General features: G+C 71.2%; 61 protein-coding genes and 1 pseudogene (1 of these 62 cut by a window edge). 39 read left to right on the forward strand and 23 right to left on the reverse strand.

All coding sequences use genetic code 11. From position 1 onward, the window contains the following. Nucleotides 1–97 precede the first annotated feature (97 nt). Complete coding sequence (locus tag ACIBVP_RS41870; RefSeq protein WP_396112168.1) at nt 98–982, reverse strand: LysR family transcriptional regulator; 885 nt, start codon at nt 980–982, stop codon at nt 98–100. A gap of 66 nt (nt 983–1,048) precedes the next feature. Here ACIBVP_RS41870 and fxlM point away from each other — a divergent pair, with 66 nt between their 5' ends. From fxlM to ACIBVP_RS41885, 3 genes are read left to right on the forward strand one after another with little or no spacing between them, the layout of a single operon-like run. After that, on the forward strand, nt 1,049–2,269 hold the full coding sequence (gene fxlM / locus ACIBVP_RS41875) for a methyltransferase, FxLD system (RefSeq protein WP_396112169.1): 1,221 nt from the start codon (nt 1,049–1,051) through the stop codon (nt 2,267–2,269). Nucleotides 2,270–2,281: 12 nt separating this feature from the next. After that, complete coding sequence (locus ACIBVP_RS41880) at nt 2,282–3,601, forward strand: MFS transporter (RefSeq protein WP_396112171.1); 1,320 nt, start codon at nt 2,282–2,284, stop codon at nt 3,599–3,601. Nucleotides 3,602–3,618: 17 nt separating this feature from the next. Next, a complete protein-coding gene (locus tag ACIBVP_RS41885; RefSeq protein WP_396112289.1) occupies nt 3,619–5,067 on the forward strand; it encodes a pyridoxal phosphate-dependent decarboxylase family protein in 1,449 nt (482 codons plus the stop codon). On the opposite strand, the gene ACIBVP_RS41890 is transcribed toward ACIBVP_RS41885, so the two are convergent. Then, nucleotides 5,027–5,848: a hypothetical protein gene (locus ACIBVP_RS41890; RefSeq protein WP_396112172.1), complete on the reverse strand. Its 822-nt coding sequence runs from the start codon at nt 5,846–5,848 to the stop codon at nt 5,027–5,029. The genes ACIBVP_RS41885 and ACIBVP_RS41890 overlap by 41 nt on opposite strands. Nucleotides 5,849–5,928: 80 nt before the next feature. Further along, the gene (locus tag ACIBVP_RS41895; RefSeq protein WP_396112174.1) at nt 5,929–6,438 is read right to left on the reverse strand and encodes an Lrp/AsnC family transcriptional regulator; all 510 of its coding nucleotides are present in this window, start codon (nt 6,436–6,438) and stop codon (nt 5,929–5,931) included. Nucleotides 6,439–6,533: 95 nt separating this feature from the next. Between ACIBVP_RS41895 and ACIBVP_RS41900 the strand changes: the two genes are divergently transcribed. After that, nucleotides 6,534–7,700: an MFS transporter gene (locus ACIBVP_RS41900; protein WP_396112176.1), complete on the forward strand. Its 1,167-nt coding sequence runs from the start codon at nt 6,534–6,536 to the stop codon at nt 7,698–7,700. Here the strand turns inward: ACIBVP_RS41900 and ACIBVP_RS41905 are convergent. Beyond that, the gene (locus ACIBVP_RS41905; RefSeq protein ID WP_396112177.1) at nt 7,612–8,598 is read right to left on the reverse strand and encodes a hypothetical protein; all 987 of its coding nucleotides are present in this window, start codon (nt 8,596–8,598) and stop codon (nt 7,612–7,614) included. The two genes, ACIBVP_RS41900 and ACIBVP_RS41905, sit on opposite strands and share 89 nt — an antisense overlap. Nucleotides 8,599–8,813: 215 nt before the next feature. Here ACIBVP_RS41905 and ACIBVP_RS41910 point away from each other — a divergent pair, with 215 nt between their 5' ends. From ACIBVP_RS41910 to ACIBVP_RS41935, 6 genes are all read left to right on the forward strand, one after another. After that, nucleotides 8,814–9,848 (forward strand): NAD(P)-dependent alcohol dehydrogenase, encoded by a 1,035-nt coding sequence (locus tag ACIBVP_RS41910; protein WP_396112178.1) that lies wholly within the window; start codon nt 8,814–8,816, stop codon nt 9,846–9,848. 1 nt (nt 9,849) lies between these two features. After that, entirely contained in the window at nt 9,850–10,890 is a 1,041-nt protein-coding gene (locus ACIBVP_RS41915) for an amidohydrolase family protein (protein WP_396112179.1), read from the forward strand. Further along, complete coding sequence (locus ACIBVP_RS41920) at nt 10,887–11,540, forward strand: iron-sulfur cluster assembly protein (protein WP_396112180.1); 654 nt, start codon at nt 10,887–10,889, stop codon at nt 11,538–11,540. The genes ACIBVP_RS41915 and ACIBVP_RS41920 overlap by 4 nt, the downstream gene beginning before the upstream one ends. A 130-nt stretch (nt 11,541–11,670) precedes the next feature. Then, the gene (locus ACIBVP_RS41925) at nt 11,671–12,468 is read left to right on the forward strand and encodes an IclR family transcriptional regulator (RefSeq protein WP_396112181.1); all 798 of its coding nucleotides are present in this window, start codon (nt 11,671–11,673) and stop codon (nt 12,466–12,468) included. 420 nt (nt 12,469–12,888) lie between these two features. Then, complete coding sequence (locus tag ACIBVP_RS41930; protein WP_396112182.1) at nt 12,889–13,203, forward strand: hypothetical protein; 315 nt, start codon at nt 12,889–12,891, stop codon at nt 13,201–13,203. A 101-nt stretch (nt 13,204–13,304) separates the two neighbouring features. Next, nucleotides 13,305–13,805, forward strand: coding sequence for a hypothetical protein (locus ACIBVP_RS41935; RefSeq protein WP_396112183.1), 501 nt, complete (start codon nt 13,305–13,307; stop codon nt 13,803–13,805). A gap of 100 nt (nt 13,806–13,905) precedes the next feature. On the opposite strand, the gene ACIBVP_RS41940 is transcribed toward ACIBVP_RS41935, so the two are convergent. Next, nucleotides 13,906–14,418, reverse strand: a complete 513-nt coding sequence (locus tag ACIBVP_RS41940) for an RNA 2'-phosphotransferase (RefSeq protein WP_396112184.1) — start codon at nt 14,416–14,418, stop codon at nt 13,906–13,908. 33 nt (nt 14,419–14,451) lie between these two features. Between ACIBVP_RS41940 and ACIBVP_RS41945 the strand changes: the two genes are divergently transcribed. Continuing rightward, nucleotides 14,452–15,309, forward strand: coding sequence for a class I SAM-dependent methyltransferase (locus tag ACIBVP_RS41945; RefSeq protein WP_396112185.1), 858 nt, complete (start codon nt 14,452–14,454; stop codon nt 15,307–15,309). On the opposite strand, the gene ACIBVP_RS41950 is transcribed toward ACIBVP_RS41945, so the two are convergent. Both ACIBVP_RS41950 and ACIBVP_RS41955 read right to left on the reverse strand, forming a co-directional pair. Next, nucleotides 15,287–16,072, reverse strand: a complete 786-nt coding sequence (locus tag ACIBVP_RS41950) for an alpha/beta fold hydrolase (protein ID WP_396112186.1) — start codon at nt 16,070–16,072, stop codon at nt 15,287–15,289. The two genes, ACIBVP_RS41945 and ACIBVP_RS41950, sit on opposite strands and share 23 nt — an antisense overlap. 549 nt (nt 16,073–16,621) lie before the next feature. Then, nucleotides 16,622–17,023 carry an Lsr2 family protein gene (locus ACIBVP_RS41955; RefSeq protein WP_396112187.1) on the reverse strand — a complete coding sequence of 134 codons (402 nt, stop codon included), beginning with the start codon at nt 17,021–17,023 and terminating at the stop codon, nt 16,622–16,624. Between the two features lie 307 nt (nt 17,024–17,330). Between ACIBVP_RS41955 and ACIBVP_RS41960 the strand changes: the two genes are divergently transcribed. Beyond that, nucleotides 17,331–18,269: an acyl-CoA desaturase gene (locus tag ACIBVP_RS41960; protein ID WP_396112188.1), complete on the forward strand. Its 939-nt coding sequence runs from the start codon at nt 17,331–17,333 to the stop codon at nt 18,267–18,269. Then, complete coding sequence (locus tag ACIBVP_RS41965; RefSeq protein ID WP_396112190.1) at nt 18,266–19,375, forward strand: glycosyltransferase; 1,110 nt, start codon at nt 18,266–18,268, stop codon at nt 19,373–19,375. The genes ACIBVP_RS41960 and ACIBVP_RS41965 overlap by 4 nt, the downstream gene beginning before the upstream one ends. Here ACIBVP_RS41965 and ACIBVP_RS41970 read toward each other — a convergent pair. Together ACIBVP_RS41970 and ACIBVP_RS41975 are read right to left on the reverse strand one after the other, a co-directional pair. Next, nucleotides 19,362–20,126, reverse strand: a complete 765-nt coding sequence (locus ACIBVP_RS41970) for an SGNH/GDSL hydrolase family protein (protein ID WP_396112192.1) — start codon at nt 20,124–20,126, stop codon at nt 19,362–19,364. The two genes, ACIBVP_RS41965 and ACIBVP_RS41970, sit on opposite strands and share 14 nt — an antisense overlap. A 301-nt stretch (nt 20,127–20,427) precedes the next feature. Further along, nucleotides 20,428–21,207, reverse strand: a complete 780-nt coding sequence (locus ACIBVP_RS41975; protein ID WP_396112193.1) for a pentapeptide repeat-containing protein — start codon at nt 21,205–21,207, stop codon at nt 20,428–20,430. A 22-nt stretch (nt 21,208–21,229) separates the two neighbouring features. On the opposite strand from ACIBVP_RS41975, the gene ACIBVP_RS41980 reads away from it, so the two are divergent. After that, nucleotides 21,230–22,219 carry a serine hydrolase gene (locus ACIBVP_RS41980; protein WP_396112194.1) on the forward strand — a complete coding sequence of 330 codons (990 nt, stop codon included), beginning with the start codon at nt 21,230–21,232 and terminating at the stop codon, nt 22,217–22,219. A gap of 49 nt (nt 22,220–22,268) precedes the next feature. Here the strand turns inward: ACIBVP_RS41980 and ACIBVP_RS41985 are convergent, their stop codons facing one another. After that, nucleotides 22,269–23,045, reverse strand: a complete 777-nt coding sequence (locus ACIBVP_RS41985) for an SGNH/GDSL hydrolase family protein (protein WP_396112195.1) — start codon at nt 23,043–23,045, stop codon at nt 22,269–22,271. Between the two features lie 95 nt (nt 23,046–23,140). Between ACIBVP_RS41985 and ACIBVP_RS41990 the strand changes: the two are divergent. Together ACIBVP_RS41990 and ACIBVP_RS41995 are read left to right on the forward strand one after the other, a co-directional pair. Beyond that, a pseudogene (locus ACIBVP_RS41990) lies at nt 23,141–24,169 on the forward strand (glycerophosphodiester phosphodiesterase family protein); the annotation flags it as partial. A 15-nt stretch (nt 24,170–24,184) separates the two neighbouring features. Beyond that, nucleotides 24,185–25,156, forward strand: a complete 972-nt coding sequence (locus tag ACIBVP_RS41995; protein WP_396112290.1) for a glycerophosphodiester phosphodiesterase family protein — start codon at nt 24,185–24,187, stop codon at nt 25,154–25,156. Here ACIBVP_RS41995 and ACIBVP_RS42000 read toward each other — a convergent pair. The 4 genes from ACIBVP_RS42000 to ACIBVP_RS42015 all read right to left on the reverse strand — a co-directional run bounded on the left by ACIBVP_RS42000 (nt 25,134) and on the right by ACIBVP_RS42015 (nt 28,302). After that, nucleotides 25,134–25,676 (reverse strand): HdeD family acid-resistance protein, encoded by a 543-nt coding sequence (locus ACIBVP_RS42000; protein ID WP_396112196.1) that lies wholly within the window; start codon nt 25,674–25,676, stop codon nt 25,134–25,136. The two genes, ACIBVP_RS41995 and ACIBVP_RS42000, sit on opposite strands and share 23 nt — an antisense overlap. A gap of 83 nt (nt 25,677–25,759) precedes the next feature. After that, complete coding sequence (locus tag ACIBVP_RS42005) at nt 25,760–26,479, reverse strand: DinB family protein (RefSeq protein ID WP_396112197.1); 720 nt, start codon at nt 26,477–26,479, stop codon at nt 25,760–25,762. A 63-nt stretch (nt 26,480–26,542) separates the two neighbouring features. Next, nucleotides 26,543–27,187, reverse strand: coding sequence for a response regulator (locus tag ACIBVP_RS42010; protein ID WP_396112199.1), 645 nt, complete (start codon nt 27,185–27,187; stop codon nt 26,543–26,545). After that, nucleotides 27,184–28,302, reverse strand: coding sequence for a sensor histidine kinase (locus ACIBVP_RS42015; protein WP_396112201.1), 1,119 nt, complete (start codon nt 28,300–28,302; stop codon nt 27,184–27,186). The genes ACIBVP_RS42010 and ACIBVP_RS42015 overlap by 4 nt, the downstream gene beginning before the upstream one ends. A gap of 107 nt (nt 28,303–28,409) precedes the next feature. Here ACIBVP_RS42015 and ACIBVP_RS42020 point away from each other — a divergent pair, with 107 nt between their 5' ends. Next, a complete protein-coding gene (locus tag ACIBVP_RS42020) occupies nt 28,410–29,006 on the forward strand; it encodes a class I SAM-dependent methyltransferase (RefSeq protein WP_396112202.1) in 597 nt (198 codons plus the stop codon). Next, complete coding sequence (locus ACIBVP_RS42025; RefSeq protein ID WP_396112203.1) at nt 29,003–29,530, forward strand: YceI family protein; 528 nt, start codon at nt 29,003–29,005, stop codon at nt 29,528–29,530. The genes ACIBVP_RS42020 and ACIBVP_RS42025 overlap by 4 nt, the downstream gene beginning before the upstream one ends. Here ACIBVP_RS42025 and ACIBVP_RS42030 read toward each other — a convergent pair. Beyond that, complete coding sequence (locus ACIBVP_RS42030; RefSeq protein ID WP_396112204.1) at nt 29,512–29,880, reverse strand: RidA family protein; 369 nt, start codon at nt 29,878–29,880, stop codon at nt 29,512–29,514. The genes ACIBVP_RS42025 and ACIBVP_RS42030 overlap by 19 nt on opposite strands. A gap of 111 nt (nt 29,881–29,991) precedes the next feature. Between ACIBVP_RS42030 and ACIBVP_RS42035 the strand changes: the two genes are divergently transcribed. From ACIBVP_RS42035 to ACIBVP_RS42055, 5 genes are all read left to right on the forward strand, one after another. Continuing rightward, nucleotides 29,992–31,041 (forward strand): aldo/keto reductase, encoded by a 1,050-nt coding sequence (locus ACIBVP_RS42035; RefSeq protein WP_396112205.1) that lies wholly within the window; start codon nt 29,992–29,994, stop codon nt 31,039–31,041. Nucleotides 31,042–31,218: 177 nt separating this feature from the next. Beyond that, complete coding sequence (locus ACIBVP_RS42040) at nt 31,219–31,626, forward strand: YciI family protein (protein ID WP_396112291.1); 408 nt, start codon at nt 31,219–31,221, stop codon at nt 31,624–31,626. Then, nucleotides 31,623–32,855, forward strand: a complete 1,233-nt coding sequence (locus tag ACIBVP_RS42045; protein WP_396112206.1) for an RNA polymerase sigma factor — start codon at nt 31,623–31,625, stop codon at nt 32,853–32,855. The genes ACIBVP_RS42040 and ACIBVP_RS42045 overlap by 4 nt, the downstream gene beginning before the upstream one ends. Before the next feature lie 118 nt (nt 32,856–32,973). Beyond that, a complete protein-coding gene (locus ACIBVP_RS42050) occupies nt 32,974–33,360 on the forward strand; it encodes a VOC family protein (RefSeq protein ID WP_396112207.1) in 387 nt (128 codons plus the stop codon). Next, nucleotides 33,357–33,971 (forward strand): TetR/AcrR family transcriptional regulator, encoded by a 615-nt coding sequence (locus tag ACIBVP_RS42055; RefSeq protein WP_396112208.1) that lies wholly within the window; start codon nt 33,357–33,359, stop codon nt 33,969–33,971. The genes ACIBVP_RS42050 and ACIBVP_RS42055 overlap by 4 nt, the downstream gene beginning before the upstream one ends. Here the strand turns inward: ACIBVP_RS42055 and ACIBVP_RS42060 are convergent. Continuing rightward, complete coding sequence (locus ACIBVP_RS42060; RefSeq protein ID WP_396112209.1) at nt 33,934–34,500, reverse strand: TIGR03086 family metal-binding protein; 567 nt, start codon at nt 34,498–34,500, stop codon at nt 33,934–33,936. The genes ACIBVP_RS42055 and ACIBVP_RS42060 overlap by 38 nt on opposite strands. A gap of 65 nt (nt 34,501–34,565) precedes the next feature. On the opposite strand from ACIBVP_RS42060, the gene ACIBVP_RS42065 reads away from it, so the two are divergent. After that, entirely contained in the window at nt 34,566–35,309 is a 744-nt protein-coding gene (locus ACIBVP_RS42065; protein ID WP_396112210.1) for a DUF6597 domain-containing transcriptional factor, read from the forward strand. A 55-nt stretch (nt 35,310–35,364) separates the two neighbouring features. Next, complete coding sequence (locus ACIBVP_RS42070; protein WP_396112211.1) at nt 35,365–36,084, forward strand: copper homeostasis protein CutC; 720 nt, start codon at nt 35,365–35,367, stop codon at nt 36,082–36,084. A gap of 189 nt (nt 36,085–36,273) precedes the next feature. Here ACIBVP_RS42070 and surE read toward each other — a convergent pair whose 3' ends face one another. Next, complete coding sequence (gene surE, locus ACIBVP_RS42075) at nt 36,274–37,026, reverse strand: 5'/3'-nucleotidase SurE (RefSeq protein WP_396112212.1); 753 nt, start codon at nt 37,024–37,026, stop codon at nt 36,274–36,276. A 9-nt stretch (nt 37,027–37,035) separates the two neighbouring features. Continuing rightward, complete coding sequence (locus tag ACIBVP_RS42080; protein ID WP_396112213.1) at nt 37,036–37,965, reverse strand: PfkB family carbohydrate kinase; 930 nt, start codon at nt 37,963–37,965, stop codon at nt 37,036–37,038. A 76-nt stretch (nt 37,966–38,041) separates the two neighbouring features. Between ACIBVP_RS42080 and ACIBVP_RS42085 the strand changes: the two genes are divergently transcribed. Then, nucleotides 38,042–38,689 carry an enoyl-CoA hydratase-related protein gene (locus ACIBVP_RS42085; protein WP_396112214.1) on the forward strand — a complete coding sequence of 216 codons (648 nt, stop codon included), beginning with the start codon at nt 38,042–38,044 and terminating at the stop codon, nt 38,687–38,689. Between the two features lie 2 nt (nt 38,690–38,691). On the opposite strand, the gene ACIBVP_RS42090 is transcribed toward ACIBVP_RS42085, so the two are convergent. Further along, nucleotides 38,692–40,305 (reverse strand): ABC-F family ATP-binding cassette domain-containing protein, encoded by a 1,614-nt coding sequence (locus ACIBVP_RS42090; protein WP_396112215.1) that lies wholly within the window; start codon nt 40,303–40,305, stop codon nt 38,692–38,694. A gap of 391 nt (nt 40,306–40,696) precedes the next feature. Between ACIBVP_RS42090 and ACIBVP_RS42095 the strand changes: the two genes are divergently transcribed. Continuing rightward, nucleotides 40,697–41,914 carry a Fic family protein gene (locus tag ACIBVP_RS42095; RefSeq protein ID WP_396112216.1) on the forward strand — a complete coding sequence of 406 codons (1,218 nt, stop codon included), beginning with the start codon at nt 40,697–40,699 and terminating at the stop codon, nt 41,912–41,914. Here ACIBVP_RS42095 and ACIBVP_RS42100 read toward each other — a convergent pair. Both ACIBVP_RS42100 and ACIBVP_RS42105 read right to left on the reverse strand, forming a co-directional pair. Next, nucleotides 41,869–42,729 (reverse strand): hypothetical protein, encoded by an 861-nt coding sequence (locus ACIBVP_RS42100; protein ID WP_396112217.1) that lies wholly within the window; start codon nt 42,727–42,729, stop codon nt 41,869–41,871. The two genes, ACIBVP_RS42095 and ACIBVP_RS42100, sit on opposite strands and share 46 nt — an antisense overlap. A 27-nt stretch (nt 42,730–42,756) precedes the next feature. Further along, nucleotides 42,757–43,248, reverse strand: coding sequence for a MarR family winged helix-turn-helix transcriptional regulator (locus tag ACIBVP_RS42105; RefSeq protein ID WP_396112218.1), 492 nt, complete (start codon nt 43,246–43,248; stop codon nt 42,757–42,759). A gap of 43 nt (nt 43,249–43,291) precedes the next feature. Here ACIBVP_RS42105 and ACIBVP_RS42110 point away from each other — a divergent pair, with 43 nt between their 5' ends. From ACIBVP_RS42110 to ACIBVP_RS42150, 9 genes are all read left to right on the forward strand, one after another. Next, nucleotides 43,292–43,828 carry a hypothetical protein gene (locus ACIBVP_RS42110; protein ID WP_396112219.1) on the forward strand — a complete coding sequence of 179 codons (537 nt, stop codon included), beginning with the start codon at nt 43,292–43,294 and terminating at the stop codon, nt 43,826–43,828. Between the two features lie 63 nt (nt 43,829–43,891). Beyond that, a complete protein-coding gene (locus ACIBVP_RS42115; RefSeq protein ID WP_396112220.1) occupies nt 43,892–44,974 on the forward strand; it encodes a hypothetical protein in 1,083 nt (360 codons plus the stop codon). Beyond that, nucleotides 44,975–46,402 carry an ABC transporter substrate-binding protein gene (locus ACIBVP_RS42120; protein ID WP_396112221.1) on the forward strand — a complete coding sequence of 476 codons (1,428 nt, stop codon included), beginning with the start codon at nt 44,975–44,977 and terminating at the stop codon, nt 46,400–46,402. It abuts the gene before it with no gap. Next, nucleotides 46,399–47,292: a branched-chain amino acid ABC transporter permease gene (locus ACIBVP_RS42125; protein ID WP_396112222.1), complete on the forward strand. Its 894-nt coding sequence runs from the start codon at nt 46,399–46,401 to the stop codon at nt 47,290–47,292. Before ACIBVP_RS42120 ends, ACIBVP_RS42125 begins: the two co-directional genes overlap by 4 nt. Continuing rightward, the gene (locus ACIBVP_RS42130; protein WP_396112223.1) at nt 47,289–48,443 is read left to right on the forward strand and encodes a branched-chain amino acid ABC transporter permease; all 1,155 of its coding nucleotides are present in this window, start codon (nt 47,289–47,291) and stop codon (nt 48,441–48,443) included. The genes ACIBVP_RS42125 and ACIBVP_RS42130 overlap by 4 nt, the downstream gene beginning before the upstream one ends. Then, complete coding sequence (locus ACIBVP_RS42135; protein WP_396112224.1) at nt 48,430–49,215, forward strand: ABC transporter ATP-binding protein; 786 nt, start codon at nt 48,430–48,432, stop codon at nt 49,213–49,215. Before ACIBVP_RS42130 ends, ACIBVP_RS42135 begins: the two co-directional genes overlap by 14 nt. Next, on the forward strand, nt 49,212–49,925 hold the full coding sequence (locus ACIBVP_RS42140; RefSeq protein WP_396112292.1) for an ABC transporter ATP-binding protein: 714 nt from the start codon (nt 49,212–49,214) through the stop codon (nt 49,923–49,925). The genes ACIBVP_RS42135 and ACIBVP_RS42140 overlap by 4 nt, the downstream gene beginning before the upstream one ends. Nucleotides 49,926–49,935: 10 nt before the next feature. Beyond that, the gene (locus ACIBVP_RS42145) at nt 49,936–50,406 is read left to right on the forward strand and encodes a hypothetical protein (RefSeq protein ID WP_396112225.1); all 471 of its coding nucleotides are present in this window, start codon (nt 49,936–49,938) and stop codon (nt 50,404–50,406) included. After that, entirely contained in the window at nt 50,403–51,584 is a 1,182-nt protein-coding gene (locus tag ACIBVP_RS42150) for a M15 family metallopeptidase (protein WP_396112226.1), read from the forward strand. The genes ACIBVP_RS42145 and ACIBVP_RS42150 overlap by 4 nt, the downstream gene beginning before the upstream one ends. Nucleotides 51,585–51,592: 8 nt before the next feature. Here the strand turns inward: ACIBVP_RS42150 and ACIBVP_RS42155 are convergent, their stop codons facing one another. Further along, entirely contained in the window at nt 51,593–51,934 is a 342-nt protein-coding gene (locus tag ACIBVP_RS42155; protein ID WP_396112227.1) for a hypothetical protein, read from the reverse strand. 161 nt (nt 51,935–52,095) lie between these two features. Here ACIBVP_RS42155 and ACIBVP_RS42160 point away from each other — a divergent pair, with 161 nt between their 5' ends. Further along, nucleotides 52,096–52,512, forward strand: coding sequence for a winged helix-turn-helix transcriptional regulator (locus ACIBVP_RS42160; RefSeq protein ID WP_396112228.1), 417 nt, complete (start codon nt 52,096–52,098; stop codon nt 52,510–52,512). Nucleotides 52,513–53,015: 503 nt separating this feature from the next. Next, nucleotides 53,016–53,678: a GPP34 family phosphoprotein gene (locus tag ACIBVP_RS42165; RefSeq protein WP_396112229.1), complete on the forward strand. Its 663-nt coding sequence runs from the start codon at nt 53,016–53,018 to the stop codon at nt 53,676–53,678. A 522-nt stretch (nt 53,679–54,200) separates the two neighbouring features. On the opposite strand, the gene ACIBVP_RS42170 is transcribed toward ACIBVP_RS42165, so the two are convergent. Continuing rightward, the gene (locus ACIBVP_RS42170; RefSeq protein ID WP_396112230.1) at nt 54,201–54,575 is read right to left on the reverse strand and encodes a hypothetical protein; all 375 of its coding nucleotides are present in this window, start codon (nt 54,573–54,575) and stop codon (nt 54,201–54,203) included. Nucleotides 54,576–55,014: 439 nt separating this feature from the next. Between ACIBVP_RS42170 and ACIBVP_RS42175 the strand changes: the two genes are divergently transcribed. Continuing rightward, nucleotides 55,015–55,045, forward strand: partial view of a GPP34 family phosphoprotein gene (locus ACIBVP_RS42175; protein WP_396112231.1) — the beginning only. 599 nt of this gene lie beyond the right edge of the window; only the first 31 of its 630 coding nucleotides appear in the window; it begins with the start codon at nt 55,015–55,017; the stop codon falls past the right edge of the window.

The raw sequence follows: 55,045 nt of genomic DNA on the forward strand, positions 1-55,045 counted from the left end.
ACATCGATCTTGGTCGACGCTGTTCTAGCAGGAACCCCGTTGCCTATCTCAGCCGCCTTGACAACCCACCCACCGCCCTAACTGAACGGCATTGGGTCTAGATCACCTGCAGCAACGTCGCCGCCGGACCGGTCAACCGCCTGCCCTTCGGCCACACCGCGCGCAGGCGTCGCACCAGCTTCAGGTCCGCCACGCCGACCGCCACCAGCGTGCCCGCCGTCAGCTCGGACTCGACCGCGTGCCTGCTCAGCACGGCCGGTGCGATGCCCGCGACCGCCGCTCCCTTCACCGCGGCGTTCGACCCGAGCGCGAGCTGCGGGGTCACCGGGTCGTGCCGGGCCAGCACGCGGTCGAGTGTCTCCCGGGTGCCCGATCCCGCCTCCCGCACCACCAGTGGGGTCGCCGCCAGCTCGGCCGCCGTCAGCGGGCGGCGGCGCCTCGCCCACGGGTGCGCCGAGGTGACCACCACGATCAGCTCGTCCGTGCCCACGACCCGGCTCGCCAGGCCTTCCAGCACACCGGGGCCCTCCACGAAGCCCAGGTCCACGTTCGCGGCTTTCAGCACCAGCCGGGCAACCTCGGCGGAGTTCGTCACCGTCAGTCCGACATGGACCGATGGTTCCTGGCCGCGCAGGTGGGACAGCCACCTGGGGAGCAGCGCCTCCGCGATCGTCATGCTCGCGGCGATCCGCAGCGTCGCCGCGCGGTCGGCACGCAGCGCGGACAGGCTCGTCCGGAACTCGTCGGCCGCGGCCAGGAGCTTCGCCGCCCACGCCACCACGAGCTTGCCGTCGTCGGTCAGTGCCGAGCCCTGCGGGGTGCGCACCAGAAGTGGCAGGCGGGCGCGGCGTTCGAGCGCGGCCAGCCGTTTGGTGGCCGACGGCTGGGCGATGCCGACGGCCCGCGCCGCCTTCCCGACACTGCCCAGCTCCGCCACCTGCACCAACAGGCGCAGCGACTCGAGATCAGGTTCATCGCTCATCGAAACGAGTATGGGGGCTTGTGCGTAGTGGCAGCATTTCCTCGACAGCTACAGGAGGTCCCCGAGTTGCCCGGTGAGCTGAACACCCTGCGGCAGGAACTGCTCGACTACATCCGCGAGCACGGCGCCGCCACCGACCCGTTGGTCGCGGAGGCGCTGCGGACCGTGCCGCGGCACCTCTTCCTGCCCGACCTGCCGCCGGGCGCGGCCTACCGGGACGAGCCGATCGTCACCAAGAGAGACGCCGACGGCCGTCCGATCAGCTCGTCGTCCCAGCCGATGATCATGGCGCTCATGCTCGACCAGCTCGGGGTGCGGCGTGGCCAGCGGGTACTGGAGATCGGGGCGGGCACGGGGTTCAACGCCGCCCTCCTCGCCACGATCGTCGGGGAGCGGGGCAAGGTCACGAGCGTCGACCTCGACGCGGACACCGTCGAGCGGGCGAAGGACAACCTGGACGCCGCCGGTCTCCCGGACGTCGTCGTGGTGACCGGTGACGGCGCGTCGGGGTATCCCGGCCGCGCGCCCTACCACCGGATCATCGCGACGGTCGGCGTGTGGGACCTCGCCCCCGCGTGGCTGGAGCAGCTGACCCCGGACGGCCGCCTCGTCGTGCCGCTCGACCTGAACGGCGTGCAGCGGTCGGTCGCGTTCGAGCGCGAGGAGGACCACTGGACCAGCAGGTCGGCCGTGCTGTGCGGGTTCATGCGGATGCGCGGCAAGTTCGCGGGCCCGGAGAAGACCTACGTCCTCGACCCCGCCACCGACCTCACGCTCAACCTGCCCATGGCCCGCGAGGTCGACGGCGACGCGCTGACGGAGGTGCTCGCCGAGAAACCCGACGTCGAGAAGATCGGCGCCGCGCCCGCCGCCATGCAGTTGTTCGACGGCTTCACCCTGTGGCTCGCCGTCCACGAAACCCGCTGGTGTGCGCTGTCCGAGAAGGCCGACGCGGATCCCGCCCGGCTCGCGGCCGCGCCCATGCGGGCCCAGGACGCCGCCGCCACCGCCGGGATACTCGCCGACGACGGGCTCGCGTTGATCGGTGTCGACGACGACGCCCTCACCGTGCGCGCGTACGGCAACAGCCAGGTCGCCGACGACCTCGTCGCGCACGTCCGGGCGTGGGAGGGGGCGGGCAGGCCGGGCACGGAGGGCCTGCGGATCGACGCCTACCCGGGCGGCACGACCGGCGCCCGGGGTGACGTCGTGCTGGAGAAGGGCGAGTGTGTGCTCGCGCTCTCCTGGCCGCGGTCCGGGGTGGACGCGGCCGGGTCGCGTCCGTAGGCTGCCGCCGCAATGACGAAAACCTCTCACGTTCCGGAGCGGCTGGCCGTGCGCACGCGGTTCGGCTACGCGCTCGGGTCGCTCGCGACCGGCGCGTTCGGCACCGTGCCGGGGCTGCTGCTGCTCCCGTACCTGACCGACACGCTCGGTGTCGGTGCCTCGGTGGCCGGGCTGCTCGTGCTGCTGCCCAAGGCGTGGGACGTCGTCTTCAACCCGATCGCGGGCCGGATCAGCGACCGGACCACGGGCGGACTTGGCGCGCGGCGGCCGTACCTGCTGTGGGGCGGCGTCGCGCTCGCGATCACGTTCGCCGCGTTGTTCGCCGGGCCCGACACCGGCTCGCCCACGGTCGACGCGCTGTACGTCGCGTTCGTGTTCCTGGTGTGCGCCACCGCGTTCGCGTTCTTCCAGGTGCCGTACAACGCGCTGCCCGCCGAGCTGACCACCAGCCCACGGGAGCGGACGAGCATCACCGCGTGGCGGATCGCCGTGCTCGCCGTCGCGATCCTCGTCAGCGGCGCCGGTGCGCCCGCGGTCCGCGACGCGGTCGGCGGGCTCGCCGGATACCGGATCATGGGCATCGCGGTCGGCGTGCTGATCCTCGTCGGCGCGATCGGGGTGTTCCTCGGCACCGCCCGCACGCGGGTCGCGCCGCCGCTGCCGTCGGTGGCCGGATGGCGGGAGACCGTGGCGGCCGTGCGGGACTGCCCGCCGTTCCGCGTGCTGCTGACCGCGTTCGTGATCCAGGCGGTCGGCATCGGCACGCTGCTCGCGGGCGTCGACTACCTCGCCCGCGTCGGGCTGGGCGACAAGTCGTGGCAGCCGCTGCTGTTCGCCGCGTTCGTCGGGCCCGCACTGCTCGTGATGCCGCTGTGGCAACGGGTCGCGGGCAGGCGCGGCAAGCGCGCGGGGTACGTCGTCGCGACGTTCGTGTTCGCCGTCGGGCTGCTCGGCGTGCTCGGTGCCCGGGTGTTCCCGCCGGTGCTGGTCGTGCTGTTCGTCGCAGTGGCGGGCGTCGGGTACGCGGGGCTGCAGGTGTTCCCGCTGTCGCTGCTCGCGGACGTGATCGGGCGCGAGGAGGACCGCACGGGCCAGGTCCGCGCGGGTGTCTTCGCGGGCGTGTGGACCGCGGGGGAGACGCTCGGCCTCGCGCTCGGACCCGCGCTGTACGGGGGGATCCTCGCCATCGGCGGGTACGTGTCCTCGACCGGTGAGACGGTGACGCAGCCGTCGAGCGCGGTCGTCGCGGTGATCACCGGCGTCGCGCTGGTGCCCGCGTTGTTCACCCTGGCCGCGCTGCCTCTGTTGCGGCGCAAGGAGTTGCTTTCGTGAGTCTCCCCACCACGGGCCTGTCCGCTGAACAGGTCCTCGACGAGGTGCGCGCCATGCGGGCGGGTGACCTGCCCACCCACGGCGGCCGCACGCTCGCGTACGTGTACGACAGCGGACTGTCCGGTGTGGACGACCTGGCGGCGGCGGCGTACGCGCTCGCCGGCTCCGCCAACGGTCTCGACCCGACCGCGTTCCCCAGCCTGCTGCGCATGGAGAACGACGTCGTCGCCGCGGCCACCGCGTTGCTCGGCGGCGACGCCGCGACGGTCGGCAGCGTGACGTCCGGTGGCACCGAGAGCTGCATGCTGGCCGTGCACGCCGCCCGCGCCGCACGGCCCGAGGTGGACCGGCCCAGGATCGTGCTCGCGTCGACCGCGCACGCCGCGTTCCACAAGGCGGCCCACTACTTCGGCGTCGAGGCGGTGACGGTCCCGGTCGACCCCACGACCTTCCGGGCCGACCCCGCCGCGATGGTCGACGCCATCGACGAGCGCACGGTCCTGGTCGTGATGAGCGCGCCGTCGTACGCACACGGCGTGATCGACCCGGTGCCGCCGATCGCCGCCGCGGCGGCGGACCGTGGCGTCCGGTGCCATGTGGACGCCTGCATCGGCGGCTGGGTGCTGCCGTACTTCCGCGCGCTCGGCGAGCCGGTGCCGGACTTCGACCTGTCCGTGCCGGGCGTGACGAGCCTGTCGGTCGACCTGCACAAGTACGCCTACTGTCCGAAGGGGACGTCCGTGCTGCTGCACGCGTCCGCGGACCTGCGGCGCACGCAGTTCTTCGCGAGCGCGGCCTGGCCGGGCTACACGATGCTGAACTCGACCATGCAGTCGACGCGGTCCGGCGGCCCACTGGCCGCGGCGTGGGCGGTGCTGAACCACGTCGGCGACGACGGGTACCGGTCGCTCGCGGCGAAGGTGCTGTCCGCGGTGCGCACGCTGCGGTCGGGCATCGGGAAGATCGAGGGCCTGCGGGTCCAGGGGTCGCCGGAGTCGACGCTGTTGTCGGTCGTCGCCGCCGATGACGGTTTCGACGTGTTCACCGTGGCCGACGAGATGACCGAACGCGGCTGGTACCTGCAGCCGCAGTTCGGGTTCGAGTCCTCGCCGCCGAACCTGCACCTGACCGTGACGGCCGCCAACCACGGCAGCGAGGCGGGTCTGCTGGCGGACCTGGCGGACGCGGTGACGGCGGCGCGCGCGGGCGGCCCGGTGTCGCTGCCCGCCGAACTGACGGCCGCGATCGCCGCGCTCGACCCGTCGGGCCTGACGTCGGAGCAGTTCGCCGGGCTGCTCGCGATGGCGGGCCTGGAGGGCGCGGGCACCCCGAAACGCATGGCGGAGATCAACACCATGCTCAGTGCCGCGCCCCCCGGCCTGCGGGAACGGTTGCTGGTGGAGTTCCTCGGCGTGCTCTACACACCTACGCCGCGGCCGCGTTCCGGGGAAAGTCCTTCCGCTTGATCTTCGCGCGCCGCCCGTCCGGGTGGTGGAACACGATGCCCTCGGCGAGGTGCCCCGGCGCGTAGCGGCTTTCCAGCTGTGCCAGGAAGTCCCACAGCCGGTCGTAGTCGCGCGGCACCTCGTCGAGCGTCGGTGCGGCCGTGTTGAACGGCACGCACACGTGGTCGTCGAGGCCGAGCGGGTTGCCCTGGATGCGCGGGCCGAGCGCCTCACACGGGTGCTCGCCGTCCGGCCAGCCGGTGACGTCGGTGTTCCCGGCGGCGGTCAGGATCCACTTGTCCTCGCCCGCGCCCTCGGCGGTGTCCACGTACCAGCCGTCGACGATGCCCAGCGCCTTCTGCGCCTTGCTGGGGTTGCGCCGCTTCTCGACGCGCACCAGCCGCCCCGACCGGACGGTCAGGCGCACGTTCGTGCCGTCGAGCTTCTCGGTGCCGACGCCCGCCCCCTCGAACACCCACGCGCACTCGGCGCGCGGGCGGTTCACCACGTGGAAGTCATCGTCCCGCTCGAAGAGCGTGGGGATCTTCTCCATGACCGACCTTCCCTTCGTTACAGGGCCCACCAGTTCGTCGTGTGTGATCGCCCCGCTCGCGAGCCCGCTCGCCAGGGCCCGCACCAGGTCGGCGACGGACACCTCCGCCTCGACCGCGACGTGCTTGAGCGCCTTCTTCTCCTCCGGGGAGAGCCAGGCGACGAGCCGCGACCAGCCTTCCGGCGGAGTCCACCTGGCGAGCGTCGAGGGGTCCTTCCTCGGCCGGCCACGCTTCCTCGGTTCGTCCACGACGCAAAGCTAGCACGCTTGTGCCTGTTGGCATAACAGAAATTCGGCAGGCGTCCCCCGGTCGACGTGGTCGTGGTCTTCTAGCGGTCGGCCTGCCAGCCCTCAGCCCGAGTGGCGTGCAGGAAGTCGTCGACCGGGGGTTCGACCGCGCGGCCCTCGTACTGCGTGGACAGCACCACCGAGGTCCGCATCTCCCCGTGCGTGCCCAGCCGCTCGAACAACCCCTCCAGATGCGCCAGCGACGCCGCCCGCACCTTGATCATCGTGCAGTGGTCGCCGCTCAGCTTGTGGACCTCGACGATCTCCGGGTAGTCACCGGCCGTGCTGGTCTTCAGCAGGCACGCACCCAGGCTGCACTGGAGCTGCACGAACGCGACGATCGGGTACCCGGCCCGCCGCGCGTCGACGACCGCGCGGTACCCGGTCAGCACCCCGGACTCCTCCAGCCGCCGCACCCGTTCCGCCACCGCGGGCGCCGACAGGTTGATCCGCCGCCCCAGCTCCTTGTACGACAGCCGCCCGTCGGCCTGCAGCTCGGCGACCAGCCGCCAGTCGACGGCGTCCAGCGGTTTTTCCGATCGAAAGGTCATCGCCCTCGCATTCCTTTCGGATGGACGGTGAAGACCCCAGTATGCCTGCGAAATCCCCTTCGATCCGCCGGAAGTCGTGCCTACGCTGAGTCATCGTGAAAGCTCTCTTCGTCGGCGTCGCCGCCATGAACACGGCCATGGCCGGTGCCAGCACAGCCGCCACCCTCATCGCCTCCCACACCGCCGGTGACGGCTGGAGCGGGCTCCCCGGCGCCGCCGGCGTCCTCGGCACGGCCGCGGGCACGCTCGGTGCGGGGCACCTGATCTCCCGGCACGGGAGCAAGACCGCGCTGCTCCTCCTGTACGGCGCCGCCATGACCGGTGCCGCCCTCGCTGCGGGCACCGCGATGGCGCTGCTGCTCGCCGGGATGTTCCTGCTCGGGCTCGGCAACGGCGCGGCACAGCTGTCCCGCTACCTCGCCGCCGAGGCGTTCCCGCCGCACCGCAAGGGGTTCGCGCTCTCGGTGATCGTCTGGGCCGGAACGGTCGGCGCGATCGCCGGGCCGAACCTGATCGCGCCCGGCGCCACGCTCGCGGGCACCGTCGGGATGCCCGCGCTCGCCGGGCCGATGCTGGTGGCGTTCGTGATGACGGGCGCCGCGCTGCTCGTCACCACGGCACTGCGCCGCACCCCGGCGCCACCCGCGCGCCGCACGTCGTTCGCGGCGCTGCGCGCGCCCGCGGTGGTCACGCCGCTCGTCTCGATGGTGTGCGCGCAGCTGACCATGGTCGCCGTCATGACCATGACCCCGCTCGAACTCGAGGCCCACCACCACGGGCTCGAGGTGCTGGGGGTCGTGCTCTCCGTCCACATGATCGGGATGTTCGCGCTGGCGCCGCTGTCCGGCCGTCTCGCCGACCGGTTCGGCGGTCGTGCCGTCATCGTCGGCGGCGTCGCGCTGCTCCTGCTGGCCGCGGTCACCGCGTTCGGCGTCGGGCACGTGACCGGGCTGTCGGTCGCGATGTTCCTGCTCGGGTACGGGTGGAACCTCGTGTTCGTCGGCGGGTCCGCCATGCTGTCCCGCGCGACCGCCGACCAGCGGGTCCAGGGCGCGGTCGACGCCGTCGTGTGGAGCACGTCCGCCCTCGCGAGCCTCGGCTCCGGTGTCCTCTTCGGACTCGGCGGCTACTCGCTGGTCACGGTCGTCGGCGCGGTGCTGGCCCTGCTGCCGCTCATCGTCCTGTACCGGCGGCCAGCGCCAGCCGCACCAGAGCCGCACCCGCTGCCTGCATCGGCAGGTCCGCGATCGCCTCGGCGGTGAACGGGCGCGCGGTCACGGAGCCCTCGTCGTTGACCGCGACCCGCGCGCCGAAGACCTCGTCGAACACCGGCGCGTCGACGACCACCCGCACGAGCAGGTCGGTCGCGAACGTCAGCGGGTCGACGCCGAGGCCGAGGACGTGCGCGGCGATCCCGGGGTTGCCGGTCATCGCGACCGCGAACGGCCAGGTCGCGTAGTCCGGCGCCGCGACCTCCGGTTCGCCGAGCACCTCCTCCGCGTACTCACGCAGCAGGAACCGCCACAGGTCGAAGTCGTCCGGGCCCGACGACTGGAAGACCCCCACCGGCACCACCTGGTACAGCCCGCCGGCGTGCCCGACCTTGGCCGGGTCGCGCCAGTGCAGCAGGAAGGTGTCGCCGCCGGTGTCGTGCGCGGCGTCCCGGCGGATCGTGAGCGCGCTGATCGCCATGTTCGCCGGGCGTCTCGCCAGGTCGGTGGGGTCGCCGACGGCATCGCGCAACGGGGTGGGCCCGCCCGCCGCGTACTCGTGCGCGGCGGCCTCACCGGTGTCGATGCTGTCGAAGTACGTCCCGTCGCCGAACACCAGCCTCGGCCCTCGCCCGGCGAGGGACGCGTCGAGCAGCCGCCACGTGGGCCGGTTCTCGAACACGGTCGGCGCGTCGAGCGCGGCCATCGCGGCCGAGTAGCTCGGGAAGCCGGGGTGCCCGGAGGCGGGCGGCAGATCCACCGGCGGCGCGTCGGCCATCACGATCGTCAAGGCGGACAACGGGATCGGTGCGGGCGGCACCCACGCGGGCGCGGTGAGCAGGGGAGTGCCCGCGACCTTGGGCACGTCCGGGAACTCCCCGGCCGCCCGCACCGCCAGGTCGTAGCGGTGGGCGCGCAGGTGCGCGCGTACCCGCGCCCAGTCGTTCACTCAGCCGGCCGCCAGTTCTGCTCGCGCTTCTCGTCGCGCACGATCACACCCAGCCGCGCCATATCGTCCAGCAGCTTGAGCCCCACGGCGGCCATTGTGCCGTTTTGTCGCTCCGTGAAATCGGCGGCCCTATTCCACGCCGGTGAAATCTGGCGCGTTGACCCTGGTGGGTGCCGGTTCCACGCTGGGAGAAACGCGCCAGAGAGGGAGCGGTGATGAAAGCCGTACGGTTGCACGAGTACGACAAGCGTCCGGTGGTCGAGGAGGTCCCGGAGCCGGAGGTGTCCGGTCCGCTGGACGTGCTGGTCGAGATCGGCGGGGCCGGGCTGTGCCGCACGGACCTGCACATCGTCGAGGGGCAGTGGGCGGAGAAGTCCGGGGTGACCCTGCCGTACACGATCGGGCACGAGAACGCGGGGTGGGTGCGTGCCGTCGGGTCCGCGGTGTCCACAGTGGCCCCGGGGGACACAGTGATCCTGCATCCGCTCGCGACCTGCGGGCTGTGCCGTGCGTGTCGTGCAGGGGACGACGTGCACTGCGCGAACTCGCGGTTCCCGGGCATCGACTCCGACGGCGGCATGGCGGAGTTGCTGCTCACCAACGCACGTTCGGTCGTCAGGCTCGACCCGTCGCTGCGACCGGCGGACGTGGCGGCGCTCGCGGACGCCGGGCTGACCGCGTACCACGCCGTGCGCAAGTCGGTGCCGATGCTGTACCCGGGCACGCAGGTCGTCGTGATCGGTGCCGGCGGGCTGGGACACATCGGCATCCAGTGCCTCGCCGCGATGGTGCCGTCGGAGGTGATCGTGGTCGACCGGTCCCAGGCCGCGCTCGACCTGGCGAAGGGCTACGGCGCCGCGCACACCGTGGTCGCGGACGGCACACACGTCGACGCGGTCATGGACCTGACCGGCGGCGATGGCGCGCACATCGTGTTCGACTTCGTCGGTGAGAAGGGCACCGAGGCCGAGGGCGTGGCGATGCTGCGGCGGGCGGGGTCGTACTTCGTGATCGGCTACGGCGGGCACGTCGACATCCCGACCATCGACATCATCTCCGCCGAGATCAACGTGATCGGCAACCTCGTCGGCTCGTACAACGACCTCGCGGAGCTGATGACCCTTGCCGCGCAGGGGAAAGTGTCGCTGCACACGAGGACCTACCCGCTCGACGCGGTGAACGAGGCCATGGACGACCTCGACAACGGACGGCTGCGGGGCCGCGGAATCCTCGTGCCGGAACGGAGCTGACATGTACGAGAAGGACGGACAGAAGTACTTCGTCGTCGACGGGCACATCCACTTCTGGGACGGCCGCCCGTCCAACCAGGCCAACCGCTACGGCGAGGGCTTCATCAACTGCTTCTACGACTACCACCGGAACCTGTCGCCGGAGTCCGAGGTCTGGACGCTGGAGGAGTTCTGGCAGCAGTCGGAGGAGCGGATCCTGCACGACTTGTTCGAGGTCGGCTACGTCGACCGGGCGATCTTCCAGCCCACGTACCTGACCGACTTCTACGTCAACGGTTTCAACACCACCGAGCAGGACGGCGCGCTCGCCGAGAAGCACCCGGACAGGTTCATCGTGAACGGCTCCTGGGACCCGCGGGACGGCGAGGCCGGGCTCGACAGGCTGGAGGCGTTGACGCAGCGGTGGAACCTGCGCGGCGTCAAGCTGTACACGGCGGAGTGGAAGGGCGAGTCGAAGGGCTGGAAGCTCACCGACCCGTGGTCGTACCGGTACCTCGAGAAGTGCGAGGAGCTGGGCATCCGCAACATCCACGTCCACAAGGGACCGACGATCTACCCGCTCAACCGGGACGCCTTCGACGTGGCGGACGTGGACGACGTGGCGTCGGCGTTCCCCGGGCTCAACTTCATCGTCGAACACGTCGGCCTGCCGAGGCTGGAGGACTTCTGCTGGATCGCGACGCAGGAGCCGAACGTCTACGGTGGACTCGCGGTGGCGCTGCCGTTCATCCACTCCCGGCCGAGGTACTTCGCGCAGATCATCGGTGAGCTGCTGTACTGGCTGGACGAGAACCGGATCACGTTCGCGAGCGACTACGCGATCTGGACGCCGAAGTGGCTGATCGAGAAGTTCGTGGACTTCCAGATCCCCGACGACATGCTCGGCGAGTACGCACCGCTCACGGTGGACGTCAAGAAGAAGGTCCTGGGCCTGAACGCGGCGAAGCTGTACGACATCGAGGTGCCACCGGAGCTGCGGCTCGCGGACACCCCCGCCGACTCGGGCGACGCCGTGGGCTCGGCACCAAAGGTCCCCGCATGAGCGCCTTGTGGGACGCGCTCGGCACGGTGGTGGACCCGGAGCTGGACCAGCCGATCACCGACCTGGGCTTCGTCAGCGAGGCGGTGGTCGCGGACGGCCACGCCCACGTCCGGCTCCGGCTGCCGACGTACTTCTGCGCGCCGAACTTCGCGTACCTGATGGTCGCCGACGCGTACGAGGCGGTGTGTGGGCTGCCCTCGGTCACGTCGGTGGACGTCCGGCTGGTGGACCACTTCGCGGCGGAGGAGATCAACGCGGGCGTGGCGGCGTCGGCGGGCTTCACGGACGCGTTCCCCGGCGAGGCGGTGGGCGAGCTGGACGAACTGCGGCTGGTGTTCCGGCGCAAGGCGTACCTGGCGAGCCTGGACCGCCTGTGCATGCGACTGCCCGGCACGCCGGTGGGCATGACGCTCGGCGACGTGCCACCGTCCCCGGCCCTGAGGTCGCTGCTGCGGCGCCGCGCGGCGTTGGGATTGGACTGTTCGAGTGAATCTCCGTTGGTGGTCGACGAGGAGGGAAAGGCCATCCCGGCCGAGGATGCGCCACTGCGACTGCGGTACGCGCGTTCGGTACGTGTGAGCATCGAGGGCAACGCGGGGTTCTGCCGAGGACTGCTGCACACGAGGTACCCGGAGGTAGTCGGCAACTAAATCGTTCTACATATTCGTGAATGTCCGTCGTGATCGTGTCGGATCTGTTGCTGGACGGTTCTCTGACGTAGTGTCGGCGGGGTGGTGCATGACGAGGTGCGCCACCCTTGCCGCTACGGGAGGTGCGTCGGTGACCGAACCGCGCGACACAAGCGGGCTGATCGGCTCCGCGCAGCGTGCGTTGCGGGTGCTGGACATCGTGGGCTCAGCAGGCGACGGCATCACGGCGAAGGCCGTGGCCAGGCGCGCGGGCTACAACCTGTCGACGACGTACCACCTGCTGAACACGCTGGTACACGAGGGCTACCTGATCAGGCTCGGGCATGGTCGAGGTTTCGGCCTCGGCTACAAGGTGGGCAGCCTGTACCAGCGGCTGTGCGCGGAACTGGACGTAGGCCAGGAACTCCAGGACGAGCTGCACCGCCTGCACCGCCGAGCCGAAGCCGCCGCGTACTACACCGTCTTCCGCGAGACCGACATCGTCGTGGCCGCGGTCGCCGACTCCCCGCAGTTCCCCCGGGCGACCCCACTGGACTTCGGCTTCCACGAGGCAGCGCACGCCACGGCCTTCGGCAAGGTCCTGCTGGCGTCGATGCCGAAGCGGCAGCGACGTGACTACCTCGCGGGCGCGGGCATGCCCCGCCTGACGGGCCGGACGACGGTCCGCGCCATCGACCTGGACACCGAACTGGAACACGTCGAACGCGCGGGGATGGCACTGGAGATCGAGGAGTTCCAACCGCGGCTGGCGTGCCTGTCGGCCCCGGTGATGGACGCCGAGAACCGGGTGACGGGCGCGGTCGCGTTCTCCGTCCCGGCGGCGGAGTTCCACGCGCGACGCTGGCACCTGGAACGAGCCGCGAGGGCAGGCGCGGCCAGGTTCGCCCACCTGCTGGCCACCCGCCCGTCGCTGGTGAGCGGCGTCTGACGCTTTCGGTTTACCCCTGTGCTGAAGGACCCCTTCGGCGCACCGGGCCGCGCACCGAAGGGGTCCTTCAGTGCTGCCCCACCCACCCCAAGACGGACCGTTCGTGACAGAACGTGAGCACGTACGCGATCACCCTCGCCACTCGTCCGAGATGGCCACGACGTAACCCGGTCGAGTTTCTGGCAGTGACTTCGCAGGTGAACACGCACTCGACGTATGCATGTGCAGCTGCATCGGCAGCTAAACCGACTGACCGGGTGTAGATGTCCGCTCAACGATTTATACGCACCGTTCATCGCTCACCACATGGATCACGGCAACCGCACAAGATCGATAAGCGAAGATGGGCGAACACACCGAGCACGAAGAGGAACAGCACGCGAGACCGCGATGACACCAGAACAAGGAAGTTCATCGGACTTGGAACGGCCGGTCCGCAGGACCGTCCGGCTCGCGGCTGACGCCGAACCCGAGCCGACGACCGGTCCGGCTCCGCGCCTCCCGGCGAAGCACGCGCTCCGCCCGGCCACCCGCGACCGGTTCTTACGTGTCGCGGAGCGCGTCGTCGGTGACTGGGCACCCACCCTGCGTGAGGCGCTGGTGCGGTTGCTCGCGTTCGTGGTCGTCCTGGTCGCGCTCGGCCTGGCGCTCGGCGTCCAGGTGGCCGCGGCGGGCGCCGCGGTCGGGTTCGTGATGTTCCTGGTGGGCCGCCGCCGCACCGACACCGAGGACTGACCGAGCACGGCGACGTCGTCGGTAATTCACCACGGGGATGGTTGACGCGCGCGCCCAGTGGGTACCAGTCCTGCAGAGGCCTTCCAAGGAGGTGCAGGAGCATGCTTGTCCTCGGCTTGCTGCTGGTGGTGCTGAGTGGCGCCGTTGGAGTGCTGCTAATCGCCTACAACACCGGCGGCGAACAACAGACCGTCACGATGTTCGGCCGTGATATCGCCGACGTGACCATGATGCAGGCGTTCATCGCCGGTCTCGTGCTCGCGACCCTTTTCCTGCTCGGGCTGTCGATGATGATGGCGGCCGGGCGCAGGGCCCGGCAGAACCGCGCCCGCTACCGCGACGCGCGCAAGGAGGCCAAGACCGCCGCCCGTGAGCGGGACGAACTGGCCGACCAGCTCCGCAAGGAGGAGGACTACCGGCACGATCCGGTGGGCGGCAACACGGACACCATGGTGACACCGCCGGCGGGTACCCCGGTGACGCAGGACCCCAGGACGGCACCGCCGCCCGCCGCGGGCCCCATGCCGCCCCGGCACGCGGCCCCGCCGCAGGAACAGCAGGTGGTCACCAACATCAAGCCCGGTGACTCCCCCACCAGGTGACCGGGCGGCGAAAGGCGGCCGGCCGCGACCTGACTCGACGCGCCATCGGTTCGCAGTCCCCCGGTGAACTGGTGCCGCGGGTCGCGGTCGGCCGCATCTCCTAACTCAGGAACGTGGCGGGCACGTGTGCGGCCAGCCACACGATCTCGTTGCCACGCAGGAACTCCACGCCCGCGGCCCGCGCCGCGGGCGTGTCGACTGTCAGCACCCGCACCCGTCCGCCCTTGCGCCCGCCGACCGACTCGGCCATCTCCCGCGTCACCGAGAGGTGCACGTACTGGCGCCGCATCGGCAGCAGTCCCTCGCGCAGGATGCGGTCGGCGGCCGTCGCCGACGTTCCGTGGTAGAGCCGCGCGGGCGGCGTGCCCGGCACACCGGCGATCCGGCCCGGCACGCTGTGCCCGTAGCGGGCGCGGATGCGGTCGCCGCTCAGCTCGAACCGCTGCTTCGGGCTGTCGACGACCACGTCCCCCACCTGCTCGCGGCTCACCTCCAACGCCACCAACAGGTCGGCGACCGGCGTCCAGCCCGCCTCGTCCAGCTCCAGCTCGTACAGCCACGGCGCGTGCCGCAGCGCGTGCGACATCCGTTTGCTGAGCCGAACGTCGTGCATGGAGGCTGACTCTAATCGGGCAGACTCGCGGTCGTGGACGGACTCGGGCTGGCCTTCGACGGGATCGCCGAACGGTACGACCGCGTGCGGCCGGGCTACCCGGCAGCCGTGTTCGACGACATCGCCGCGCTCACCGGGCTGTCGGCGGGCGCACGGGTGCTCGAGGTCGGGCCCGGCCCCGGCAACGCGACCCGCGACCTGCTGGCCCGCGGGTGGCGCGTGCACGCCGTCGAACCGGGCGCCGCGCTGGCCGCCCGGGCGCGGGCGAACCTGGCCGGGCGGCCGTTCACCGTCGACGTCACGCGCTTCGACGACTGGGTGCCCGACGGCACCTACGACCTGCTGTTCTCCGCGACCGCGTACCACTGGGTGGCACCCGAGGTGCGGTGGCGGCTGGCGGCCGACGTGCTCGAACCCCTCGCGCCGCTCGCGCTCGTCACGAACCGGACGGTCGCGGGAGGCACGTTCAACGACATCTACCAGGCCTCGGAACGGTTGCACCGCGACCTCGCGCCGGAGGTCGAGTTCGGGCTCTCGCCGGAAGCGGACGCGATCCTCGCCGATATCCACGCGGCCGGCGACGACATCGGCGCGGTGTGGGAGGCGGGCGAGCACAAGTCCGGGTACAGCCGCGCGGGCGCGTTGTTCACCGCGCCGCTGATCCGTTCGTACCAATGGGAAACCGAGTACGACGCGGCGGACGCGGCCGCGTTGCTGTCGACGTACTCGCCCTACCTCCGGGTGCCGCCGGAGCGGCGCGGACCGCTGCTGGCCGGTATCGCCGACATCGTCCGCGCGGACTTCGGCGGGGTCGCGAGCCGGCGCTACCTCGCCGTGCTGGCCGTGGCGCACCGGCGCGAGCCCGACCTCAGCGCTGGTAGAACTCCGTGAGCACCGGTGCGACGGTGTCGGCGGGCACCTCGTGGAAGCTGCCCGCGAGGCTCACCAGCCGGCCGTCCGGCACCGTCTTCGCGACGGCCGCGGCACCACCGGCCAGCCAGTCCGGGCTGGTCGTGCTGTGCACGGCGAGCACCGGCACGGAGAGGTTCGCCAGCATCTCCTCCGGCAGGCTGCTCGGGTCGCCGCCCATGACGTGCGCGTCGTAGGCGAGCGTGTGGGCCATCGCCTCGAGGCCCGGCCACATGGGCATCTTCCGCGCCTGCTCGACGGCCTCCGGCGGCTGGCCGACGGCCTTGGTCATGAAGAACGCGACCGCGTCACCTCGCCTGCCGGTCGAGCACAGCTCGACGAGGGTGTCGGTGTAGCCGTCCGGCACCTTCGGCGCGTCCGCGCCGACCCGGTACGGCGGCTCCAGCACCGCGACGGCGTCGACCGACGCGCCGCCGGCGGCCGCGAGCAGGCACAGGGCGCCGCCCGACGAGATGCCGTACAGCGCCGCCCGGTCGCCGAAATGCCTGATCAGCGCCTCGATGTCCGCGATCTCGCGGTCGACGGAGTACGGGAGTGTGTCACCGCTCTCACCACGGCCGCGCCGGTCGTAGGAGACGGCTGTGAAGTCGCCCGCGAGCGCTTGGGCGAGCTCCGCCGTGGCGTTGTGGTCGCAGAACGCGCCACCGACGAGCACGACGGTGGGGCCGCTGCCGACGGCCTCGTACGCGATCGGGGTGCCGTCGGCGGAGATGACCTTGTCCATGCTGTGGAGTCCTTTCCGGTTGCCTGACTCTATGTCGTGGGAGCAGGCACCGGATCGACATCCCGGCCGGAGATTTTCCCGGTCAGTCCAGCGTTTCCCGATGGGTGGGAATCGCGGGTTCCTGGAAGAGGTTCTCGTACGCGGGCTGGCCGTTGCCCGGGGCGGCGGCCTTGCCGTTGGCGTGCTGGGTGAGTGGGTGGCTGAAGAGTGCGGTGGGAGCCTTCTGAGCGGGCTCCGAGTTCGTGGTCGTAATGGCGGTACGTCCCTTCTGGACAGGCTGGGAACCGCACTGGCACACATGGCCTGAAGCGGGACGGCTCAACGGGATTCCCCGGTGCCTCCGCGGTTCTCGTCTCCCCGGACGAGGTGCTTCCCAACTGCCACCAACCTACACCCGAACGCCTCCGCGTGGGACCAAAATAAGCGCACCGCGAACCCCGGCGTGTCCACCCGCCCCGAACCACCGACGCGGGGTGCCGGAACGGGAGACCCGCGAGTCTGCGACGGCGACTCGCGGGTCTGGAGTGGGCGACTCGCGGGGAGGCGGAATCAGTTCTTCTTCGCGCGGCTGCGGCGCTTCGGCGCCGGCTTGGCCGCCTTCTGCTCCGACTCCGCCTTCGCCGCCCGGTAGGCCTCCACGACGTGGGACGGGATTCGGCCCCGGCCCGAGAGGCCGTATCCGTTCTCGTTCGCCCACTTCCGGACCAGTCCGGCGTCACCGGCGGCGCCGGAGCCGTTTTGACCGGACTTGCCGCCGCGCTTGATTCGGCCGCCGACCCGGCGCCCCGCGTCGACGTACTCGGCAAGACTTCCCCGGAGCCGCTCCGCGTTCTCCTCCGACAGATCGATCTCATAGGTCACGCCGTCGAGGCTGAACAACACCGTGGAAACGTCGGTGGACGCCGTGCCGTCGAGATCGTCGACGAGTTGTACCAATACCTGCTGTGCCATCTGGCTGCTCCTGACGTGCACGATTCGTGCATACCCGCTGGTTTGTTGCCCGCAACTGAGCAAATAATCAGCTGAATCCGCGAAAAGCGCAAGTGATCACGTGATTTTGGGGTCCAGTCCGATGTGGAACACAGGGTGACGGCTCGGAGACACCAGGTCGGAAATGAGAGGCAGATCTCTCCCGGGACGCCGGATCCGGGCACAGGGCGCCTCGGCGGCGGGGCCGTCAGCGCTGTTCGCCCGTCTTTGACGTCCCATTCGTCCGGCCGGGCTCCCGCTGTTCAGCCGCGTCTGCTTACGTATACCCATGGAGACCACGGTCGTGAACACCGGAGTGCGCCCGCTGCACGGCCCGCCGCGCGGGACGTGGCCGCAGATTGGAACCTACCTCTTCATCCTTGGCCCGTTCCTGGCACTCCTCGCCGCGATACCGCTGACGTGGGGATGGGGCCTGGGCTGGCTCGATGTCGTGCTCGCAGTGTTCTTCTACACAGCGACATGTCTCGGGGTGACGGTCGGATTCCACCGTTATTTCACCCATCGCGCGTTCAAGGCCAGGCGGTCACTGCGCGTCGGACTCGCGATCGCGGGGAGCATGGCGCTGCAGGGCCCGATCACGCACTGGGTCGCCGACCACCGCCGCCACCACGCGTTCTCCGACCGCGACGGTGACCCGCACTCGCCGTGGGCGTTCGGCACCTCACCACTGGCACTCGTCAAAGGCTTCTGGCACGCCCACATGGGCTGGATCTTCGACCGCAACCTCACCAACGCCGAGCGGTTCGCACCCGACCTGCTCGCCGACCGCGACATCGCCCGGGTGCACCGCCAGTTCGGCCTCTGGACCGCGGTCACGCTCCTCGCGCCCGCCGTGCTCGGCGGCCTGCTCAGCTGGTCGCTGTGGGGTGCGGTGACCGCGTTCTTCTGGGCCGGGCTGGTGCGGGTGTCGTTCCTGCACCACGTGACGTGGTCGGTCAACTCGATCTGCCACATGATCGGCTCACGCCCGTTCGCCGCACGCGACCGGTCGGCGAACTTCTGGCCGCTCGCGATCCTGTCCATGGGCGAGTCGTGGCACAACCTGCACCACGCCGACCCGACGTGCGCCCGGCACGGCGTGAAGCGCGGCCAGATCGACATCTCCGCACGCCTCATCTGGCTGTTCGAGAAGGTCGGCTGGGCCACCGACGTGCGCTGGCCGACGCAGAAGCGCCTCGCCACCCTGGAGAGCCGCGCCCGCAGATGAAGATCGTTCAGCTCGCCAACTTCTACAGCCCCACGTCCGGTGGGCTGCGGACCGTCGTCGACACGCTCGGCAGGGGGTACGTGGCGTCCGGTCACGAGCGGGTGCTGGTGGTGCCCGGCAAGCACCGGGAGCGCCTGCGCACGGACGCGGGCCTGGTCATCACGCTGCCCGGCGTGCCGGTCAGCGGTGGTTACCGCGTGGTGCCGCGCTCGGCAGCGGTGCTGCGCGAGCTGGAGTCGCTCGACGACGACCTCTCCATCGAGGTGTCGGACAAGACGACGCTGCTCGCCGTCTGCGACTGGGCGCGGGAACGGGGCGTGCCGACCGTGCTGCTGTCCCACGAGCGGCTCGACCGGTGGATCGAGGCACGGGTGCCGCGGCTGTGGCGGGCGGGCGCGGGCCGGGTGCTGGAGCCGGTGGTGCGCGGGTGGAACAAGGGGCTGGTGAACCGTTTCGACACGGTCGTCGTCACGTCCCGCTACGCGGAGCGGGAGTTCGCGGGGCTACCCGTGCCGTCGCTGCGGCGGATTCCGCTGGGCGTCGATCTCGCCACGTTCCGTCCACAGCGAACGCGCTCGGGCCGGGGCCCCGCCCGGCTCGTGTACGCGGGCCGGCTGTCGCACGAGAAGAACCCGCGTGCCGTCATCGGCGCGGTGCGTGAGCTGGTGACGTCCGGGACGCCCGTCCGGCTCGACGTCTACGGCGACGGGCCGGAGCACACGGCGTTGCGCAAGCTCGCCCGCGGGCTGCCGGTCGACTTCCACGGGCACGTGTCGGACCGGGCCGCGCTCGCACGGGCGCTGTCGGGCGCCGACGTGGCGTTCGCGCCGAGCGTCGCCGAGACGTTCGGGCTGTCCATCCTGGAGGCGATGGCGTGCGGCACTCCGGTGATCACGTCGACCACCGGTGGCGCGCCGGAGTTGCTCGCACCGGGTGCGGGCGTGGCCGTCCCCGCCACCCCGGACGGCCTCGCGGGCGGGGTGCGCGAGGTGCTGTCGTGGCCGGTCGCGTGGCGGCGGGCGGCGGCACGCGACCGGGCCGAGCAGTTCCCGTGGGCCTCGACCATCGACGCGATGCTCGAGCTGCACACCGCTATGAGCGCCTGAGCAGCGTCGCCAGCGCGTAGGGGACGAGGTCGCGGCCGCGGCGGAGCAGCCACGGCAGACCCTTGAACACGAGCCAGGCCCAGCGGGCCAGCTTGCCGGGCGCCCGTCCGCCCGCGCACTGCAGCGACACTTCCTTGTGGACGATCGTGCCGAACGCGGTGAGCTGGGCGGCGATCGCGCGGGCGAGCATCCGGTGCCCCAGCTCGGACGGGTGCAGCCGGTCGACGGCCCACGCCTCCGGGGTGTAGATGCCGGGTACCTGTCCCAGGTCGACGATCCCGATGCGGTGCTTGCGGGCAACGGCGTCGAGGATCTCGTTGAGCGCCAGGATGCGGGAAGCAAGCGCTCTCCTGAGCGGCCCCGGCAGGCGGAACACCCGGTGGTGGTCGTGGTACTTGGCGGTGATCACCGTGCTCCCGGCCGCGACGAGCGTGCCGACGACGTGGTCGAGGTCGGCGGAGAGCCGCCCCGGGTCGAAGTCCGATCGCATGGTGTCGTTCATGCCGACCAGCACCACGGTCACGTCCGGCCGCAACGCCAGCGCGGCCGGGAGCTGCGTCTCCAGGACACCCCCGATGCGGGAGCCGCTGACCGCGAAGTTCGTGAGGCGCGCATCGCCGAGCGCCTCCGCGAGCAGTGGTGCGAAACCACGCCATCCCCCGCCGAGTGCGGGATCCCCGATGCCTGCCCCGACCGAGTCGCCGAGGACGGCAAGTACCAGCCCAGTCGTGGGCGCAGCGTCCGCCAGCACGGACAGCATCATCCGCGCGCTGGTCGGACATCCGATGAGAACTCGGTGAGCGCTCGGTGGCGGATTGGGGAACTCCCAAGGTGATCGGTTTGCGGGTTCCCTCCGGGGGGCCTCGCCGGACGGGCAAGTCTCGGGGCGTTGGACCGTCGCCGGGCCTCTGAGCTGCGAAAACGCCGTCCCCAGTGCGTGACCAACCCCCACCCCATCCCGGGGGCCACCCGCCATGCCAGTCTACCGGTTGGGGCCGACAGGATCTGGGCGCGGCCGGGGAACTGTGGACAACTCGGTGGGCTGTGGACAACTACCAGTGCGTCGGGCGGGTGAGGCCGACCGGGAGGTGCGTGGTCCTGTCGCCCCGGGCGGCGTTCAGCTGGAACTGGGTGAGGAACAGCGCGTCGGTCAGGTCGGCGCCGCGGACGTTCGCGTCGCGCAGGTCCGCGCCCAGGAGGTCCGCCTCGCGCAGGTCCGCGCCGGACAGGTCGGCGCCGATCAGGTACGTGCCCCGCAGGTTGGCGGCGCGCAGCGCGGCCTTGCGCAGCTTGGCGCCGATCAGGTCGGCGCCGCGGTGGTCCTTCTTGCCGCGGATGCCCGCGCGGAGGCTTTCGCTGGTGCGCGCCAGCAGCGGGCGGACGCGGTGGCGGAGCGCGTCGATGTCCGTGTCCAGCAGCGTCTTCGGGGTCGCCCGGGTGAGGTTCTCGACGTCCTTCAGCGCGGTGGACACGTCGTCGGCCGGGGCCTTCGTGGACGCTTCCGTGAGGTACCACAGGATTTCGTGCAGCTGGCGCATGACCGCGAACACGTCGAACATCTCCGTCGCGGTCTCGGGCGCGTCCCGCCACGAGACGCCGCGGTAGGTGACCTGGGCCACCTGCTGGCCCGCGCCAAGGCAGTCGAACACCGTGCAGCCCGGGAAACCTTGCGGCCGCAGGTTTTCGTGGATGCCGCAGCGGAAGTCGGCCAGCAGGTTCCGACACGCCGTGCCTGCGGGCTTGTCGATCGCGAAGTCGCTGGACTTCGCGAACGCCGGTGCGACACAACACAAGCCGAAGCAGCTGCCGCAGTCGGCCCGTAACGAGGACATGCTCCCACGGTAGCGTGTGCGCGTGAAACTGAACCGCAGGTCCGCTTTGAGCCTCGGCACTGTCGCGACAGCCACCGCCGTTCTGGGGTCCACCACCACATCCGCCGCCGCCGACACCACCGGTGATCCGGTCCGGCGTGTCTCCCGCGTCTACGCGAGCGCGGTCGAGGAGGCAGGCGGTACGTGGTCGTCGCTGGTCTCCGTCGGCGGGAGGACCGCCGTCGAGACCGGTGCCGACACCGTCGTCGAGGCCTACTCCGTCAACAAGATCGCCGTCGCCACCGCGGTGCTCGACAAGATCGACCGCGGGCTGCTGACGCTCGACCAGCACGTCGACGTCACCGCCGACATCGTCATCCAGGACACCGACGGCATCTTCGCCCTCGACCGCGCCTACCCGAGCTCGATCACGCTGGGCCACGCGATGGCCAACCTGCTCACCGTCTCCGACAACACGGCCGTGCGGCTCTGCGGCCTGGTGTGCCCGGCGCTCGAGCTGAACGAGATCCTGCGCGGCAAGGGTTTCGTGCACACACAGGTGGTGCCGGTGTCGAACCCGAACCGCTTCTTCCTCGGGCAGACCACGCCGCGCGAGACGCACACGCTGCTGTCGAAGCTGGTCGCCGGTGAGCTGCTGTCGCCGACGTCCACCGACTACCTGCTGAACGTGCTGCGCTCGACGTCCGCGTTCACCGACGGCATCCGGCTGCGCCTGACCACGCCGGAACGCCTGCGCGTCGCGACGAAGGCGGGCTGGTTCAACGCGGGCCGCAACGAGGCCGGGGTCGTGTTCACGGCCGACGGCGCACCCGGCGCCGTCTACTCGCTGTTCGCGGCGGGCCCGTTCACCGGCGACGCCGCGGTCAACGACGCCGACTTCGGCGCCACCCACCCGGCGCTGAAGGCCCGCCAGAAGCTGGGCCGCGCGCTGTTCGACGCGGTGGAAACCACCACCCCGGCGGCGAAGCGCGTCCAGTCCACGCCGGACTACCGCCCGTCCAACGGCGGCTGACCTGCCCCGAAAGACGCTTTCGGGGCACTCAACGTCCCGAAGGCGTCTTTCAGGGCACGGGGGTGACCCGGGCCGGGGCCGGGCGTTTGGCCACGAAGCCGTCGCCTGGCTGGCGGCCGATCAGCTTGTTGCGGACCGTGCCGTGGACGGCCGGGTAGACGTGGTGGCGCAGCCACGTCCAGTGGCGGGCCGCCGTGCGCCACAACGGGTCCCTTTCCGCGGGCGGGAGCGGCGTGAGCCACGCCGGGTCCGGGGGCAGGTCCAGTGTGGTCAGCACGTGGGCCGCGACGCGGTGGTGACCGAGCGGGCCAAGGTGCAGCCGGTCGTCGCCGTAGAGGCGTTCGTCGTCGCAGAACTCGTCGTCGCGGACGTCGACCAGGAGCGTGCCGTACTTCGCGGCCGTCTCGGTGATCAGGTCGTTCAGCTGGCCGACCCGGGGACGGATCCTGCGCAGGCCCGGCAGCCGTGCGATGTCGGGCAACGTGAACAGCACCACCGCCTCGGCGACCTCCGCCACGGTCGCCACGATCTCGTCCAGCGAACGCGCCATCGTCTGCCGGCGGCCCTGCAGCACGTCGTTGCCACCGCCGAACAGCGTGACCAGGTCCGGACGCTGCGCGACCGCGAGCGGCACCTGCTCGGCGAGGATCTGGTCCAGCCGCCTGCCGCGCACCGCGAGGTTCGCGTACTCCAGTGACGGCGACGTCCGCGCCAGCTCGCCCGCCACCAGGTCGGTCCAGCCCCGGTAGCCACTGCCGTCCGGGTACGGGTCGTCCAGACCCTCCGCGCACGAGTCACCGATGGCCACGTATCTGCGGTAGTGCATCCGTCCAAGGTAACCCCTGCGATACACGAGCTGTTCACCTCCAATCAAGCTCACGCACCCCGGCCCGGCGAAACCCGCAACAACCATGTGCGCCCATGAGAAGGCAACTGATCGGCTTGCTCGCCGGTGCGCTGCTGGTGAGCGGTACCGCTGTCGCCACCGCGGATCGCGGGCACGGCAGGGAGTTCGACATCCAGGCCCACCGCGGTGGGCTCGGGCTCCGCTCCGAGAACACGCTCAGCTCGTTCGGCAACGCGCTCCGCCTCGGCGTCACCACGCTGGAGCTGGACATCCAGATCACCGAGGACGGGCAGGCTGTCGTCACCCACGACCGGCGCGTCGCGGGCAACAAGTGCCTCGACACCGCGCCCGCCACCCCGGGCGACCCCGAGTTCCCGTACGTCGGCAAGTACGTCCGCAACCTCACGCTCGCCCAGGTCCGCACGCTCGACTGCGGCACGCGCAAGCTCGCCGACCGGCCGGAGCAGGAGGTCACGCCCGGCTCCCGGATGCCGCTGCTGCGCGAGGTGTTCGACCTCGTCAAGCGGTACGGCGCCGACGACGTGACGCTGAACGTCGAGACGAAGGTCGAGGCGGGCGCACCGCACGAGACCGCGCCACGCGAGCAGTTCGTGCAGGTCGCCGCGAAGGAGATCCGTGACGCCGGTTTCCTGCGCCAGGTGACGATCCAGAGCTTCGACTGGGGCGCGCTGATGCGGATGCGCCAGGTCGAGCCGCGCCTGCCGCTGGTGGCGCTCACCAACTACGACTTCCTGCAGACCGGGCAGCCCGGCGCGTCGCCGTGGCTCGGCGGCATCGACATCGACGACTTCGGCGGCGACCCGATCCGCGCCATCGCGACGTTCGGCGCCACCACGTTCTCGCCGGTGCACGGGTTCCCGCAGGGCGGCTCGGTCGCCGACCCGGGCTACCGGCCCTACGTGACGGCCGAGATGGTGCGGCACGCGCACCGCAACGGGATCAAGGTCGTGCCGTGGACGGTCAACGACTTCCCGACGCTGCGCAAGCTCGTCGCCGACGGCGTGGACGGCATCATCACCGACTACCCGGACCGGCTGCGGCAGGTCGCGGCGGAGAACCACTTCCGGCTGCCGAAGAAGTACGCGTCGCCGTTCGACATCCAGGCGCACCGCGGCGGCCGTGCGGTCCTGCCGGAGAACACCCTCGCCGCGTTCCGCAACGCGCTGTCCATGCCGGACGTGTCCACTCTGGAGCTGGACACGGGCGTCACGCAGGACGGGGTGCTGGTGGTCAGCCACGACCGCGCGGTCAACGGCTCGCACTGCGTCGACACCGCGCCGGCCACGCCCGGTGACCCGGAGTTCCCGTACGTCGGCAAGCTGGTCCACGACCTGACGCTGAAGCAGCTGCGCACCGTCGACTGCGGTTCGAAGACGCTGCCGGAGCTGCCGGACCAGCAGCCGGTGCCGGGGGAGAGGATCCCGACGCTGCAGGAGGTGCTGGACCTCGCCAAGTCCCGCAACGACATCCGGCTGAACGTCGAGACGAAGATCAGCCCGCTGGTGGCCGACACCGCGGACTACCGGACGTTCACGCGCAAGCTCGTGCGTGCGCTGGACCGGTGGACCGACCGCGCGACGATCCAGTCGTTCGACTGGCGGACGATCCGGTACGCGCGGCAGCTGAACCCGCGCATCGAGACGGTGGCGCTGGTGTGGCAGTACGGGCCGGAGGAGTGCCGGACGCTCGCCGACGAGTGCTCGCTGCGGGCGTCGTACGGCGACCCGTCGGTGAAGAGCCCGTGGACCGGTGGCCTGGACTGGTGGCGTCACCAGGACCTGGGGAAGCTCGTGCGTGCCGCGGATGCGTCGACGGTGTCGTCGAACTGGCAGGTGCACGACCCGGCGCAGGTCCCGTTCGCCTCGGCCGACTGGTACCTGCGCACGGACCCGACGTACTACCACGGTCCGTCGGTGGCCGATCTGCAGCGCCGCGGCCTGAAGGTGGTGCCGTACACGGTGAACGACGAGGCGACGATGGAGCGCGTCATCGCGCTCGGGGTCGATGGGCTGATCTCCGACGACCCCGGACTGCTGGTGAAGGTGGCTAAGCGGGCCGGTCTGCGCTAGCCAGGGTCCGGAGGCGGAACCCGAGCACGACCAGGATCAGCCCCCACACGACGGCGAAGGTGGCGATCGCGATCACCAGCGCGATCGCCCCTGCCGCCGGCTGCACGATCAACAGCAGGCCGAGCACGAGCGCGACGATGCCCGACAGGGCGAGGAACCACTCGTCGCGGATGACCTTCCGCAGCCGGATCGCCGCCGCGATCTGCATGACCCCGGCGACGATCGCCCACACCGCGATGACCACGAGCAGCGCGATGACGGTGATCCGCGGCCACACCAGCGCGATCACCCCGGCGGCGACGCCGAGCACGCCGAGCGTGATCAGGTACGCCCGGTCGGTCCCCTGCCCGACGCCCATCACGATCGACGTGATCCCGTCGAGCAGCGTGTAGATGCCGAACAACAGCGCGAGCGCCAGCACCGTGATCCCCGGCCACGCGATGGCGAGAATCCCGAACAGGACGGCGACCACCCCGCGCAGCACGACGAGGTGCCACCGGCGCGAAAGAAGTTCCAGCACACCAGAATCGTCGGACGGTGGCCGCGTTCCGGCAACGCGGTAGGTCGAGATTCCGCCGACCGGGTGCCCCAGGCCAGCGAGCCCTACTCGGCGTCCTGTGCCTCGATCAGGTCGAGGTCGCGGACGCAGAAGCGGTGGTGCTCGAAGGTCTCGTTGAGCACCGTGCCGAGGCACTGCCGCACCGAGCGGCCCCGGGCGTAGGGCGGCCAGACGTCGTCGTCGGGCACCGGCGCTCGCGCCGCGAGCTGCTCGGCGGTGACCTCGTCGAGCCAGGCCGCGAGCTCGGCGGCCTGTGCGGCACGCACGCCCACGATCTCGTCGAGGGCGGGATCGAGTGAGAGGTCGAGCCCGTGTGCTTCACGGTAGGGCTCGACGGCCGGCCCGATGCCCATCGGCGTGAACAGCTCCGTCGAGCCCAGGCAGCAGCGGCGGAACCACGAGTCGTGGACGAAGACCAGGTGGCGCATCGTCTGCGCCGCCGACCACTCGTCGTTCACACCGCGGTGCTCGATGCCGGGCGTCCGGCGGATCCGCTCGACCGTGGCGGCCCAGGCGGCGTGGAGCTGACGTGACGCTTCGCGCAGGTCGGCGGGGTCCTCCGAGCGGAGCAGCACCCGCACCGGATGACGCCGGTCGAGCTCCGCCTCGACGTATTCGGTGACCTCGACACCGTTCACCACGAGGTTGGTGACGAGCCCGTCGATCACGGCATCCCGCATGACGACGCCGATCAGGCGTGCCCCGGTCAGATCGCACTCGCGGAACTCCGCGCCGTTCAGATCCTCGTCTACGTACCGCGTCATGCTCCGCATACTAGGTCCGGGCACCGACACATCCGGCGGTCCCGGGACAGGCCGGCCGGCGGTTCACACCAGGCCCGCGTCGTGGACCAGCAGCGCGATCTGGGTCCGGTTGCCCACGCCGAGTTTCGTCAGCACACGGGTGATGTGGGCCTTCACCGTGGCGACGCTGACGTGTAGTTCCGCGGCTATGTCGGCGTTCGTCCTGCCCTGGCCCACCGCCACCGCCACGTCGTGTTCGCGGGCCGACAGGGTGGCCAGCGCCGCGCGGGCCCGTGCGTAGGAGCCCGCCTCCGTCGCAGCCCTGTCCATCAGGCGGCGGGTGATCGCCGGGGACAGCATGGGTTCGCCCGCCGCCACCCGGTGCACCGCCGTCGCGATGTCCGCCGGGGGCGCGTCCTTCAGCAGGAAGCCGCTCGCGCCCGCGCGCAGGGCGCGCAGCACGTTCTCGTCCGAGTCGAACGTGGTCAGGACGATGACCTCGGGCGGGTTGTTCCGCGCCCGCACCTTCGCGGTGGCCGCGATGCCGTTCACGCGGGGCATGCGGACGTCCATCAGCACCACGTCGGTCGGGTGTGCGTCCAGCACCGCCTGCACCTGGTCACCGTCGCCCGCCTCACCCACCACGCGCAGGCCGTCCGCGCCGTCGAGCATCATCGTCAGACCGGAGCGGACCAGCGCGTCGTCGTCGACGATCACCACGCGGATCATGCCGGCCACGGTAGCGACGCCGACACCTGGAACTCCGTCGCGGTGGCGCGGTGGTCAAGGCGACCGCCCGCCAGGCGGACGCGTTCGGTCAGGCCCACCAGGCCGGTGCCCGCGCCCGGGATCGACGACCGGGTGCCCAGCGGGTTCGACACGTCGATCTCCAGCGTGGTGCCCGGCGTGCCGTCCAGCGTGATCCGCACCGGCTGGCCGGGGGCGTGTTTGCGTGCGTTCGTCAGTGCTTCCTGCACCACCCGGTACGCGGTGCGGCCCGTCGTGCCCGGGACCTCCGCCAGGCCGATCTCGCCGGTCAGCTCCACCTGCGCACCGGTCGACCTCGACTCCGCGACCAGCGACGGCAGGTCCGCCAGTGCCGGTACCGGACGGGCCAGGTCGTCCGGTTCGTCGCGCAGCAGGGCGATCACGTCACGCAGTTCGTTCAGCGCCTGGTGCACGGTCACCCTGATCACGCCGGCCGCCTGCGACAGGCGTTCCGCGGGCTGGTCCGGGCGGTACTCCAGCGCACCCGCGTACGTCGCCAGCAGCGACAGCCGGTGCGCCAGCACGTCGTGCATCTCCCGGGCGATCGTCGCGCGCTCGGCTGCCCGGGCCTCCGCGATCCGCCTGCCCTGCTCGGCTTCCGCGCGTTCGGCGCGTTCCCGCAGTGCGGTGATCACCGCGGCCCGCGCCGCGGCCCACTGACCCCAGCCGACCAGGCCCGCGTGCACGACGGCCATCAGCGTCAGCCACCAGCCGTACGACAGGCCGCTGGTCGGGTGCCAGATGCCACGCACCGCGTGGGCGGCGACCCCGGCGACCGCCACGGCCACCGCCACCTTCAACGGACGGGTCCGCGCGATGTGCAGTGTCGCGATGTTGGCCACCGGGGTGCCCGTGGCGGCGACCGCCGCCAGCGCCGTCAACGCCAGCGCGACCGGCATCGGCCTGCCGAACAGCAGCGGGAACAGCGCCAGCCCGACGACTCCGGCCACGATCTCCAGCGTCGTCGAGGCAGGCGAGTTCCTGGCCTGGGCGTCGCCGTACACGATCGCCGCCATGAACACGGCGACCATCGCGATGATCAGCCACAGCCTGCGGCCGCACGGGCGGTCGTACACGCCCCGAGCGTACGAGCCGAACGGTGCGCCGACCATCGACCAAAGTCGAGTTCAGGTTCACCGACCGGTCGATGTGCGACGGCGTCACCGCACGCGACGCTACCGGCATGACCACGACAGTCCCGCGAACCTCGCTCTGGCCGGCGCTCGTCGGCGCGGTGCGCGGCACCGTGCTCGAGCTGGGCCCCGGCGACGGCGCCACCCTGCGGTACTACCACCCGGACGTGCGACTGGTCGCCGTCGAACCCGACGCCACCGCACGGGCCCGCGTCCGCGCCGCGGCGGACCGGCTCGGCCTGCGCGCCCGAGTGGTCGACGGCCGTGCCGAGGAGCTGGCCCTGCCCGACGGCAGCGTCGACGCGGTCGTCTGCTCGTTCGTGCTGTGCTCGGTCGCCGACCAGGCCGCCGTGCTCGCCGAGGTGCACCGCGTGCTGCGGCCAGGCGGACGGTTCCTGTTCGCCGAGCACGTCGCCGCCCCGGCAGGCACGTGGGTGCGGCGCGGCCAGAACCTCGTCGCCGCGCTCACCGCACCCTTCGGCGCACGCTGCCGGCCCAACCGGGAGACCGGCCTCGCCATCGGCCGTGCCGGGTTCGACGTCGTCGACCTGCACCGCTTCGACCTGCCCGGCCCGCTCGGCGCCGGGATACCCCACCTCGCCGGTGCCGGACAGCGCCGGTGCGACCTGGAAGGACACCTGCCATGACCAGCACCGAGACCGTGACCGTCCCGACCGCGGGCACGTACCGCATCGAGCCGGGCGAGTCGACGATCTCGTTCGCGACCCGCCACCTGTTCGGGCTCGCGCCGGTGCGCGGCACGTTCGCGCTACGGGACGGCGTCGTCCATGTCGCGTCCCCCGCCGACCTGTCGACCGTGCGCGCCACGATCGACGCGGGCAGCGTCGACACCGGCGTCGCCGCACGCGACAACACCGTGCGTTCGCGGCAGTACCTCGACGTCGCGCGGCACCCCGACATCACGTTCACGGCGAACGGCGTCGCCCGCGACGGCGGGTGGGCGCTGCGCGGCGAACTGACCGTGCGCGACCGCGCCGAACCGCTCGACGTGCGGATCGACGAGGTCCGGGTGCTCGACGACCGCCTGCGGGTGCGCGCGAGCGCCGAGGTGGACCGCTACGTGTGGGGAGTGACCGCGATGAAGGGCATGACCGGCAGACGGCTGCGCTTCGCGCTGTCGCTGTCCGCGACTCAGGTCTCTATCGCATAGGCCTCGATCTCCACCTTCATGCGCGGGTCGATCAGCGCGCTGACCTCGACGAGGGTGGCCACGGGGCGCACGTCACCGAACATCTCGGAGTGCGCCCTGGCCACTTCCAACCTGTCGCCGATGTCGGTCACGTACGTCACGGTCCGCACCACCGCCGCCGGGCCGCTGCCCGCCTCCTTCAGCGCCGCCTCGATGATCGACAGCGCCTCCTTCGCCTGCGTGTAGGTGTCCGTGCCGTCGAGGGCGCGGGCACAGGTCCCGGCCACGTGGACGTGGTCGCCGACTCGGACGGCACGGCTGTAGCCGTACACGTCCTCGAAGTCGCCGCCGGAGGAGTGGTTCTCGCGCATGGCGGGAACGGTAACGGCGACCACCGACAATTTCGGGAACAACGCTTGACCTGGAGTTCGCTCCAGCTCGTACCGTCCCCCGGACGTCAAGCACCACGAAGGGGGACAACGTTGCGCTACCGCGTACTCGGCGGCACCGGCATCGAGGTGAGCGTCCACTGCCTCGGCGCCATGATGTTCGGCTCGGTCGGCAACTCCGACCACGACGACGCCGTCCGCGTCATCCACGCCGCGCTCGACGCGGGCATCAACTTCGTCGACACCGCCGACATGTACTCCATGGGCGAGTCGGAGGAGATCGTCGGCAAGGCGCTCAAGGGCCGCCGCGACGACGTCGTGCTCGCCACCAAGGTCCACTTCCCGATGGGGGACGGGCCGAACAAGGGCGGCAACTCGCGCCGCTGGATCGTCCACGAGGTGGAGCAGAGCCTGCGGCGCCTGGACACGGACTGGATCGACCTGTACCAGATCCACCGCCCCGACCACACGACGGACATCGAGGAGACCCTGTCCGCGCTGACGGACCTGGTGCGGGCGGGCAAGATCCGCGCGTTCGGCAGCTCGACGTTCCCGGCGTCGGACCTGGTCGAGGCCTACCACGTCGCGGAACGCCGTGGCCTGCACCGGTTCCGCACCGAGCAGCCGCCGTACTCGTTGCTGGCACGGGGAATCGAGACGACCGTATTGCCAACCGCCGCGCGGCTCGGCATGGGAGTGCTCACGTGGAGCCCGCTCGCGTCCGGTTTCCTGTCCGGCGGGATCCGCCGCGGCCAGGACGTCGACCTGACCAGGGGGCGGGCGGCGATCACCCCGTTCCGGTTCGACCCGTCGCTGCCGGAGAACACGGCCAAGTTCGACGCGCTGGAGCAGCTGATCGAGGTCGCCGACGGGCTCGGGTGCACGCTGCCCGAACTCGCCGTGGCGTTCGCGGCCGCCCACCCGGCGGTCACGTCGGTGATCATCGGTCCGCGCACGATGGCGCACCTGGAGGCCACGCTGAAGGGCGCGGGCCTGGAGCTGGACGACGCCACGCTGGACCGCGTCGACGAGATCGTGCCGCCCGGCACCGACCTCTACCGCGCGGACGGGGCGTGGCGTCCGCCGGTGCTGACCGACCCGCGGTCGCGCAGGCGCCCGGCAGGGGAGCGCGCCGCGGCGTGACGCGGGTGGACAGCGTGGTGGGGGACTGACCACGATCTCCGCACGTGGTGCTCGACATCTCGACACCTCATGACGTGACACAGGTCACATAATGGGGTGTCGAGGTGTGTCGAGGCGGCCTCGACGTCCCGGGCGAACGAACACCTTCACCGCGATGGGAGCGGAACCGTGAAGTACATGATCCTCCACTACGCCTCGCAGGCCGACTACGACGCGATGGCGGGCAAGGACACCCCGGAAGGCCGCGCGTGGACCCCGGACGAGGTCGCGGCACTCGGCGAGTTCATGGGCAAGTGGACGAACGAGCTGGTCGAGTCCGGCGAGTACGTCGCCGGTCACGGTCTCGCCGCACCCGTGCTGACCCGGCGCGTCACCGCGACGGACGGGGAGACCGTCGTGACGGACGGGCCGTACGCCGAGACCGCCGAGGTGATCGTCGGCCTCACGATCGTCGACTGCGCGAGCTACGACCGGGCCACGGAGATCGCCGCCAAGCTCGCGGCCACCCCCGCGCCCGAGCACGTCCAGGCCCGCGGCTACGTCGACATCCGGCCGCTCATCGACGGCCTGGCGGACATCGCGTGACGGCCACCGCGGTCGAGGGCCTGCTGCGCGAGCTGGCGCCGCAGGTCCTCGGCGCGGTCGTCCGCCGGTACGGCCACTTCGACACCGCGGAGGACGCGGTGCAGGAGGCGCTGATCGCCGCGGCGGCAGGCTGGCCGGAGACCGGGGTGCCGGACAACCCGAAGGCGTGGCTGATCACGGTCGCGTCCCGGCGGCTCACGGACCTCCTGCGCAACGAGCAGGCCAGGCAACGCCGCGAGAACACGTGGACGATGCCGGTTGTCGCCCCTGTGGAAGACGCCGACGACACGCTCATCCTGCTGTTCATGTGCTGCCACCCCGCGCTGCCGAGGACACACCAGATCGCGCTCACCCTGCGGTCGGTCGCCGGTCTCACCACGATCGAGATCGCGCGCGCGTTCCTGGTGCCCGAGCCGACGATGGCGCAGCGCATCTCGCGTGCCAAGCAGCGGGTGAAGGCGAGCGGCGTGCCGTTCCGCATGCCCGCCGACCGTGCGGAACGGCTCGAGGCCGTGCTGCGGGTGCTGTACCTGATCTTCACGGAGGGCTACGCGAGCACCGCGGGCCCGTCGGCCTACCGCGCCGAGCTGTCCCGGGAAGCCATACGACTGACCCGGATCGTCCACCGCCTGATGCCCCGCGACGGGGAGGTGGCGGGTCTGCTCGCGCTGATGCTGCTGACCGACGCCCGCCGTGACGCCCGCGTCGGTCCCGACGGCATGCTGGTCCCGCTCGCCGAACAGGACCGTTCGCGGTGGCACCGGGACTTCGTCGACGAGGGCGTCGCCATGGTGACCGCCGCGATGTCGGCGGGTCCGTCCGGGCCGTACCAGCTACAGGCGGCGATCGCGGCGCTCCATGACGAGGCCGGAACGGCCGAGGAGACGGACTGGCCGCAGATCGAGGCCCTGTACGGGGTGCTGGCCGAGATGACCGGCAGCCCGATGACCGCGCTCAACCACGCGGTCGCGGTCGGCATGGTCCGCGGCCCGGCGCCCGCGCTGGCCATGGTCGACGACCTGGCCGGCGACAAGCGGCTGGCCGACCACCACCGGCTCTTTGCGGTACGGGCGTATTTGCTGGAGCTGTCCGGTGACATCGAGGGCGCGGTGGTCGCGTACCGGGAGGCCGCGCACCGCACCCGGTCGCTGCAGGAGCAGCGCTACCTGGCGGCGAAGGCGTCGGCACTCGCGCACGGCACCCGTGTGGAGCGTGCCGACCAGGCATAGCCACCGGGCCGCCGACGCGGTCCGCGACCCCAAGAACGTCTGGATCGCGGGCTGGGCAGAACTGTCCTCGGTTGTTATGATCCGATCCGGTTCGGATCGTAATTACCGGAGGACAATCATGCGTGTTGTGGAGCTCGACCACCTGGTGCTGAACGTGGCGGACGTGGAGCGGTCGCTCGACTTCTACACCGGTCCGCTCGGCCTGGCGCCGGTGCGCGTCGACGAGTGGCGGGCCGGCGAAGTGCCGTTCCCGTCGGTGCGGATCAGCGACCGGACGATCATCGACCTGATGAGCAAGCCGCGAGGGGAGTCGAACGTGGACCACATCTGCCTCGTGGTGGAGCCGCTCGACTGGCAGGAAGTGATCGACTCCGGCGTGTTCACCGTGCTGGAGGGCCCGGTCGGCCGCTGGGGCGCGCGGGGCGCGGCGACGTCGGTGTACGTCGCCGACCCGGACGGCAACACCGTCGAGCTGCGCTGGTACCCGCAGGACGTGACCGCGTGAGCCCGGGCCGGCCACGCGACACCGCGATCGACGCCGCGGTGCTCGACGCGACGGTCGCCGTCCTCGCCGAACGCGGCTGGTCCGGGTTCGCGCTGGAGACGGTCGCCGCCCGCGCGGGCACCACCAAGGCCGCGATCCGGCGCCGCTGGCCGGTCCGGCAGCGCCTCGTCATCGACGCGCTCGCGACGCTGCTGGTCAGCCCGCCCGCCCCGGACAACGGCTGCACCCGCTGCGACCTCATCCAGAGCGTCGACCTGCTCACCGAGATGCTCAACGACCGCCTGCCGGCGGGCGTGCTGGCCCCGCTGGTCGCGGAGTGCGCGGACCCGGAGCTGCGCGGGCACCTGGTGGACACGCTGGTCGCGCCCACCAGGGCGGCGGCCGCGGTCGCCGTGCGCAGGGCCGTGAGCCGGGGTGAGCTGCGCGACGACGTCGACCCGGACATGGTCGTCGACCTGCTCGCGGCCACCGTCTACCAGCGGGCGCTGTTCGGCGACGCCCCGCAGCACGCGCGCACGCTGGTGGACCTGCTGCTGCGGGGCGTCGCCGTCGACTTCGACCGGCTGGTGTGGATCAGCAAGCAGCCGAGGGAGCTGCGGCACCGGCACTGACCCAGGCCGGGTCACGACCCGTCAGGCCCAGGATGCGGTCGAACAGCGGCGCGTCGGCGGGCACGGGTACCTCCGGTCCGTAGAGCCCCATCTCCCGGCCCTGCTCGGCACCCGCCGCGATCCCGTCGTACAGGTACGCGACCAGGTCGTCGGGCAGGTCGAGGGGGTGCCCGGTGGCACGCGCGAGGTCCCACGCGTGCACGGCCACCTCGCCGACGAGCATGTCGCCGACGACCCGTGCGGGCCCCATGCTCGTCTCGCCCTCCCACGCCGACGCGGGCGTCCACGCCTCGACCGTCCGGGACAGCTGCGCGAGCAGCGCGCCCCGCCAGTCGGTGACGTCCACATCGGACGGTGGCACGTTCTCCTTGCGCGCGGCGCCTTCCAGCGACGGACCCCAGTACAGCAGGTGGTGCACCAGCTCCCGGACGTCGAACTCCGTGCACGGCGTGGGGTTCGTGAGCTGGTCGGGTTCGATGGCACGGACGACGTCGGCGAGGGCGTCGGCCGCGGTGGACATGTGTGTCATGGCGGCGACGCTAGGCCGGTGGCAGGTCAGCGGTATTGAAACAACGCGACATAGACTCGGCACCCGTGCGAAGGGATGTCCGCGAGGTCGGCGGCGCGTGGACGAGGTACCAGCGGCACGCCTACCCGGAGCCGTCCGAGGCGCTGGCGCCGTGGGTTGCCCGGTACTGGGTCGTGGACTGGGACTACGAGGAGCCGTACCGGCAGAAGATCGTCCCGTACCCGAACGTGCACCTGTCGTTCGGCGGGGGCCGCGCGGACGTGAACGGCGTGGTCAGCGGCTACCAGATCAAGATCCTGGAGGGCAGCGGCCACGTGTTCGGCGTCGCGTTCCGGGCCGGCTGCTTCCGCCCGTGGCTCGGCGCGCCGGTCTCGACGATCAGCGACCGGGTCGTGCCCGCGACCGAGGTGTTCGGCCCGGACGTGCCGACGGCGCCGGACGTGTCCGAGGTGGAGCGCTTCCTGCTCGCCCACCTGCCCGAGGACGACCCGAAGGCCTTCGCCGCGGCCGACGCGGTGGCCGCGATCGCGGACCGCCCCGAGGTGACCAGGGTCGAGACGCTCGCCGACCTGCTCGGGACGAGCGTGCGCGGTGTGCAGCGGCTGTTCGCCGAATACGTCGGTATCGGCCCCAAGTGGGTGATCCGCCGGTACCGCCTGCACGAGGTGACCGAGCGGATGGCGGCGGGCGGCGAGATCGACTGGGCCGCGTTCGCCGCCGACCTCGGCTACGCGGACCAGGGCCACTTCATCCGCGACTTCAGGAGCATGTTCGGCGAGCCACCCACCTGGTACGCGCAGCGCTACTGAGCACGGAGCGGTGCGCCGGTTCAAGCGCACGGACCGCACGCCTGATACTGGTGGCGTGCGGGTGGAGATCAGTGTGGAGTCGGTGGCGGGTGCGCGGGTCGCGGCAGCGGCGGGAGCGGCTCGGGTGGAGCTGTGCGCAGGCCTGTCGGACGGGGGCCTCACCCCGAGCGCGGCGCTGATCGAGGCCGCGTCGGCGCTGATCGAGGTGCACGTCCTGGTGCGGCCCCGGCCCGGCGACTTCCACTACACGCGCGACGAGCTGGACCTGATCGTCCGGGACATCGCGGTCGCGCGGGCACACGGCGCGACCGGTGTGGTCGTGGGCGCGTTGACCGAGGACGGCCGCGTGGACGACGCGTGCGCCGCGTTCGTGGCGGCGGCCGAGGGCATGCAGACCACGTTCCACCGGGCCATCGACGTCAGCGCCGACTCCCGGGAGGCGCTCGAACGCCTGGCGTCACTGGGTTTCACGCGGGTGCTGACGTCCGGCCGCCGCCGCTCCGCCCTCGACGGCGCACCCTTGGTCAAGGACCTCGTCGCGCGGGCGGGGGACCGGATCGAGGTGATGGCGTGCGGCGGCGTCCGGGCCGCGAACGCCGCGCGGGTCGTCGCGGAGACCGGGGTGCGGGACCTGCACGCGGCGCCCCGCCGCCCGGTCACCGGCATGCCAGGCGGCGACGTCTCGTACGCGGGCGTCGGCGTGCCCGCGGGTCACGACCACTTCGAGACCGATCCGGACGAGGTGACCGCGCTCTGCGCCGTTCGCCCCGAGTAGGCGGTCAACCGCTCGACAGTGGACAGTCACGGAGCGTATCGGCCGTACCTGGGCCGGGTGGTTGACACAATGGTGTGCGGTTTCTTGTGAACGCCGCCCGTGGTGGTTAACGTCCGAAATCGGGCCGGTCGTCCCCAGGTCGAAACTCCTTCCAGTTTCGCCGGCTACGACGGCCGGCCCCCGCGCTGGTCAGGGCAGCGTGCCACCCATCAGGGCCTCGTCCTCGTGTACGGAGCGCAACGGCGTCACGGTCACGTGGCCCTCCGCCAGCAACGCGGCGTCCGTGCCCGGCTCCAGCTCACCGTCGACCTCGATGTGGCCGACCTCGATCGCGCCCTCGTCGAGCTGCGTCACCTTCTGCTGCACCCGTCCGTAGGTCGCGAGCCGGGCCCACCGCGCCGGTTTCACGTCCGGCACGTCCGGCACGTTCACGTTGAGCACGGCACCCTCCGGCAGCTCGGCCGCGACCGGCAGGAACTGCCTCGCGATCCGCTTCGCCCGGTCCCAGTGCGGTGACAGCTCGAGGTCGAGCGGCAGGTCCAGCGACACCGCGACCGCACGCGCGCCGTTGACGGCACCGGTCAGCGCGGCGCCGACCGTGCCGGAGTGGAGCACCGCGCGCCCGACGTTGCCGCCCCGGTTGATCCCCGACAGGACGAGGTCCGGCCGCTCGCCGAACCCGTCGTGGCACGCGGCGAGCACGATCAGCCCGGGGTGGGCGGCCACCGCGTACGCCTCGATGGCCGGGAGCCCGGGGAGCGTCCTGCGTTCGACCGCGACCTGGCGCTCGTCGGTGGCCGCCGTCAGGCCCGCGCTCGTGCCGCTCGACTCGGTGGCGGGTGCGGCCACCACCGTGTCCCAGCCGAGGTCGTGCGCGCACTCCGCGAGTGCCAGCAGGCCGGGGGACTCGATGCCGTCGTCGTTCGTCACCAGCACACGCATGGTTTTCGGCTACCCAGCCCGCGTGATTTCTACCCGTTCCGCCAGCGCCCGCACCGCGTCGCCGCTGCCGCTGCCCAGCCCGTGCCGCGTGATGTTGAGCGCGCCCGCGGCCGCTCCCAGCCGCAGCGCCGCCTCGACGTCCTCACCCTGGGCGAACGCCGCCGCGATACCGGCGGTCATCGAGTCCCCGCCGCCTCGGGTGTCCACCGGCGCCAGCGACGGCCCCTTCACCAGCAGCGCCTCGTCCCCGCGCACCGCCAGGGTGGGGTCCGCCGCCCGGGACACGACCACCAGGTCGACCCCGTCGCCGACGATCGCCCGCGCCGCCTTGGTCAGCGCGGGCACGCTGTCGTCGTCGGCGCGGCCGTCGTCCAGCAGCTCCTCGTGGCTGACCTTCACCACGGTCGGCACGCCGGCGAGCGCGGCCGACAGCCGCTCGCCCGCCAGGTCGACCACCACCCGGCAGCCGTTGCCGACGAGGTCGGCGGTCAGCCGTTCGTAGGTCGAGACGGGCACGACCTCCTCGGTCGACTCGTCGACCGACCCGCTCAGCACGGCGACGCCCGAGGTCAACCCCGCGATGACGGCCAGCTCGTAGAGGTCGTCCAGCTCGTGCCGGGTCAACGGATCCGGCAGCTGCTCGACGACCTGGTCCCGGTCGCCGTCGCGGCGGTCGTGCACGTAGGCGCCGTTGCGTGCCGCGACGTCCCGCGCGCGGACCTCGATGTCGTGCTCGGCGAGCAGGTGCCGCAACACCTGGCCGGTCTCCCCGCCCAGCGCGCAGCACAGGGTGACCGGCGCGCCGAGCGCGACGATCATCCGTGCTTGCCAGAACCCCTGCCCGCCCGCGTGCAGGTGCACGTCCGGGTTCCCGTCGAGATCCTCGACGGTCACGGTCAGCTGCGGCGACGGCGCGAACACACTCACCCGATCAGTCACGAACGGGGGCATACCCGCAGAAGACAGGTTCTAGTCGGCACTGGCCCCCTAAGTTACTCGCCAGTATTGTGACAGCATGCCAACGCTCAAGCGGGACGACGACGTCTGGGTGCTCGACCTGGGAGACGGGGAGAACCGCTTCCACCCGGACTGGCTGACGGCGGTGAACACCGCGCTGGACGAGGTCGAGCAGAACCCGGCGCCGCTGGTCACCACGGCGAGCAGCAAGATCTACTCGAACGGCCTGGACCTGGACTGGCTGGGTGGCCACGGCGACCAGTTGCAGAGCTACGTCGGGCAGGTTCACGGGCTCCTGGCCCGAGTGCTGGAGTTCCCGACCCCGACGGTCGCCGCCATCCCGGGCCACGCGTTCGCGGCGGGCGCGATGCTCGCCCTGGCCCACGACTTCCGCGTGATGCGTGCCGACCGGGGCTTCTTCTGCCTGCCGGAGGTCGACATCAACATCCCCTTCACGCCGGGGATGGCCGCGTTGATCCAGTGCAAGCTGATCCCGGCCACCGCGCACGAGGCGATGACGACCGGCCGCCGCTACGGCGGTACGGACGCGGCGTCCGCGGGCCTGGTGGACAAGGCCGTGCCGGAGGCGGACGTGCTGGCGGAGGCGCTGGACCGCGCCCGAGGGCTGACGGGGAAGACCCCGCAGACCCTGCGGGCGATCAAGGCGCAGATGTACGTCGGTCCGCTGGGCACCTTGCGGGAGTGACGCTAGACGCCCTCGGGTGGTCCGGCTTCGTGGAGAGTCCCGTTCGCGAGGCGCAACCACCGTGACACCCCGATGTCGGCGAGGAACCGGTCGTCGTGGCTTACCACCACGAACGCGCCCCGGTAGGCACCCAGCGCACCGGTCAACCGCTCCACGCTCACCAGGTCGAGGTTGTTCGTCGGCTCGTCCAGCAACAGCAGCCGCGGCGCCGGCTCGGCTCGCAACACGCACAACAACGTGGCCCGCAACCGTTCCCCGCCCGACAACGCGCCGACGGGCAGCCGCGCCCGCTCCTCCCGGAAGAGGAACCGCGCGAGCAGGTGCATGGTCTCCGTCTCGGAGAGCGACGGCGCGAACGAGCGCAGGTTCGCCAGCGTGCTGGCCGAGAGGTCGAGCAGGTCCAACCGCTGGGAGAGGTACGCCACGCGCCCGTCGCCCCGGTGCATGAGCCCGCCGTCCGGTTCGAGGTCACCACTCATCACCCGCAGCAGCGTCGATTTCCCGACGCCGTTACCGCCGGTCAGTGCCACCCGCTCCGGCCCGCGGACCGCGAGCGTCAACCCGTCGCCCGCGAACAGGTCGCGCACCCGGATCCGCTCGCCGTGGAACACGGTCCGCCCCGCGGGCACCTCGGTGTCGGGCAGCGACAACGCGATCGTGTCGTCCTCCCGCAACGCCAGGTCCGCCTCGTCGCGCCGTGCCCGCGCCTCCTCGACCCGCCGCGAGTGCACGTCGTCGGCCCGCCCCGCGGACTCCTGCGCCTTCCGCTTCAGCCCCCCGCGGATGATCCGCGGGATGTCGGTGTTGGTCCGCGCCCCGGTCGCGGCGCGCCGCGCGGCGCGTTCCCGCGCCTCCTGCATCTCCCGCTTCTCCCGCTTGAGATCGGCCTCGGCCGACCGCAGGTTCTTCTCCGCCACCTCGCGTGCGGCGCGCTTCGCGGCCTCGAACGCCGAGAAGTTGCCGCCGAACTGGCGCAGCTGCCCGGGTTCGAGCTCGGCGATCCGGTCCAGCCGGTCGAGCAGGGCGCGGTCGTGGCTCACCACCAGCAGGCTGCCCTTCCAGTCGCCGAGCACGTCGTACAGCCGGTGCCGGGCCGACCGGTCGAGGTTGTTGGTCGGCTCGTCGAGCAGCAACACGTCCGGCCCGCGCAACAGCTGCGCCGCCAGTCCGAGCGAGATCACCTGGCCACCGCTGAGCGTGCCGAGCCTCCGGTCGAGCGTGACGTCACCGAGCCCGAGCCGGTCGAGCTGCACCCGCGCGCGTTCCTCGACGTCCCAGTCGTTCCCGACGGTCGCGAAGTTCTCCTCGCTCGCGTCCCCGGCCTCGATCGCCGCGATCGCGCGCACCACGGGCGCGACCTCCAGCGCCTCGGCCACGGTCGGTTCACCGGTGAGCGGCAACGTCTGCGGCAGGTAGCCGAGCACACCGTCGACGGTCACCGAACCGCGGTCGGGCTCGTACACCCCGGCGATCAGCTTGAGCAGCGTGCTCTTGCCCGCACCGTTGGGTGCGACGAGCCCGGTGCGGCCCGCACCGACGGCGAAGGAGAGGTCGGTGAACACAGGGGTCCCGTCCGGCCAGGAAAAGGACAGGTTGGCGGCAACGATCTTGGACATGGGGAAGCTCTCATGGCGCAGCGGGCGTGGGTGAACCGCCCGAGGACGACAGGGCAGAAGACGGCATGACCGAAAGCGGCGTCACCACGAGACGGGTACCGCCGGTCAGGCTCCGGAGCTACCCGGAGATGTCGTCCTCGGCCACCATGGAAGAAAGCTCCTCACGATCAACTGCCATCGACGATAGCAGGAGCCCTCGCCTTGACATCGGCTCGAACATTTGTTCGACTACTGGACGGGAGTCTGGAGGCGCGGTCCGGAGGGAGCGGGCCGCCGGTGGTGGATCGCCCTGGCTTCGCCCTCGGACCGGTGCGGGTTCCTGGATGGTGATCTTGCGTGTGGACTTTGAAAGGTTTGCCGATTTTCGGTCCGGTCGGCCAGTCTTTCCGCCATGCCTGACGCAATGCCTGCCGAGACGGGCCGGTGGTTCCTCGCTGACGGCATCGGTGACATTCCCGCGCGGTTGCGCCTGGAAGGGGCGTTCCTGCCCCGCCCGTTACCGTCGATGGTGCGGTTGCTGCCGCAGACCTACCGGATTCTCGCGGAGGCCGAACAGGTTTTGGGCAGGCTCGACGAGGCTGCCGCGCGGTTGCCCAACCGGGCGGGGCTCGTCCGTTTGGCCCAACTGCGCGAGGTGCACGGCTCCGGTGAACTCGGTGGCGTGTTCGGCGCGTTGCGGGAACTGCTTCTCGCGGATTTGCCGGGAGCCGCCGGGAAACCCGAGGTCGACCTGGGACTGCGAAGATATCTGCGCGCCAACGATGAGGCCGTGTCCTGGGTCCGGGCGGGTGGCGCGATCAACCTCGCGCTGCTCAGCCAGCTGGGCTCGATCCTCGACGGCACGGCCGGCTCGCTGGGCCACATCGAGGGCGACGACGTGATCGAGGTGAACTGGCGCACCACGCCAGGTTGGCTTGGTGGTCCCGATCCGCGCGACGCGTACCTGATCGCCGTCCCGCCCGGCGCGGAGTTGCAGACCAGCGGCATGCAGTGGTCGGCGTGGGTGGACTCCGGGTGCGAGGCGCCGCTGCTGGCGCGGGTCGCGCTGGGTCACTACCAGCTGTCGGTGCTCTCCCCGGTTCCGCACGCGGACCACCTTTCGCGGCTTTACGTCACGCTCGCGCTGATCCGCGAAGGCGCGCTCGCCGACCCGCTGCTGCCCGTCTCGGAATGGCTGAGCAGGCACCGTGACGAATACCGCGACCGGATTCTCGCCATGGTGCACAAGGGCGATCTCGACGGTTTCCTCGTATTCTTCGCCACCGGCATCGCGGACCTGTGCCGCAACCAGCTGCGATTCATCGAGCGGGCGGAACGAATCAGCGAGGAACACCTCGGCAGGATCGGCAGGCGCATGGACGGAATCGTGCGCGTGACCCGCGATCTCGCCGCCACCCCGCTCACCACCAACCTGCAGATAGCGCAGCGCTGCGGAATCACCGTGCAGCAGGCCGCGATCCTGACGAAACAACTCCAGCGGCTCGATGTCGTGCGCAGCGTGAACGGCCGCAACCACCCGCGGGTATTCACCGTTCCGGACGTGCTGGACCTTTTCGAACTGAGCTACCCGACCCCGCCGGACGGCGACGAGGACGTGTTCGGCAGGTAGTCCGGTTCGTGCGCCGGTCCGTTCGCGAGCAACGCCCGGACGCGGTCCGCTCCGGCCTCGTCCACGTCGACCAGCATGGCCAGCGCCCGGCTCCACCGGTGCCGCGCCGGTCCGTGCAGACCCTGCTCCCACCGGGTACGTCCGCACCACACGAGAACACGGGCGTGCTCGACCGGTGGCCCGCTCGCCTCGGTCATGACCTCGTCGGCCTGGTCGAAGTAGTCCATGGCCGAACGCACCCGGCCCGCGGCGTGCATGGTGGCGCCGACCTCGGCCAGTGCGGCCGCCGTCCCCACCGGGTCACCGGCGTCGCGGCGCACGTCCACCAGCCCCAGGTACGCGTCGAGCGCCTTGCTCAGCCTGCCCCAGTCGCGGTACAGCGCGCCGAGGCTGCTCAGCACGTGGTCCTTGCCGGGCAGCCCTTCGCGGCGGGCGATCGCCAGCGCGCGCACCAACCGCTCCTCGGCCCGCAGGTGGTCACCGTGTGCGGCGAACGTCATGGCGCCGCGGCGCAGCAGGTCGGCCAAAGCCGCCGGGTCCCGGTCGGCGACGGCGAGCGACTCACCGGCCTGGGCCAGTTCCGTCCACCACGCCGGGTCCGGAACCAGGCCCGCGGCGGGCCAGACGGCAGCGGCCAGCCGCGTCCCCAGTCCACGCGCGCCCTCGTGGTCGCACGCGAGGACCGCGGCCACCACGGCGGCCCGGTGCTCGGCGAGCCAGGCCGTGACCCGGTCGGCGTCCTGCCGTTCGAGGTCCACCGCCTGGATCAGCTCGAGGACGCGTGCGTGCTCGGCCATGTCACCCACCTGCGTCACCGTACGACTGTCGGCGTCAATCATGGCCTACCGGACGGGCGATTCACCGGAACGACGCCGCTGGGCGGATCGTGTCAGCTCCCGGGTCTGCTCCCGGAGGATGTCGATCGTGCGGGTGACGTAGTCCGCGATCAGCGTCTGCTCCTGCGGTGTGTAGCGCGTCATCATGACGTTCATCGCGGTGGACAGTCCGGAGAAGACCTGCCCGAACACCGTCCGGCCGGTGTCGGCCACGCTGATCACCACACGTCTGCGGTCGGCGGGATCCTGTGTTCTCGTCACCAGGCCCGCGTGTGCCAGGCGGTCGACCATGCCGGTCACGGCTCCCGGGGTGAGACCGATCATCGTCGCCAGCGCACCGGCCGTCAGCGGGCCGTGGGCGCCGATCATCCCGAGGGCGCGCTGGTCGACGGCGCTGACTCCCAGGTATGCCCCGACCGCTTCGTGAAACGCGACGACGGCCGTGCTGAGCTCGCGTCCCAGTGCCGCCCCGGGGTCGCCTTCTTCTCGTCCCGCCACACAGTCACTTTAGCACTCTGAATATTTTGGTACGCTGAAATAAATGGACTGGACGGAGGCCTCGATGAGCACGGCACTGCGTGGTGAGATCCGGTTGGCGCTGGAGGTGCCCGCCTGGGCATGGCGGTTCTACCTGCGCCATCTGCCCCTGGTGGTCGGACTGTCGCTGGTGGCCTCGCTGCAACGGCTCGTCGTGGTCGAGTGGGGGGACCACGTGCCGGGCGCGCTCGCGGTGGCCTCGGAGGTTCTGGTGATGGGTGTCCGGCTGCTGCTGCTCGTGCTGGTCTGGCGGCTGGCCATGCGCGACACCCGGTGGCGCTTCGACAACCTGTCCGCGTTCGCGCGGTCGCACTGGCGGAGCCTCGTGATCCAGGGCGTGCTGCTGTCCGTGGCGTTCATGGTCTTCGACGTGGTCGCCGAGAACGTCGTCGCCGGGTTCCTGCCCGCCGACTCGCGGTCGACCTACCTGGCGGTGCTGCTGTTCGTGAAGAACCCGACCGTCATCGCGTTCACCTTCATCTGGTGGGTGGGACTCGCCCGCCAGATGCTGCGCGAGGTACCTGCGCCCGCCACCACATGACCGCCCATCTCACCGAGTTCCGCCGAATCTGTTGCGCGACGGTCCGATCCCCGATGTACGTGCATGACTCCCGCATGGCGCGTCCGGGCAGGAGCGTTGACGCTCGCGCTCCCGCTGCTGATCACGCTCTGCCTGCCGAGCGCGACCATGGCACAGGTGGCCGCCCGGCAGCAGGCTCCGCCAGGGAGTTCCTCCGGGGCTTCGGTGAGCAAGACCGGGTGGTGGTGGCGGGTCAACGAGGCGCCGGCCGGCCAGGTGCCGGTCGCACCGCCGCAGGCCGCGCCACCGACCGTGCCCGCGGGCACCCTGCCTGTCGCCGCCGCCGCGGGTGAGCCGGAGAAGGTCACGGCGATCGAGTTCGCGCTCGACGCCACGCCGGGTGCCACCGTGTCGTCCTTCGTGGTCACCTTGCGTGAGTCCGGCGACCCGGGGGCGAACGTGGGCAACGACGGGGCGAAGGTCGTCGCCTGCCCGGTCACCGAGCCCTTCTGGACCGAGGGCGAGGCCGCGTCGTGGCAGGCTCGCCCGGACTACGACTGCGACCTGGCCTCGGCGGCCGGCACGCGCGCCGCGAACGGCGTGTGGACCTTCGACCTGACCTCGATCGCGAGCGAGTGGCTCGCGGCGGACAGCACCATGTCCCCGTCGATCGTGCTCGTCGAGCAGGCCGAGCCGCCGGAGAGCTTCCAGGTCGCCTACACCGCAGGCGTCGGTGCGCGGCTGAGCGCCACACCGGCGCCGAGCGATGGCGGCGGCGGTGGTGACGGCGGTTTCGGCGACTCCGGCCCGGTCGACGGCGGTTCTCCAGGTGCGGTCGACGACGGCCTCGGCTCGTCGGGCTCGGTGCCCGCCGACGCCGGACCGGTGCCAGGTGGGGAGGTGCCCGGCGCGGCGCCGCCGGTCACCGCGGGCGACGAGCCGGCGGTCGCCCAACCCGAGCCTGCCGCCACGGCGTCGCCCGCGTTGTTCGACAACATCCCGGCCACCGCGCTCGCCCTGATCCCGGTCGGGCTGGTCGCGGCCTATCTCGTGATGCTCGTGCTCGGGCCACACGGCGAGCCGGCGACGTCAACGACCAGGCGCGGCGTCAGCCGGGCCCTCGACCTCAGGCGTGCGCGGCGTGTCCTGGACAGGAAGGTGCGGTAGATGCGGTCACGGATGGCGGTGGCCGTGTTCGGCATCGCGGCACTGCTGGTCGCCGGGTGCGGTCAGAAGCCCGGCGTCGCCGACCTGTACGCCGGACCGGCCGGGCAGGCAGGCGGTGGCGGCGGAGGAGCGGGCCTCGACGACGGTTCGGGGGCGGGTGCGGGCAGCTCACAGCCCGGCGTTCCCGGCGGTACCGAGCCCGGCGCGGGCGGTGGCGGTGGCGGCCCGACCGGAGGCGGTACCGGTGGCGGTGGCGGCACGGGCGGCGGCTCCGGCGGGGGCTCCGGCGGCGGTGGGGGCGGTGGCGCGCGCGGCCCGGTCGACCGGACCGGGGTCACCAACAGCTCGATCAAGATCGGCATCCACGCGCCGGTGACCGGCGCGGCGGCCATCCCGCAGGACTCGTTCCGCCGGGCCGTCGGCGTCTATGCCAGCTATGTCAACGAACGAGGCGGCATCCACGGCCGCCGGATCGAGGTCGTGTTCCGCAACGACAACTTCAACCCCAACGACGCCAGGGTCGCCTGCAAGGACCTCGTCCAGCAGCAGAAGGTCTTCCTGCTCATCGGCGGCGCGGGCTCGGACCAGATCGACGCGTGCGGGCGGTACGCGGCCTCGCTCGGCGTCCCCTACATCTCGGCCGGTGTGCACGAGACCCGGCCCGGCCAGGGCTCGCTGGCCGGGGCGCGCTCCTACTTCGCGGTGTCGCTGACCTACGAGCAGCAGGCACCGATGATCACCAGACTCGCCCAGCAGGACTTCCGCGGGCAGCGCGTCGGGCTCGTCGTCGCCGACAACGACAGCCTCGACAGCTACTTCGCGGCACAGCGCGGCTCGCTGCAGCGCGCGTTCGGCGGCAACCTGCGCTTCGCCGACCGGGTACCGAAGAACATCCAGGCCGAGGCGCCGACTATCGCGGCCAGGATCTGCAACAGCGGGGTACGCGCGGTCGTGTGGAACGGCGCGCCCAGCGGCCTGATCAACGTCACCAAGGCGATGACCTGCACGGTGCGGTTCATCGGTCCCGGCGTCACCAACGGCCTGAACATCGTCGCCACCGGCGCGTGCCCGCAGCTCAACGGCGCGCAGTTCTTCTCGCCGTTCCCGCAGCTGGACCGGATCGGCGGAATGGACCCGGCGTTCGCACCGGCGTACCGGAAGAAGAACGGCTCCGCCCCGGACGACATCGGCATCGCGTTGTGGGGTGTGGAGAAGCTGGTCGGCTCGATGCTGCAGGTGACCGGACGGGACCTGAGCAGGCAGAGCGTGCTCGCCACGATCACGAGCGGCAAGGCCTTCGCGACCGGGGTGTACCCGAACGCGCAGTTCGGCCGTGACAAGCACTTCGGCGGCACCGCCATGCACCTGTTGCGCGCGGACTGCGGCTCGCGGCAGTTCCGGACCCAGTCGGTCAACGTCCGGCCATGACACAGGAACTGGGCATCGCCCTGACCGTCGGCCTGCTGCAGGGGTGTGTGTATGCCCTGGTGGCCCTGGGCATCGTGCTCGTCTACCGGGCGTCGGGGGTGTTCAACTTCGCGCAGACGGAGTTCGGCACCACCGGGTTGTTCGGCGCGTTCGTCGCGGTCGAGGTCTGGGAGTGGGGCTACGGATGGGGCCTGCTGTTCGGGCTCGGGGTCGCGGTCGCGATGGGCCTGCTGACCGAACGGCTGGTGATCCACCCGCTGCGCGACTCGTCCCGGGTCACCCTCCTGGTCGGCACCGCGGGCGTCGCACTCGCCGCCGTCGGCATCCAGTTCTGGCAGAACAACGAGATCCCGATCCGGACGATGCCCAAGATCGTCGACGGGGTGTTCGCGGCGCCGTTCGGTGCGGCGATCACCTACCAGCAGCTGTTCACCGTCGGCGCGCTGGCGGTGGCGGCCATCGCGCTCGCGATGTTCTTCCGGTCCCCGTCGGGTCTCGCGATCCAGGCGGCGCAACAGGAGTCGACCGCGGCCGAACTCGTCGGCATCAGCGTCCGCCGGGTCTCGATGATCACCTGGGGGATCGCCGCGCTGCTCGGCGGGCTCGCCGGGGTGCTCACCGGCCCGTACACCACGTTCACCGCCGGGTTCCTCACCTTCGGCGGCGGCGCCTCGCTCGTGCCCGGCTTCATGGCGGCGGTGCTCGCGGGCATGAGGAGCATGCCGGGCGCGGTGCTCGGCGGGCTCGTCGTCGGCGTGGTCGAGCAGCTGGGCACGCTGAGCCTGTTCAACGAGATCCACGGTGCGAAGGCGATGGTGCTGTTCGTGTTCCTGCTCGCCGTGCTGCTGCTGCGACCGCAGGGCCTGTTCGTGCGGAAGGCGGTTGCATGAGCACGACGGAGGAGCGGGCCGCGGCACCCGAAACCCCGCCGGAGACCACACTGGTCCTTCCGGCCACAGTGGACAGTCCGGTGCGGTTCCGGCCGGGTGCGGTGGGTGTGCTGGCACGTGGCGTCGGGTGGGCGGTGCTGGTCTGGCTGGTGCTCGCGGTGCCCGGCAACATCGCGTCCCCGTTCGAACTGGGCGCGGCCGATGTCAGCGCGCTGTCGCTGGCCGCCATCTACGGCATCGTCGGCCTGTCGCTCAACGTGCTGATCGGCTACGCGGGGCAGATCTCGTTCGGCCACCAGGCATTCGTCGGGCTGGGGGCGTTCACCTCCGCCTACGTCGTGACCGACCTGCACATCGAGTTCTGGCTCGCACTGCCGATCGCGGCGGCGTTGTCCGGGTTGCAGGCCGCCGTGCTGGGCGCGATCTCGCTGCGGCTGACCGGCCTGTACTTCGCGCTGGTCACCCTGGCCTACGGCCTTTTCGCGGAGGAGACCCTGTTCGGCATCGCCGGGTTCACCGGCGGCGAGGGCGGCAAGGACGCGCCGCGGCCGATGGGGTTCGACGACGACCACCGGTACTACTACCTGTGCCTGGGCTTCCTCGCGGTGGTGCTGTGGCTGGACTGGCGACTGACCCGGTCCAAGGGTGGCCGGGCACTGCAGGCGCTGCGGGAGAACCCGCGGGTCGCGGCCTCGTTCGGCATCGACGTGAAGGCCTACATCCTGCTCGCGTTCGCGACCTCCGGCGTGTTCGCCGGTGTCGCCGGGTCGCTGTTCGCGCACAACGCGGGGCTCGTCGTACCCAGCAAGTTCGGATTCGAACTGGCGCTCGTGTTCGTGCTCATGACGGTGGTCGGCGGGTTGCGCAGCCGGTCCGGAGTGGTCATCGGGTCGGCCTTCTTCGCTCTGATGGGCACGGGCAAGCTCGTGGAGTTCCTCAACCTGGAGGGTTTCGTCGAGGGCACGATCGGGCTGCCGAAGGACTTCGTCGGGCTCGTCGTCGGCCCGGTCCTGCTGCTGCTGACGATCACCCTGTTCCCGGGCGGCATCGGCCAGCAGATCGCGCCCGTCCGGGAGTGGTTGCTCGGCAGGCGGTTCGACGTCCACGCCGGGAAGGTCAGGGAGGTCGAGGTCACCGATGTCCGTGCTTGAGGTCGACCGGGTCAGCATCCACTTCGGCGGTGTCAAGGCGCTGCAGGACGTCACGCTGCGCGCGGGCGAATGGGAGATCGTGGGCATCATCGGCCCGAACGGGGCAGGCAAGACCACGCTGTTCAACTGCGTCACCGGCTTCTACCGGCCCAACCAGGGCACGGTCCGCTACCGCGGCCGGGACGTCACCCGGATGACGGTGCATGCCCGGGCAGCGCTCGGCATCGGCCGGACCTTCCAGAACGTCGGCCTGGTCAAGAACACGACCGTGCTGGAGAACCTGGTCACCGCACAGCATCTGGAGGTCGGCTACGGCCCCGTGTCCGGGATGGCCGGCAGCCCGACCACCTTCGTCGAGGAGCGGCGCCTGCGCGAGCGTGCGCACGAGCTGCTGGACCTGCTCGAACTGGCGGACCACGCCGGCGACCGGGTCGCGGACCTGTCGTACGGCCTGCAGAAGCGGGTGGAGATCGCCGCGGTGCTCGCCACCGACCCGGACCTGCTGCTGCTCGACGAGCCCGGCTCCGGCATGGGCCCGGAGGAGGCGCACGCGCTCGGCGCGGTGTTGCTGTCGCTCCGCAGGGAGTTCGGCATCACGATCGTGCTCATCGACCACCACGTGCCGCTGGTCACCCAGGTCTCCGACTACGTCTACTGCCTGAACTTCGGGCGTGTGCTGGCCGAGGGGAGACCGGACGTCGTGCGCAGGCACCCGGAGGTCGTCCGCGCGTACCTCGGCGAGGAGCCCGCGGTGGAAGAGGAGCACGTCTGATGGCCCTGCTCGAGGTCAGCGACCTCGTCGTGTCCTACGACGCGTTCCCCGTGCTCCAGGGGATCAGCTTCGAGGTCGGCGAGGGCGAGGTCTGCGTGTTGCTCGGCCTCAACGGCGCGGGCAAGACCACCACGGTGAGCACCGTCGCGGGCCTGTTGCGCCCCCGGTCCGGCCGGGTGCAGTTCGACGGCGACGACCTGGGCCGCCGTTCGCCGTCGGCACGCGTCGCGGCGGGCATCTCGCTCTGCCCGGAGGGACGCCGGGTCTTCCCCCGGCTCACGGTCCGTCAGAACCTGCGTCTCGGCGCGTGGACCCGGCGCAGGGAGCCGAAGCTGGTCCGGCGCCAGTTCGACCTCGTGCTCGACTACTTCCCCCGCCTGGCCGAGCGGGAAGGCCAGCTCGCGGGCACGCTCTCGGGCGGTGAGCAGCAGACGCTCGCCGTCGGCCGGGCGATGATGTCGCGGCCCCGGCTGCTGCTGATCGACGAGGCGTCCCTCGGGCTGTCACCGACCGTGGCGCGCACGGTCTGGGAGGTCACCGCGCGGATCGCGGCGGACGGCACCACGGTGCTGATGGTGGAGCAGAGCGCCGGCGCCCTCGCGTTCGCGGACCGGGCGTTGATCATGGAGAAGGGCACCCTGGTGTACTCCGGCGTGGGTGACGAGCTGCGCGACGTCAACCTGCGCGAGGCGTATCTCGGGGCCGGATAAGGAGAACACGGTGCGGATCAACCTCGGCCGGCTCGGCGGGCAGCTCGGTGTGCTGCTGTGTCTCGCCGGGTTCCTGGCCATCTTCCTCGGCTGGAACGGTGCGGCGAGCTACAACTTCCTGCCCGCACAGTTCCCGTTCCTGATCTCCGGCGGCATCGTCGGGCTCGCCATCGTCGTGGTGGGCGCGGCCATGATCATCGTGCAGAACCAGCGCACGGACCGGGCCCGGCTGGAAGAGGCGATCGACCGGCTCGTCGCCGCGGTCGAGCACCAGGGCTCGGGCGGCCGGACGGCGGGCGGCTTCGGCTTCACCGGGTACGTCGTGGCGGGCGAGTCGTCGTACCACCGCGTCGACTGCCATCTGCCGGAGGCCAGGGACGAGGCCGAGCTGGCGCCCATCGAGGACGTCGTGTCCCGCGGTCTGTCCGCCTGCCGGGTGTGCAACCCGCCCAGGATCGGGTCGCAGCTGACGAAGCCGTGACGAGACCGTGGGCCGCGCCGGGCACGGTGCTGGCTCTGCTGGCGCTCCTGGCCGGGTGCGGACTGCCGGACGCCACCGGCGAGCCGCCCCGGCCGCCGGCGCGGGTCGCCGACGCCACCACGGAGTCCTCGGAGTGGGAGGTCGCCGACCCCGGACCGCTGCGCGGAGGTCTGCTGCGCGCGGACCTGCTCGTGCTGGCCCCCGAGTCGTTGCCGGGCGACATCGTCGAGTCGGTGCGCGCTGTCCCCGGCGTCCGCGAGGCCTCCGCGCTGTCGGTCGCGTCCGTACCGGTCGCCGAGCGCACGATCACCGTCGCGGGGGTCGACCCGTCCGCCTACCGCCGGTTCACACCGGAGGTGACCGCCGAGTCGGACGCGGTGTGGCGGTCGGTCGCGAAGGGCGAGACCGTGATCGGCCACGGGATCGGCCGGGATCTTCGGCAACCGCCCGGTAGTGTGCTGGAGTTCGCCAACCGGCCCGACCTCGGCGTGCGGGTGGGCGCGCACGCGGTGACCGTGCCGCACGTGGACGCCGTCGTGAACGACCGGCGCGCCGCACAACTCGGGATCGTGGCGGGCAACGCACTGCTGGTGTCCGCCGCCCCGGACCGTCTCGCGGAGGTGGCCGCCGCGGTACGTACCGCCGTCACCGGCCGCGCGACGCTCCAACCGCTGACCGCGACGACACCCCGGACGGGCAGCCGCCAGGCCGCTCACCTCACCGGCGGCACGGTCGCCCGCGCGGTGGGCACGTTCAGCTACGAGTACTTCCCGGACGGGACCGTGCGGCCGGACGCCCGGTGGGTCGCCGCGAACATCCGCACCGATCGGGTGCCGCTGCTCGGACAGGTGACCTGCCACCGCACGATGCTGCCGCGACTGCGGGCCGCGCTCACGGAGGTCGTGCGCACGGGTTTGGCCGACGCGATCGACGCCGGGGACTACGGCGGCTGCTACGTCCCCCGGTTCATCGGCCACGACCCGAACCGGGGCCTGTCACTGCACACGTGGGGCATCGCGATCGACCTGAACGTGGCGACGAACCAGCGGGGCACGGCCGGCCGGATCGACCGGCGGGTCGTCGACATCTTCGCCAGATGGGGCTTCGCGTGGGGCGGCACCTGGCGGTGGACCGACCCCATGCACTTCGAACTCGCCCGGCTGGTCACCGTGCCATGATCGTCCACTCACGTGTCGAAGCGGATCGGTACCCCGTCGGGCAGCGCGTGGATCTGCTGTGCGAACGGGCCGCGCACGCGCATGCTCGTCACCGCATCCTCGACGGTGAGGTTGTCCTCGTCGTAGCCGCCGCCCAGCACGAAGAACGTGCGCGGCAGGAGCCGTTCGTCGTGGCCCAGAGCCCCGTGGGTGTCCTGCCAGCGTGTCGCGAACGATCGCGCGCCGCGCTCGTCCGATGCGGCGAGCAGCCAGTCCGCCCAGTCGTCGAGGCTCGCGCCGACTGTGGCGCGCTCGCCCGTCTCGGGGTCGAAGGTGCTCACACGGCGGCTGTCCTCGATCGCGAACTGCACGCCGAACAGGTCCTGGCCGAAGAAGTACAGCCCGTCGGCGAGCGAACCGTAGGTGTATTTCCACGTCTCGTCCGCATTCCATGTGCCCAGTAGAGGGATTTCATGCGTAGTTACGGCCAGTACTGCGGGCTCGCGCGGTCCCTCGAAATCGTCGGCGACCGGTGGAACCTGCTCATCGTCCGCCAGCTCCTCATCGCCCCAGCCCGCTACCGGGAGCTGATCGAGGGCCTCCCGGCATCGCGACCAACCTGCTCACCGACCGGCTCCGCGACCTCGAGGCCTCGGGTGTGGTCGAACGGCGGCTGGCGGGAGCGGGCAGCGTGTTCGAGTACGCCCTCACTCCATGGGGTGCCGAGCTGCGCCAGCCGATCGAGAGCCTGCTCCGCTGGTCCACCCCGCTGATGGTCCGCGGCCCCGACGGCGACTCCTTCCGCCCCCAAGTGGCTCACCCTAGCCATTCCCGCCCTGCTCGACACCCGGGTCAAGGTCCGCCCCTCGGCGAGGATCGGCCTCGAGATCGGCGACCCGTCCTTTCAACTCCGCGCGACCCGCTCCGGCTTCGAGGTCGGCCCGCATGACGGCCGCGACCTCGACGCCACCGTCCGCGCCGAACCCGCCTGCGTCCTCGGACTCGCCGCCGGCGCCCTCACCTTCAGCGACGCCCGCGCCCTCGGACTGGTCGAGATCGACGGCGACGAGTCCGTCATCCGCACCGTCTTCGACGTCTGACCAGGCCGCTCCGGGCGGGCGTGGCCTTCTCCTGGCCCAGCCAAAGGACAGTGGACGGCGTGGTCAGCTGAGCACGATTCCTGCATGTGACTGGACACCTTCGCCTGTACGCCGACAGACCCGATCAAGACCTCGCGGTCGGTCCTATCAACGCTGTTCACGCACGCACGCTCAAACTCGGGACAGTCGAACCCGGGACGACACCGGTACAAGGTCATGAATCGCATTCGGTGGGCAGCCAAGTCGACGTGCTGGGTGAGGGTTGGCCGAAGTGGGGCACCCAGCCCACGAGGACATGAGCGCCACTTCGTTGTGTGCGCGGTTTGTGCGGCGGCGCACATATGCTGACGGTGTGTTGCTGGCCGAGGATCTGCTGATCCTGTTGATCCGTGAGTCGACAGGCGAGATACCCAAACGTGTCGGCACTCGGCGCGTGTTGGCGGCTGCTGTGCTGGCGGAACTGGCCGCCGCGGGCCGTGTCACAGCGGACGTCGACCCGACGTGCTTGACGGTCCTGGACCGCACCCCGCTCGGTGATCCGGTACTCGATGAGGCGTTGGCCGTCATCGAGCCAGGCCCGGTCACGGCGGTCGTGCGGTTGGTTATGCCGGGGTTGCTGGTCCGGTTGCTGGACCGGCTTGCCGCGCAGGGTGTGCTGATGCCGCGTGCTCGCCGGTGGGTTCCTGTTACGTCGAGGTTCGTGTGGCGGGTGGCTGATACCACGCGGAGCGAGCAGTTGCGGGCGCAGCTGGCTGCGGTGCTGCGGGGCCAAGCTCAGCCGGATCGGCGGACCGCCACAATGATCGCGCTGCTGCACGCGGTCGATGGGGTGGAGGAGATCGTTGCGGAGCCGGCCGCGCAGATGAGAGCGGGAGAAATCAGCGAAAGTCACTGGCCGGAAGGCAGCGTCATCAAGACCGTCGCTGAAGAGATCGCACCGGTCCCATGGGTCATGGCGGGGGCCGTCATCACGGTGCTGCTGGTCGGAGGGGTTTGGCTTCGCCGACACGGTTGATGGTCGATCGGCCGCCATCCGCCGGCAGAGCACCCATCGTCACCGGCCGGAACCTTCGGCGACCCTGCCGCGGGGTCCTAGCGCGGGTCCTGTGTCTGCGGCGCTCGTTGGGAATTCGCGACAGTTGAATCCGCGACTGTGCCAGTAAGGATCGCCGATCGCGTCAGATGCGATCTCGCGACTGTGTGATCGGCGCGGTAGATGAGCCGCCGCATCGCGTCCCAGCTCGGGGAGGCTGGGAAGGCGAGATCGAAGTCGAACGTACCGCCGCTGGCGATGGCTGGCTGGCCGGGTGACACGTTCGGTTGCTGATCTGCGGTCCAGCGAGCCGACTCGCATCTGGCGCGACCAGATCGCATCTGATGCGAGCGGCGGGGAGGCGATTCGGGTGGGTCGGCACGACGGCCCGCTGCCTCGTTACCAGCCGAGCTACACATCGCGTCCCTGCGCGTGACACTCCGCCCGAACGCTGCGTGAGCCATTTAGCCTGGTTGCTCCCAACTGGCCGCTCCGATCAATGGTTCACCGAAACTCCGGCCAGTCCCGGATGACTGGTCCCAACTCGCGCGCCGCGCCGTGACGGACTGGCAGCCGCGCCGACGAGCCGTCCCAGAAGCGCAGCCATATCACGTCCCGCAGCAGCCAGCGGTGTGCTCGGATCCGTGTGACGAAGCCTGGCCCGCTGCGCCACAACACCTCCGCCGCGGTCACCAACTCGCCGCGGATCTCTGCCTGCGCCGCGCCGATCACGGCGACTTCGCCCGGCCCGAACGCCAGCCACGGGTCACGCAGTTCGCGCGGCGCCCAGGAAAATGGAGTCCGCAACACGTCACCGGTCACGTCATCCCGCTCGCGCGCCGAGAACCACTGTTCTATGGGCGCGAGCAGAACGCTCATGAATGTCCCGAAAGTGTTGCGGAGCCACCGCTCAGCTCTTGCCCCGCCAGGTTCTCGCGTCGGCGCGCGGAACGTGCACTCGGCTGGGTGGTACCGCACGACGGCTGTTGGCACCCGTGGCAACGTGTCCTTGGCAGCCAGTTCCGCCCGTAAACCCGCTCCAGCGGCCATTTGGCATCTCCAGGAATTGTGCTCTGGACAACGGGATCCACACGCAGAAAGTTCCACCTCGATGGTGTCCCGCAACGACCTGAACTCGCTACGGCGTGCGTCGGCCGCCGTTTTCTGGGTGGCGTCCTGCTTCTGGTGTGCTGGTTCGAGGTGAACATGCGCGGGCCGTCCGCCAGTGGCCGTGGTTCGCCACGGAAGTGGTGCACGCCGGCGGTCGCCCATGGTTCTCTGTGCGCGGCCTGTGCGGCTCGCGCCGTATTCTTGTCGCATGGCACTCGCCGAGGACTTGTTGGTTCTCC

This window comes from Actinophytocola sp. NPDC049390 (assembly GCF_044466355.1).
Lineage (GTDB): Bacteria > Actinomycetota > Actinomycetes > Mycobacteriales > Pseudonocardiaceae > Actinophytocola.

Coding starts and splice junctions, on each gene's coding strand:
- ACIBVP_RS42095 (WP_396112216.1), top strand. CDS start 40,697: ATGCCTGACGCAATGCCTGCCGAGACGGGCCGGTGGTTCCTCGCTGAC.
- ACIBVP_RS41880 (WP_396112171.1), top strand. CDS start 2,282: ATGACGAAAACCTCTCACGTTCCGGAGCGGCTGGCCGTGCGCACGCGG.
- ACIBVP_RS42170 (WP_396112230.1), bottom strand. CDS start 54,575: ATGAGCGTTCTGCTCGCGCCCATAGAACAGTGGTTCTCGGCGCGCGAG.
- ACIBVP_RS41950 (WP_396112186.1), bottom strand. CDS start 16,072: ATGGACAAGGTCATCTCCGCCGACGGCACCCCGATCGCGTACGAGGCC.
- ACIBVP_RS42135 (WP_396112224.1), top strand. CDS start 48,430: ATGTCCGTGCTTGAGGTCGACCGGGTCAGCATCCACTTCGGCGGTGTC.
- ACIBVP_RS42010 (WP_396112199.1), bottom strand. CDS start 27,187: ATGATCCGCGTGGTGATCGTCGACGACGACGCGCTGGTCCGCTCCGGT.
- ACIBVP_RS41910 (WP_396112178.1), top strand. CDS start 8,814: ATGAAAGCCGTACGGTTGCACGAGTACGACAAGCGTCCGGTGGTCGAG.
- ACIBVP_RS42005 (WP_396112197.1), bottom strand. CDS start 26,479: ATGACGCGGTACGTAGACGAGGATCTGAACGGCGCGGAGTTCCGCGAG.
- ACIBVP_RS41965 (WP_396112190.1), top strand. CDS start 18,266: ATGAAGATCGTTCAGCTCGCCAACTTCTACAGCCCCACGTCCGGTGGG.
- ACIBVP_RS42085 (WP_396112214.1), top strand. CDS start 38,042: ATGCCAACGCTCAAGCGGGACGACGACGTCTGGGTGCTCGACCTGGGA.
- ACIBVP_RS41955 (WP_396112187.1), bottom strand. CDS start 17,023: ATGGCACAGCAGGTATTGGTACAACTCGTCGACGATCTCGACGGCACG.
- ACIBVP_RS42030 (WP_396112204.1), bottom strand. CDS start 29,880: ATGCGCGAGAACCACTCCTCCGGCGGCGACTTCGAGGACGTGTACGGC.
- ACIBVP_RS42060 (WP_396112209.1), bottom strand. CDS start 34,500: ATGACACACATGTCCACCGCGGCCGACGCCCTCGCCGACGTCGTCCGT.
- ACIBVP_RS41915 (WP_396112179.1), top strand. CDS start 9,850: ATGTACGAGAAGGACGGACAGAAGTACTTCGTCGTCGACGGGCACATC.
- ACIBVP_RS41870 (WP_396112168.1), bottom strand. CDS start 982: ATGAGCGATGAACCTGATCTCGAGTCGCTGCGCCTGTTGGTGCAGGTG.
- ACIBVP_RS42040 (WP_396112291.1), top strand. CDS start 31,219: ATGATCCTCCACTACGCCTCGCAGGCCGACTACGACGCGATGGCGGGC.
- ACIBVP_RS42050 (WP_396112207.1), top strand. CDS start 32,974: ATGCGTGTTGTGGAGCTCGACCACCTGGTGCTGAACGTGGCGGACGTG.
- ACIBVP_RS42025 (WP_396112203.1), top strand. CDS start 29,003: ATGACCAGCACCGAGACCGTGACCGTCCCGACCGCGGGCACGTACCGC.
- ACIBVP_RS41960 (WP_396112188.1), top strand. CDS start 17,331: ATGGAGACCACGGTCGTGAACACCGGAGTGCGCCCGCTGCACGGCCCG.
- ACIBVP_RS42125 (WP_396112222.1), top strand. CDS start 46,399: ATGACACAGGAACTGGGCATCGCCCTGACCGTCGGCCTGCTGCAGGGG.
- ACIBVP_RS42020 (WP_396112202.1), top strand. CDS start 28,410: ATGACCACGACAGTCCCGCGAACCTCGCTCTGGCCGGCGCTCGTCGGC.
- ACIBVP_RS41975 (WP_396112193.1), bottom strand. CDS start 21,207: ATGTCCTCGTTACGGGCCGACTGCGGCAGCTGCTTCGGCTTGTGTTGT.
- ACIBVP_RS41920 (WP_396112180.1), top strand. CDS start 10,887: ATGAGCGCCTTGTGGGACGCGCTCGGCACGGTGGTGGACCCGGAGCTG.
- ACIBVP_RS41935 (WP_396112183.1), top strand. CDS start 13,305: ATGCTTGTCCTCGGCTTGCTGCTGGTGGTGCTGAGTGGCGCCGTTGGA.
- ACIBVP_RS42110 (WP_396112219.1), top strand. CDS start 43,292: ATGGACTGGACGGAGGCCTCGATGAGCACGGCACTGCGTGGTGAGATC.
- surE (WP_396112212.1), bottom strand. CDS start 37,026: ATGCGTGTGCTGGTGACGAACGACGACGGCATCGAGTCCCCCGGCCTG.
- ACIBVP_RS42130 (WP_396112223.1), top strand. CDS start 47,289: ATGAGCACGACGGAGGAGCGGGCCGCGGCACCCGAAACCCCGCCGGAG.
- ACIBVP_RS41940 (WP_396112184.1), bottom strand. CDS start 14,418: ATGCACGACGTTCGGCTCAGCAAACGGATGTCGCACGCGCTGCGGCAC.
- ACIBVP_RS41985 (WP_396112195.1), bottom strand. CDS start 23,045: ATGCACTACCGCAGATACGTGGCCATCGGTGACTCGTGCGCGGAGGGT.
- ACIBVP_RS42090 (WP_396112215.1), bottom strand. CDS start 40,305: ATGTCCAAGATCGTTGCCGCCAACCTGTCCTTTTCCTGGCCGGACGGG.
- ACIBVP_RS41895 (WP_396112174.1), bottom strand. CDS start 6,438: ATGACCTTTCGATCGGAAAAACCGCTGGACGCCGTCGACTGGCGGCTG.
- ACIBVP_RS42120 (WP_396112221.1), top strand. CDS start 44,975: ATGCGGTCACGGATGGCGGTGGCCGTGTTCGGCATCGCGGCACTGCTG.
- ACIBVP_RS42115 (WP_396112220.1), top strand. CDS start 43,892: ATGACTCCCGCATGGCGCGTCCGGGCAGGAGCGTTGACGCTCGCGCTC.